Raw genomic sequence first — 57,671 nt, 5'->3', positions numbered from 1 at the left:
CTCCCGCCAGATACAGGAAGCCGGGAGCGAAATAACCGGTAAACGCGGAAATCAACAGGCCGATTCCCGTAACGGCCGCCGTCACGCCTGCGGCCAGCCAGTAGTCCCGGCCATATTTTTCCGTTTCCCGGTGCCAGCTCTTCCACCGGTTCCGGACCGGACCGGGAGCGGCGGGAACTACGTAAATGTCAATCTGGTCGCTCCCCTTTACCAGTTTGTCCACCAGGGACATGGGCCGCACCAGCCCCCACAGGTAAGCCTCCTGCGGCTTGCCCACCACAATCTGGCTGACATTTCTCAAAAAGGCCATGCGGAGCAGCGTCTCCGCCAGGTCGGAACCGGGCATCACGATCACTTCCGCACCCAGCCGCCGCGCCAGCTCCAGGTTGGCGTCCAGCCGCTGCTGCTGTTCGGGGGACAGCGGCACGCCCGTATCCACGGAAAGGGCAATCCACGGAGCGTTCAGGGCGTAAGCCATGCGCCGCGTCCAGCGCACCAGCCGGGCGGAAAACGGGCTGGGCCCCACGGCTACCATCAGCCGTTCCCCGCTGCGCCAGATGGAGCGGTCCCCGGAGATGGTGCGCACCTCCGTCAGCTCATGGTCCACCTTCTCCGCCATGATGCGCAGGGCCAGTTCCCGGAGGGCCGTAAGGTTGGACTCCTTGAAAAAATGGTCCAGCGCGGCGGAAGCCTGGGGAGCGCTGTATACCTTCCCTTCCTGAAGACGCGTCCGCAACTGCTCCGGCGTGATGTCCACCAACTGGATGCAGTCCGCCTCCGCCAGCACGGAATCCGGCACGGTTTCCTGTACGGGAGCGGCGGTAATGTCATGAACGGTATCGGAACGGCTTTCCAGATGCTGCACGTTCAGCGTGGTGTAAACGTCTATCCCTGCGGCCAGCAAATCCTCCACATCCTGGTAGCGCTTCCTGTGACGCATTCCGGGAACGTTCGTATGCGCCAGCTCGTCCACCAGAATGAGCTGGGGCTTCACGCGCAGCGCCTCCTCCAGGTCGAACTCCTCCATCTGCACGCCCCGGTAAGCCATTTTCTTCATGGGAAGGCGCGGCAGCCTGCCGATAAGGCGCATCGTATCCTCCCGGCCATGGGATTCCGCCACGCCGATCATGACCTGCACGCCCTTGCCCGCCGCCTGGATGGCGGCCTCCAGCATGGCGTACGTCTTGCCCACTCCCGGCGCCATGCCGAAGAAGATTTTCAGCAGGCCGCGGCCGGGGCGGGATTCCTCCCTCCGGATGGAGGCCAGAATCCTGTCTGCCCGCTGGCTGTCCGAATGCGTTTCTGAAAACATGAAAAAAGGGAACCGTAATGGTATCCGGCTTGAATGTTAGAATTAACCTAATGGAAGACCGTTCAGGGTGCAAATAAAACAGACCAGAAAAAACGTTAAAATTTTATTAAATTCCACCCCCCTTCCCCATTTTTGTTTCCATTCTTTCTTCTTTTCGTTATCAAGCATTTTTAAATTTCCCCCTTTCCTTTTCACAATGAACGCTTTCCAGACCATTCGCCGCACCGTCTCCTCCTCCGCAGTCCTGTTTCTCCTGCTCCTGGGAACCGCCCTGGCGCGGGGAGCGGAGGAAGCCGCTTCTGAAAACTTCGACTCCTTTCCGACGGGTAGCTTCACCTCCCTGGAAACCGCTCTGGGGACCATGACGGCGGAAAGCGGGCATGCCGCCATCGCCAGCAACCGCTGTTCCTCCCAGCCCAACTGCATGCGGCTCATCGGCCTGGGCGCCGGGACGAAAAGCACGGCCACGCTGATGCTGCCCGCTCCCCTCGCCGTCAAAAAGACGCTTGCCCTGACCGGGGAACGCTGGACGTCCGACAGCCCCTTTTCCTTCACCATCCACGCCGCGGACGGGGAAGGGAATGAAACACTGGTCGCGGACGGCTCCTCCCTGAAAACGGGCAGCAATCCCATGACCCAGCAGGTGAGGGGCGCCATCCCTTCCGGCACCGCGCGCCTCATCTTCCGCTGCGAGGCCCCCGCCAATAAGGGCGTTCTTTTCGACGATCTGGTCTTTTCCGAATTCAACCCCCTCTCCAGCACCGCGGAAGCATGGCCAGCCATGATCCGCATGGAGGCCAACGGCATCCTCCGCTTTTCCCTGACGGAACTCCCCGCTGCGTATGACGGCATAGCCGTCACGGTGGACATGAGCCCGTCCGACGACCTGGGTGACATTGAAAGCGTTTCCCTTTACACCGGTGACGCGGACGGCATCTATTCCGCGCCCGCCTACGGCAGCAGCGGCCACGGCGCCATGAGCACCACGGGCGTCCTTGCCAGCCCGGCCCAGCCGCCGGCTCCCGTCATGACATTCCCCGTCACTCCGGGGGTTCTCACGAACGGACGGCAATACTACTTCTGGGTCAGCGTCAAGCTCAAGAACTCCGCCAGCATGGACCACAAGGTGGGCGCCAGAATCACCTCCGTCACCGTGGACGGGCAAACGACTGATGTTGCCGATGGAGTGACGGCCAGGCAGCGGATAGGCTATGCCGTCGCCAAGGCGAACGATCCGGTTTATGGAGGCCCCTTGGAAGGAAAGGCCTCCAGGAAATTCCGCATTCCGGGCATCGTGCGCGCCAGGAACGGGGATCTGGTCTCCGTTTTCGACATCCGCTACGACGGCCGGAACGACATGCAGGCCAACATCGATACGGGATGCAGCCGTTCCACGGACAACGGACGCACCTGGACGCCCGTCAACGTGGCCGTCAACTTCAACCCCACGGGCGATTCCGCCAACGACTACCATTCCGGCTACGGCGTCAGCGACCCCTGCATCCTTCTGGATGAAGTCAACGGTACCCTGTGGGTGGCAGGCATCGCCAGGCACGGGCTGGCCTCCTCCAAGGCCAACGTGGACGTGGAAAGCCTGGAAACCGCCCAGTATGTGGTAGCGTACAGCACGGACAACGGCCGGACATGGGGTTCCGCGGACCCCGGCACGGGGGAGTTCGTAAAAATGAAACCCCGGAGCATCAACAAGGACATCAAGAACAGGGCCTGGAAATCCTTTTTCCAGGGTCCGGGCCACGGCATTACGATGAAGAAGACGGTCAATGGCGTGCGCCCCATTGTCTTTCCTTCCCAGATATGGACGGGCGCCAGCGGCGCGGGAACTCCCCAGTCCTGCATCATTTATTCTCTGGACCGCGGCCAGACCTGGATCAGCGAGGACATCGGCAAATCCGGCACGCCCGGCATCGGAGCCGGCTCCAGCGAATGCGCAGTCACGGAGCTCAGCGACGGGCGCCTGATGCTCAATGCCCGCAATGAAAGCAGGAGCGGGTACCGTAAGGTCTTCACGACGGACGACATGGGGAAGACGTGGACGGCTCATGCCACCAACCTGAAAGCCCTGCCGGAGCCCGCCGCCTGCCAGGCCAGCCAGCTCGCCGTGGAAAACTCCGCGAACATCAGCAGGGCCCTCCTTTTCTCCAACCCTGATAAAACTTCCGCCCCCCGCGCCCGAATGACCCTCAAAGCCTCCTTTGACGAAGGCGCCACATGGCCCTCCAGCCGCCAGGTTCTTTACGATTCCCGCCCCTGCTGCGGCTATTCCGACATCTGTGAAACGGGAGACGGCCACATCGGCGTGCTGTATGAAGGGCTCAACGGGGACGAAAATATCTTCTTCCTGCGCATTCCGTATGATGAATTCCTTCCTTCCCTGGACGTTCCCGCCGCCGGGGCGCCCGTCCGCGTGGGACCGGAAGGCGTGACGGCAGCCACGTTCACCGTCTCCAGCGACGATTCCTGGACGGCGTCCTCTTCCGCTGGCTGGATCACCGTCTCTCCCTCTTCCGGCTCCGGAAACGGCTCCGTCACCTACAGCGTGGACCGCTGGGAAGGCGCGGGCGAACGCACCGGAACCATCACGGTTGCCGTTCCTGGCGTCCAGCCGGTCTCCGTCACTGTCATCCAGTCCGGCAGGGCCCCTGCGCTGGCGGTTTCCCCCGCTGCGCTGGTGCTTCCCAAAAACGGGGGAACGGCGGTCTTCTCCGTCACCTGCGACGCCGCCTGGAATGTCTCCAAAACGGCGGACTGGATAAACATCACCGGCATGCAGGGAGCGGAAACGGGCAATGGAACCGTATCCATTGCCGCAGAGGCCAATGCCGCGGAAGGCTCCCGTACGGCGCAGCTTTCCTTTTCCTCCTTTGGAACCGTCCGCTCCGCCACCGTGACTCAGCGGGGGCAGAAACGCACGTGGAATGAATGGAAGGAGGATGAAATCACCTCCCGGGACCCGGACACGGACCAGACAGGCCCCAATGATTCCCCGGCCGGGGACGGCATCCCCAACCTGTTGAAATACGCCACAGGATTGGATCCCCTCAAACCCTGCGGTAGCGTCGTGCAGGTCACCGCGGAGGAAGCGGGCGGAGACGCCTGCCTGGTACTGGGCTGGCCCGTCAACCCGGAAGCCACCGGAATCAGGCACGCAGTGGAAGCCTCGGAAGACCTCCAGACCTGGACGGAGACGGCGGAAGTGGAAACGGAAGGCAAAAGCTCCGCCACTTTCCGGGATGCCGTGCCCATGAACGCGGAAAGTCCCCGGCGAAGATTCCTGCGCCTGAAAATTTCCCGTGAAGGGGAAAGCCCGCTTTAAGGGCAAAACAAGCACGCGGCACCGGGAATCTTCCGGCAAGGGAAAAAAAGCCTTTTTCCCTCAGCCCATCCTTTTCCGATATTGGAGAAGGAACCAGATGCCATGCCGCCATTTTTTCCGGATGAACTGCACTCCGCACTAAAAGCGGAAAATGCCGGAAACGCACTTGAACCCGGTAAATTTCACTCTTGCCGTGTCCGCGGCCAACCGCAGGAATCCCCTTGTTTTTCTGCGTTCGCAAAAGACCGTCTAACAAATAAAATTAAAAAATCGGAACGTTTTTTCCTTTCTTAATTGACAAACCATGCCCTTTCCTCTTAATGATTTAATGTTTATGAATCCGGTATATTGTCTGCCAGCGGCCCTCTTCACATGCGTGTTGTTGTCGGCAACAGCCGCCTCCCTGCATGCGGAAACAGCGTACAGCACGCCCTGCGGCTACATCCAGACGGATCTGAATGCCAAAACAACGGGCTATCTGGGCCTGGGAGTGCATCCGGAAGCCCTGATGCAGCATACGCTTGAGGAAAACAACATCACCGTTTCCGGCAGCAAAATCACCATCACGGACCCGGACGTCAATTTTACCGACCTGATGGAGACGGATTCCGCCTATGTTCTGGAACTCATTTTCGGAGACGAGGCGATGGCCCTTCCCCTCAACAGGGACGCGTGGAAAAAGCCCGCCCCTTCCTGGACGGCGAATAAAATAACGGTGGATGACAAAAGCGCAGCGGACCTGATTAAAAACAGCAAGCCGGTTTCCTACGTGCTGCGCAAGGCGCGCACCCTGAACGATGTTCTGGGAGGCGACAATACGTTCAGCCTGAAAAGCGGCACTTCCGGCACTGCGGATGCCGTTTATATCTCCACCTCCCCCTCCATCCAGATTCCGGTTTACCACTCCGCTACGGAAAACAAATGGATGCGCCGCGGTTCCCGGGACGACATGGGCCTTCTCCCCGTCTTCAATCATGAACCCCTTAAAATCGTCCGGAAAGCCGGCAATGGCGTGCAGGCCTTCGTTATCGGGGAAGTGGCGCAGAAGCACCAGAGGCTCCAGCTCTCCCAGGAAAGCACGCTCCTTCATACGGGGCTGCCTGTTCCCCAGACGCTTCTCAGCACCTCCCTCCACACCGCCCTGCCCGATCCTTCCAGTGACGTGGTTTACGTGCCTCTCACACCCGGCGGCCCTCTGGAGCCCTGTTATTATGATTCTTCCTCCGGACAGTGGAAAAACAGGGACACGGGTGAAAACGTATCCTCCACGGCGGTGGAAGGCATCCTGAACATCCTTTCCGGCACCAGGCTTCCCGCTTACACAACTGTCCAGACCAATACATTACCTACTCCTCAATAACAACTTAACAAGTGATACCATGATGAAACATTCCTTCCTGCTGTACGCAGCCGCCGGACTGATGATCGCGGGAGCAGCCTCTGCCACTACGCTCACCGTTTACAATGAAGACGAATATGGGACTGCCCCTATTACGCCCATTCTTGACGCCTCCGGCCATTCCCTGCAAAACGGCTCCGCCATGCTCGGATACCTTCAAGACAGTACCTGGTCTTTCGACCTGGTTGACGGCAAAATTGAATGGTCCAAAAACAGCACGCCCGCAGGCCAGTTGAGCTACAGCCAAATGGCGGAAATCAGGCAAAGCTTCACCACCAGCCTTTCCGCCGTTTCTCCGGAATATCCCGGCGCCACTACCAATGGCGGCCAGTTTTCACTTTCCGGCACGCTGGCCTCCGGTCTGGAAGGAAAGCCCATTGTCCTCCTGATCAACAACGACGATTCTCCCGGCGAATTCTCCATGTTTACGTTCCGGAACGTGGATACGGGCGAACTGGCCAAATACCCGGGAGTGGTGGGGAACGACATGACGTTTTTCTTCGGGTCGCAGGCGGATGCCATTACCGAGGGTTATGAGTGGTATGCCATCCCTCTCTTTAACGACAACTTCAATCTGGTTCCCGAACCCGCCACCGCTACGCTGAGCCTCCTCGGCCTGGCGACGCTGATGATGCGCAGACGGCGCTAAAAGAGCTTTTCCCACTGTTAAAGCCTCCGCACGGGAATGCCTGTGCGGAGGCTTTTTTGCAGGCAGACGGCAGCCGCACTCCAGGCCCTCCTTCATCACATCCCGCCGCCGGAGGAGCGCCGCGAGCCTCTGCGGCAACCGATTCATCATGCGGCTGGCAGCCGCACTGGTTTTCAGAAAATGCGCCCGCTGGCGCCCAGGTTCATCTTTAGTTGGCGCAAGGGCTTGCGGCGCTCCAACCAGGTTCCAAACGGCATTGCGGCAAATAAAACGCCCCGCGCACTCCGAAGAGCGGCGGGGCGTCTGTTCAAGCGGTGGAAACCGCAGGAGTTACTTTTTAACGGGAATGATATCCAGCTCCGCTACGGCGGCGTAATCCCGGCCCTGCGTTTCACTGAGGGCGGAGAAGCGGAAATAGCGCGCCTTGACGGGCGCCTGGAACTTCACTTCCTGAAGATCCGCGCTGTCCGGGAAGGCGCCCTTGGCGGCAGGCTGCCATTTTTCACCGTCCGTGCTCACTTCCACGGAATAATCCTTCACGCGGCCGTTACCGCTTCCGTCCTGGCGGGGCAGGTAGGTAATGCCGGAGAACTCCCGCTCCTTGCCCAGGTCCACGGCCAGCACGTGCGGGTGCTTGGTCACGGTCTTGTTGTACTCGGAGTGCCAGAAGGTGCCGGGGTCCCCGTCAATGGCGAACTCGGCGTCCGCCTCGCCCTGCTCCTGGCTGGTCACGCTCTTGACCGTGTATTTGTCCGTACGGGTCAGCATGGTCATGTCCAGCTGGGCCGCGGGCACGCGGATTTCACCCTTGTAGGACTTGGAGGTGACGGGACGCATGAAGAAGGACAGCGGGTAGGGCTTGTTGGCCTTGATGATGTCCCTGCTCATGGGGCCGGGGCCGCAGGAGGCGCCCCCCAGGCCGCGCGTGGCGGAGGAGAGGACCAGCACGGTTTTGTCCGTCGTCTTGGGCAGCTCCACGGGGTGGTTGGCCAGAATCAGGTCCGTCGTGGTGTAGGGAATGGCTGAGAAGGCAAACGGAGCGCCCACGGAACCGAAGAGCAGGCCCTGCCCCTTGTCATCTGTGACGGCCACCCAGCGGGTGTCTTCATGGTTGCCGCAGTCCTGCGGCCTGCCGTACGGGAAGAAGGAATCCCGGGCCGTCGTCTTGTACACGCCCAGAGGCATGCCGCTCTTGCGGTCCGCATAGTTTTCCTCCGGCCCGCGGCCGTAGTAGGTCACGTTGCCCATGTTCGCCGGCAACTGGAGTTCATACCCCAGGCGCAGCAGCTCCAGGGGATTGCCGCGCGGCAGCAGCACGGACTGGCAGACGACGGTTCCATCCGGGTAGATAGTCCATTCCAGATTGTTGATGAAATGGGTGTTCGTGTCATTCAGGGGCTGCTTTTTGGGCGTGATGGAGGTCTTGGTGTCTCCATAGCCGCTGATGTTTTCAGCCTGCTTGCCGCTTACCTTGACGGACTGCTTGACGGTGACGCTGCTGCCGTTGTCCACGGCTTCATAACTGAGCAGTTCATGCTTCAGCTCACGGAGGCCGTTGGCCATGCTCTTGGCCATGACGCCCGGCTCATTGCTGGAAGCGGCGCGCAGGGCGTTCACCGCCATGGGCGTCTTGAACAGGGGCTTGCCGTTCACGGTGAACTGGGCCAGTTCCCCGGTGGCCGCGTCAAACTGAACGGAGAAATCCTTGCCGGACACGGTGTGCTTGTCCGCGCTGAGGGTTACCTTGCCGGCAGGAGCCTTGAACATGGGCAGGTCTCCCTGCACGGGAAGTTGGAGCTGGTCAAAGGCCAGTTCATAGCCCTTCTTGGCCCAGTCCTTGTCCTTCTTCAGCTTGTAGCCTATGCGCAGGGCGTATTCCGCTCCCGGCTTACGGTTTTTCAGCTGCGGAATGTCCGGTACGGGCACCACGATCTTTTCCCGGGGTCCGGCCGGCGGCGTATCCAGCTTGCCTTCCGCCACCACATTCCCGTTCTCCGTCAGAGTCCAGGTGATGTCGTACGGAGACAGGTCCGTAAAGAAGTTCTTGTTGAAGATGGAAATCCTGCCGTCGTCCGTCAGGGACGTGGAGATATTCTGATAAACGTGCTTCACTTCAAAGTAGCCCGGTTCCGGCGTGCGGTCCGCCAGGATGGTGCCGTTGAATACGAACTGGCCGCTGTTGGGATGGTCGTTGAAGTCGCCGCCGTAGGCGAGCATCCTCTCCCCGTTCGGCAGGGTCTTGTACAGGCCCTGGTCCACCCAGTCCCAGATGGCGCCGCCCATGATGCGGTCGGAAGATTCAATAGCCTCCCAGTAGTCCGCCAGGTTGCCCATGGCGTTCATCATGTTGTGCGCGTACTCTGAAATGTAGTAGGGCTTCGGGAAGTTCTTGTTGGCCGCCATGGAGCGCGTCCAGTCCACGGAGGGGTACTGGTTGGAACCCAGGTCCACGATGTCGTTGTTGCGCTCATAGTGGGTGGGGCGGGACATGTCCCTGGCCTTCACGATCTTTTCCGCGCTGCGGAAATTCTGGCCGGGCCCTGCCTCATTCCCCAGGGACCACATGATCACGCTGGGGTGGTTCTTGTTGCGCTCCACCATCGCCATGATGCGGTCCACGTGGGCCGGCATCCATTCGATGGGGTGGGAAAGGGACTCCTTGCCGTAATAGTAGCCGTGGGACTCGATGTTGGCCTCATCCTGCACGTAAATGCCGTACTTGTCGCAGAGGTAGTAGAAATAGGGGTCCGCGGGATAATGGGAGCAGCGCACATGGTTGATATTGGCGCGTTTCATCATCTGCACTTCCTCCTCCATCTGTTCCGGAGTCACGTAGTGCCCGGTTTCCGGGTGGCTTTCATGGCGGTTCACGCCCTTCACCTTGACCGGCTGGCCGTTCACCAGGAACACGCTGTCCTTAATCACCACGTTGCGGAAGCCCACGCGGGAGGAAACCATCTCCTCCGTCTTGCCGTCACGCTTCAGCGTCAGCACCAGCGTGTACAGGTTGGGGTCCTCCGCGGACCACAGTTTGGGCTTGGCGTAAATGCCCAGCAGGGAAGTTTTGAAATCCTTCATGCCGGTGATGCGCAGGGGCTTTTCCAGCACGCCGTCATACGGGGCGTCCTTGGGCTTGACGGGCTCCACCAGCTTGCCGGAAGCGTCATACAGGGCCATGGATACGGTACACCCTTCCAGCTTCTCGGTCGCCGGGAACAGGTTGCGCACGTCCACGTCCACCTGGAGGCGCCAGTCCCCGTTCATGGTGCCGGGCTTGGCATGATCAATGTTCAGGGCCCAGTCCCGCTGGTCCACCGGGTTGGTCTGCGCGAAAAAGTCGCGGATGTGGACCTTGGGCACCGCAAAAATGGAGACGTTGCGGAAAATGCCGGACAGGCGGAACATGTCCTGGCATTCCAGGTACGCGCCGTCGGAATGGCGGTACACCTCCGCGGCCACCACGTTCTCCCCCTTCTTGAGGTAGGGGCTGATGTCAAAGCGGGCCGGATTGCGGGAATCCTTGGAAAAGCCCACGTACTGCCCGTTGATCCAGAGGTAGAAGAAGGAATCCACGCCGTCAAACTGCATGTACACCTCCCTGCCGTCCCAGTCCGCGGGCACTTCAAACGTGCGGCGGTAGGAGCCTACGGGATTCCGTTCCTTGTAGGACGTGTAATTCTTGTTGGAGGGCTCCTTCATCACATAGGGCCAGGAGCGTTCAAAGGGGTACGGCTGGTTGGAATAAATGGGGGTGCCGTAGCCCTGCGTCTGCCAGGAGGCGGGCACCTTGATTTCCTTCCAGTCCTTCACGTCGTAATCCGGCTTGTAAAAATCGGCCGGGCGGCTCTGGGGATCCTTGGCCCAGTGGAACTTCCACTGGCCGTTCAGGGACTTGCGCCACTTGCTGTTTTCAGGCAGCACTTTCAGGGCGGACTGCAAATCGCTGAAAGACGCAAAAAAGGCCGTGGGGGCCTCCTTGTTCAAATGCAGGTTCTGTTCCTGTTCCCATTCCAGCCCTGTGGGGGCGGGCGCGGGGGAGGAATCGCCCGGGGCTCCCAGGCCGCACATGGCGGAGCCTACCGCCAGCGCGGTACAGGATAAAAGCCAGGATCTGGTCGTTCTCATGAAGTAAGTATGTGTCAACGTTGGTATGCAAAAACGGATTGTCCTGTTACATACGAATCCGCAATTCTAATTCTAACAGCAAACTTCACCTTTGCAAGCTGCCGTTGCGTTTATGAACCGCCTGCGAAGAACGCAGCCGTTAAAAAGTATGCTTTAACTGGAGAACGCCCACGCACTGCATGGATTCCTGCTGCGTGTACTCCTTGGTGATGTAGTGCAGGCCGAACAGCAGTTCCGTGCGCTTGTACCGGAGGCCGAAGCCGTAACCCCATTCCCCCACCACGGGATACTTGTTCACGTACTCCGGAGAAGAGCGGAACACCGTGCCGTCCAGGTACAGGTCATGGGCCACGGCGCGCACGGCGGCGTGAAGATAGCCGTAATACCCCCAGTTGGCGACGTTCGTCCTGTTGTAAACGAAGGGCGGCGCGGCGCTGGTGGCCCCGCGGATGCTGTTTTCCGGAGACGTATTGCCCAGATTGTAGCCGAAGCGGAAGGACATGCCGCCGCCCGCCTGCACCTTCACCGTGCCGGCGTCCGCATGCCAGTAGGCCAGGGCGTCCGTTTCAAAGCCGGAACTGTAGCGCTTTTCCAGTCCGCGCAGGCGGTAGTAACGCTTGAAAAACAGATTGGCCGTCATCTCTCCAGGGAGCTGGTTGGACCAGCCGGGCCATTGTTCCATGCCCCACAGCTTATGAATAAAATGCTGGGAGCCTTTCGCCAGGGAATTCGTGCCCGTGGTGCCCAGCTGCAATTCCAGGGAATTGGCCCTGTCTTCATTCTTCACCAGGGAGGTGAGGCCCAGCGTCAGGTTGCCCACGTAGGGATGCTGGTTATAAATGGGGTAGGTAGCCTTCTGCTCCGGGGTGTACATGAGCTGGGTCAGGTCCAGCCCCCACTGCTGGCGCAGATTGGGGGAACCGTTCATGCCCATGAAACGCCGCCAGGAAGCGGAAGCGTTCGTGTCCCCCAGCACCGTTCCCAGCATGCCGGAAAAGGTGTGGCTCCGGGATGTGGTGCCGGACATCCAGGCAAAGCGGACGCCGTTGGTATAATTATCGTCATCCCCCACGAACATGTCGTTTTCCAGATGGAAACTGATGACAGGGCCCTCCTGCGGCGCTTCTATCTGCTGGGTTCCTGCCTGAAGGGAAGCCACCGACAACAGGCCGGCGCACATGCACAAAGCCGTACAATTCATGCGCGGCAGTTTGTGCGTTTCACTTCCGCGTGGCAAGGAAAAATCAGGCATGCCCTGCGTTTGCGCTTTTCAAAACCGGGAAATATCCACAGACTTCCCCTGCCCTGCCAGGGTTTTTACGCCATGATTATTGACACGCACTGCCATCTGGCTTCCACGCAATTTGACCAGTCCCGCCGGGAAGCCTATGTGGAGCATGCCCTCCGGGAAGGCATCGACCGCATGATTACGCTGGGAGCCCGCCCGGATGACTGGGAGGCGAACACGGCGTGGGCGCGCCAATTCCCGGGCGTGGTCTTTTGCGCGCTGGGCATCCATCCGGACGACGCCCATGAAGCGCCGGAGGGCTGGGCGGACCGCCTTTTCCGGATGGCGCAGGACGTTCCCCTGGCCGCCATCGGGGAAACGGGGCTGGACTACTTCCACGGAGCCCCCCGCGGCTGGGAGCCTGACAGCTTCCGACGCCTTCAGCAGAACCTGCTGGAACAGCACTTTGACCTGGCGGCGCGCCTGAACCTCAACATCGTCCTGCACACGCGGGACCGGAAAGGGTCCGGAAGCTTTGAAGACGCCTTGGCGATTGCCCGGAATCACGCGGGCCGCGTGCGCCCCGTGTTCCACTGCTTCATCGGAGACACGGCCCAGGCCGCTCGAATTTTTGACGAACTGGACGGCATGGTCTCCTTCACCGGGGTGGCCACCTTTAAAAACGCCCCCGTGGTGGCGGAAACCGCGCGCTGGTGCCCGGAAGACCGCATCATGCTGGAAACGGACTCCCCCTACCTCAGCCCGGAACCCCTCCGGGGCCGTATGAACGAACCCGCCCACCTCATCCATACGGCCCGTTTCATCGCCGCTTCCAGAGGCATGGAACTGGATGAGCTGGCCCGCGTAACGACGCAAAATGCGGAAACCTTTTATAATCTGGACAAGGGCTGAAAAAAAATCCCGGCAATCCGCGCTAGCGCCTTGAAACCGAAATCATAAATTAGTATGAACAGGGCACACATGAAAGCGCCATTCATTTTTACCTGCGCCTGCGCTGCCGCGCTGGTGCTCCCCTTCTCTTCCTGCTCCACCCAGAATTCCTCCACGGCCGGCTATGACACTGCGGAACCGGCCAGCGGCGAAATCCCGCCGTGGATTGCGGAAAGCTCTGATCCCGCTTATGAATCCGGCCATTACAGCCCGGTGAAGAGCTCCTCCAGCTCTTCCAGTTACGCTTATAATCCGCCCGCCAAGCCTTCCGTCAGCAAGAAATCCCCCACGCGGAAAACCACGGCCAGCAGCAAATCCTCCCGCAGCACGAGCGCCAGAAAGAGCACCACGCGCAAGCCCGCTCCCAAGGCACGCACCTACACCGTGAAAAAGGGCGATACGCTGGGAGCCATCGCCCGCAGGAACGGCACCTCCGTCAAGGCGCTGAAGAGAGCCAACGGCCTCAAGTCCGACATGATTCACATCAACCAGAAGCTCACGATTCCGCGTTCCAAGTAATCCGGGGGGCCCTTCCCGGTTTCACCGCTTATGAAGCATCTCTTTCTTCTGGCCGTCCTCCCCGTGGTTCTCATGGGGTGGACGTCCTGCACCCACTCCGGCAAGGGCCATACGGCCCTGCCGGATCCGCGCGCTGTGGACAAATCCGTCCCGGAGTATAAAAACCCGTTCCATCCCTCCACGTATGCCCACTTTGTAGCCCGCAAGGACTACCGGAAAACGTATGACGTCTACAAGGATGATACCCTGCTGAACCGCAAGCCGAAGAAATCCCGTAAAATCTTCGTCTGCCTGGACGAGCAGCGGGGCCAGTACCTGGTGGACGGCCTGATCGCCATGGACTTTCCCCTCTCCTCCGGCGTCAAGGCCTACCCGACCAAAACGGGAGACTACACCGTCATCTCCAAAAAGGAGGACCACGCCTCCAACCTTTACGGCAAGATGTATGATGCCGAAGGCAAATGCATCAACTACAATGCGGAAGCCACGGACCCCGTTCCGGAAGGCGGCCGCTTTGACGGTTCCCCCATGCCCTACTGGCAGCGGCTTACCAACGCGGGCCTGGGCCTGCACGTGGGTAAGGTGCGGCGCCACCCCATCTCCCATGGCTGCGTGCGCCTGCCGCGGAACGTTGCGGAAATTCTCTACAAGCAAACCAGCGTAGGAACGCCCGTCACCATCCAGAGAACGCCCCTGCCCGTGCCGGAAGCTCAGAAAGCCCCTGCTGTACAGTAACAAACAGACAGAATCCTGCTACAGCAAAAACGACTTTTACCGGACAGTCTTTTTCAAATATATTTCTAAAAAATTCTCTTCCTTTAGCGGATCCCTGTTAATTCACCTGCCGTCTGCATGATTGTAATAACAGTAGTTGTAATAGACCCAGAGCCAATTTGCCATCGTTCATCTCGCTGGACCATTGCACCGGCTGGACGAGGTTTCCTGTGCTGCCAACTATCCCATAAGGGGAGTAGTCGTAAGTTGCCGCGATCGTTCCCTGCCCATCAAAAACTTCCGTCACATTCTTGTTGAAGTCCGTTCCATAGCAGTAAAGAGAGGCGGCCTGCACCAGGGCCAGGGGACGCGTAGCCACCGGTTCCAGGGGATCCCACAACAGTGTCCGAAGCACGTTCCAGTTGTCCAGCATGTCCAACGCCGCTAGTTGCAGGTAGCCACGGTACAGGTAGAGTTCATGGCTGGCGACCGTCCCGTTGACGGTGACTTTCTTCATGTAGCGGCGTCCCATGGAGTTGTACCCGCATTCCACTACTATGCGTCGTCCTCGCTGGTGAAGCTTACCGCATGGTTGGTTGCGTTGTACATAGCTGTCCACACGCCCGTTGCGGTCTTGATCAATGTTTTTTGGTTGCCTGAAGCGTCATATTGCAGCACAAAGGGCGTTTCCCACTTTCTTCCATGCGGGTGTACTGGTTGAGTTCGTTGACTGCGTAAGTGAGTTCTTCCGCTATCTCCCGCGCCGCCTTGCGATTGCCGATGTTGACGTGACTGTTCCCAAGGCGGCTCTAGTGAGTTCACTTCTGGCATCATAAGTGAAGCTGTCGGCGCGGACGTTTCTGTTCCACGTAGTTAATAACTACATTCCTCGATGGCAGTAGTTTCTTCTTTCGGCTTCTTAATTTAATGGAAAGGATATTCTGTTTATCCACACAACACCCCTTAATTTGGATGGCGAGTGTAATAGAACTATTCCTCTATTTCATCATTATATAATTTAAATAGATAAAATTCAATATATCCTACCATTAATCCAACCGCTCCTGACAATATAAAAAAATAATGATGTTCATCGCATAAGATACGGTCCAGCATAGCGCCCATAATGAGTCCGATAATCAGTCCTAAAAAACAAGCTACCAGTTGATTTATTTCACTAGGGAAAATACGCCAGATTACCCAGCCAATTACAGCCAATATAAATGTTACTGGAAATGAAAATACAATCATTGAAAATCCAGCCATGACGGCATGGTGAAAATTAGATAAACACATGGAATATCCGGCGCCAATAAGCCAAGGAGCAACCCCGCAAATTAATATGATATGAATTATGTTGTATATTAGTTGCATTGAGAATCATTAAGTAACATATTCCAACCAATATCAGAACCTCCTTCCGGAAGTCCCAAAAAAGGAATAAAGCCTCGGCTGGCATAACAAGTCACATGGGCTTTTAGCCTACAGTTGTTTCTTTCTGAACAACACGAGACGTCTTGACACTGCTTTTCAGCATTTCATCCGGCGTAGCTATAAGAAGCACCTTCCAATATTAAATTAGCCATTAAATCTAATTGATAGTTATTTCATATTCTTCCATAAGGAATTAACGGAATATCCATGAAATTATAACTCCACAAATTGGAAATAAATAAAAGATGATGAATAAAATTTTTGATTTTTCATATATGACGAAAATATTAAAGAAAGATATCATCCATATTAGAATCCCGAGTGACACTGTTAGCAACGTATCATAATTACATCCTATTTTTCTCGGAAGAAAATAATACATCACCGAACAATCAATATCATGAAAATAATATAGTTTACAATAGAATTGCCCATTTTTCCTTTCTTATCTTGAGAAAGGATATCAAATGTTACAATTTTTTTTACTGCTTTTTTTGCGTTTCGTTTATGTTCTATTTCTTCCATACCATATAGCTCTAGGAAAATGTTCCGATTCAATTCTCTTCCTGTGTTCTTTGTAATACGCTAGCTTCTTATAAAACAAGTCTGAAAACATTTTTTCATGATTATTTCAATTGGAAGCAGATTTATTTTTGATTTTCTTCAAAACATCTATTATTCTGAAACACTCAATGACTATAATAAGATAAGAAAAAATTAATGCTGTATATGATATTAAAAGTTCATTCGAAAAGTTTTCCCATAATAGATTTATACCATGATACATTGTTGACAAAACTCCACTTATTCCAGAGATCAGAAATAAATAAATTGTAAGTTTGATAATTGAAAAAGGGAAGTTATTAAATGAAAAATTAAGAGTATTTTTTTTGATCCAAACAAGGATTCTTAAAAATAGGATTACAAAAATACATCCACAAACTAATTCGAAATATTCATATCCAGTTAAAGGAGATTCAGGGTAAATCATAATAAAGATGACTAATTATATCGTGTTCATTATTTAGACCATATTTTTTTATTTTCATTAAAAGATTTGTTAGCGATTTCTTCAGTTTGATCTATAACAAATGGAATTTTCAAAGTAGCGGCAATCTTAACATACCCCGTTGCATCTAAAGTTAAAGATATTGGTTTTGCATTCAAAGTTAACCCAGCACTTATCTTAAAATCAATAGAATAAGATGCTTGTATATAAGATGATAATGTAATACCCGCATCAATTCTATGAGACAATCCTAATAATTCTTCCCGATAGGATGTTGAAGTTTTACCATTACAATTGTCAATTTTAAGTATTTTTTCATTACTTAATCCAGCAACCATAGTTCGTAAAGAATATTCAATATCAGGCAGAATAGGCAACCATTTTTGTTTAATTTTAAGTCTTATGCTACACCTATACCAACATCTGTTCGTAATTTTGCTTCAATGCATACACAATTTTTCTTTTTTTCTATTGATATACTTCCCTCAATAATAAGAAGAATGGGTATGTAACCCGCAGGGATAGTCATTGCCGAGATAATCAATAGAGAATACCACTTCATTATCAACAAACCCATACAAATTCCATCCCCCTTCTTCAGCGATAGGATCTCTGTTAATCCACCTGCCGTCTGCAGGATTATAATAACGATAGTTGTAATAGACCAGAGCCAATTTGCCATCGTTCATCTCGCTGGACCATTGGACGGGCTGGGCTAGGTTGCCTGTGCTGCCAACTATCCCATAGGGCGAGTAGTCGTAAGTTGCCGCAACAGCTCCCTCTCTATCAAAAACTTCCGTCACATTCTTGTTGAAGTCCCATCCATAGCAGTAAAGAGAGGCGGCCTCCACCAGGGCCAGGGGACGCGTGGCCACCGGTTCCAGTGGATCCCACAACAGTGTCCGAAGCACGTTCCGGTTGTCCAGCATGTCCAACGCCGCTAGTTGCAGGTAGCCGCGGTACAGGTAGCGTTCATAGCTGACGACCGTTCCGTTCACCGTCACCTTCTTCATGTAGCGGCGTCCCTAGTAGTCGTAGTCGCATTCCACCACCGTACTGCCGTCCCGGCTGGTGAAGCTCATCGACCTATTAATATATTACACATGATCATTGAACTTATACAATTATCCAAGAATTGTAAATAAAATCATACTTTTACTTACTCAAAATAGGCAGATTAATAAATAAAGGAATATGGAGGCATTTTATTTCAATCCATTTATAAGGCGTAATAATTAACTTTAATTGTTCACTTTCTTTTGTAGTAAATACATGATATGAAGATACTTGTGTTCCGCCTAATCCAAAACTTATCAAACGTTCTTGTTTTGATTTGAGTTGCACGCCATCTAATGTTTTAAATTCAAATTTAGAAATTCCGATTAAATCTTTAAAAGAAAAAGAAATTTTATAACCGTCCTTTAACTCTTTTACTGATGTTATTTTTACTAAAGTTTCATCTAAATTAAATTCTTCATTCTTTTTTATTTTTATTATTTTTTCTTTTAATGGAACTGTCTTTTGCGATGTTAATACAGTCAAAGTCCCATTTAATACTTTTTCCAATCCTGTTTTAAAAAATAACTTTACTTGAGCTATACTGCCATCTTCAGAAAATAGAAAAGAAAATGAACCAATAGCATTACATGGAACTGGCTCTTGATGATCATAAAGTATTATTTTTTTTCCAAGACTAAACATTTTCCGATTTTTTTCTGAATCTGTAATATCTATTGTAATTTCTAATGTATCTTGATAAAATTTTAGGCCACTATATTTCACTTGGACTTCAGGAACACTTTTTGTTTCTTGGATATTTCCTAAAGAATAATTTATACATACAACACTAATTAATAAATATAATATATAATTCATGATTTCATCTATTTTATGCTAATTATTTTTCAAAAGAAAATGAATCACGTTTCGGGAACCATGCTTCCCCTTTCATGGTGATAGGATAACCAGAGACAGGAATCTCAGCTTCCTCACATTCACATGCTAATGTCAATTTTATTTTAATTTGTTTCGAAAATATCTCATCTTTAGGTCCAAAAATTCCAAGAGCTGTTACACCTCCACCAATTATATTCAGAGCAATAGTAATTGCTTTTCCCCCTGGTCCCGCAAAGAAACTTGCTACAGTGATAACTACTCCTGCAACCTTGAGAGGAGCATTCAAAATAGACTCTTTTAATCCCACTGCTGTGAGTACTATAATATAATCCACTTTATGATCATTATCATGATATTTTTCTTGGGAATCTAAATAATATTTAGAATGTTTAGAAAAAATCCCCGTGAAACCAATTCTAAAACTTTCTCGATCCATAGTTGGTTTTCCATTATCACTACATTGCGCCTTGTATGATCCCACAAAAGTATCAGCAATGCTTTCTTCAAAAATAATATTACCACCTATATTGAATTCTCCTTTACTTCCAAATATTAAACCCAATGAATCAATATTTTTTTCAGAATTATTCCCAACAAACCCATACAAATTCCATCCTCCTTCTGCAGCGATTGGATCGCGATTGATCCACCTGCCGTCTGCAGGATTGTAATAACGGTAGTTGTAATAGACCAGGGCGAGTTCTTCGTCGTTCATCTCGCTGGACCATTGGACGGGCTGGACGAGACTGCCCGTGCCGGTCACGGTCCCATAGGGCGAGTAGTCGTAAGTTGCCGCGAGCGTTCCCCGTGCGTCGAAGACTTCCGTCACATTCTTGTTAAAGTCAACTCCATAGCAGTAAAGGGCATTTTCCCGCGCCAGGGCCAGGGGACGCGTTGCCACCGGTTCCAGTGGATCCCACAGCAGTGTCTGAAGCACGTTCCGGTTGTCCAGCATGTCCAACGCCGCTAGTTGCAGGTAGCCACGGTACAGGTAGCGTTCATGGCTGGCGACCGTTCCGTTGACGGTGACCTTCTTCATGTAGCGGCGTCCCTGGTAGTCGTAGCCGCATTCCACCACCGTACTGCCGTCCTGGCTGGTGAAGCTCACCGCGCGGTTGGCCGCGTTGTAGACTACTGTCCAAATGCCCGTCGAGGTTTTGATGAGGGTCTGGTTGCCCGAGGCGTCGTATGTCGGCACAAAAGGCGCCTCCGCTTTTTCTTCGATGCTTGTGTACTGGTTAAGCTCGTTGGCCGCGTAGGTGAGTTCCTCGGCCAGTTCCCGCGCCGTCTTGCGGTTGCCGATGTTGTCGTAGCTGTAACCGTAGGGGTCTGTTCCCAGAGTAGCCCCGGTGAGTTCGTTTCTGCCGTTGTAGCTGAAGCTGTCAGTACGAGTTGCTTCGGTTCCCCGCTGCTGGGTGCGGGTGACCGGGCGTCCCAATGCGTCGTAGCTCTGGCTGCGGGTGACCAGCGCGGTTTCCCCCAGACGGCAGCTTATGGCCACTGCCAGGTCGCGGTGTTCTTCATAGGCAAGTTCCCGGACGATGCCGTTGGGCATCGCGAGGCTGGAGGGCAGGCTGCTTCCCGCCAGGTAGCCGTAGGCGAAGGTTTGCTCTTCTCCTCCGTGCACGATTCCGGCGCCGGCAAGCCTCCCGTTGGCTTCATAGCCCTGGCTTGCTTCCTGGAGGACGTCGGTTCCCTGTTTCAGGGTATAGCCGGAGGACCGGCCGTAGGCATCGTAGTTTTCCTGGATCTGGCAGGAGGCGCCTCCTATGGTGATGCTATCGGTGTCCGGTTCGTTGTAGGGGGTGTAAGTGATGGTGCGAGAGCCTGAGGCGTCCGTGACCCGGGTCAGCTGGTTGAGGCAGTTGTAGGCGTACTGGATGCCGGGCGTGGAGTCGCTGTAGGAGACGGAGGTGTTGACCCCTTTCTTCAGATTGTAGCCCCAGGTGGTGACCACCCCCTGCGCGTCCGTGAGCGTGGATCTGAGGTTCAGGGCATTGTAGGCGGTGTCCTCATGCGTTCCGTCCGCGTAGGTTTTGCGGGTGACGAGGCCTGTGGCTTCATCATAGCTCCAGGTGGTGACGTCTCCGTCCGTGCGTCCCGTGGGGTCGGTGGTGATGTCGCCCGCGTCCTCCCGGAAGGTGGTAAGGCTGACCATTCTGTCGGCTTCGTCGTAGCCGAAGAGCAGGGGCTGGATGGCCGTACCCCATTCGGCGGTCTTTCGGCCCCGGAGGTCGTAGCCGTAGCAGGCCGTGTTCCCGAGGGCGTTGGTGACGGCGGAAGGCTGGTCAAACCAGGGATCGTAGGCGGTAGAAGCCGTGTTGCCCGCCGCGTCAGTAACGGAAACAGTGCGCCCGGCGATGTCGGTACGTGTCGTAATGGTGTTGCCCCGTCCGTCCGTGTTAGTGTAGATGATGCCGGTTTCCGCATAGGCGCGGGTCTGCGTGGAAGTAATACCCGCGTAGTCCGTTTGCGTAGTAACGAAGCCGTCGATGACGGTAGCGGTGGCCGTGATGTCGGAGGTTGGTACGGTGCTTTTTTGCGTCCGCAGGGCGCCTGTTCCGTATTCGCTCCATTGCGTGGATATATTTCCTCTGGGATCAATGGAGATCGTTTTGCTTTCCAGCGTGGACGAGAGGGAGGAAACCAGCGTCTTCTGCGTTTCGCCATAGGTAGTCCCCTGGCCGTTGTTCCTGGTCGCCGTGACGACGCGGTAGACGCCGTCCTGCGCCTGTTCCACGCCGTAGCTCCACGTGGTGATGCGCGAGTTGGACACGGTGGCCGGATCGGCAAGCTTCCAGGTTTCCTTGACCTTATTGCCGAAGTCGTCGTATTCCCACAGGGTCGGCGCCATCGTCGTAGCTGCGGTTTCCGCATCTGTCTGTTCCTTGGTCAGCTGTCCCTTGGCGTTATAGGTGTTCCTCGTGTAAATGACTCCCCCGATGGTGTTGGGCCGGCCCGTGCGCAGAATTTCCCCGGCACCGTTGACGACGCTGCGCTGCAGTTCGGTTTCCGTTTCCCCGGAGACGGCTTTCGTGAAGGTCCGAACGCCGTCGGCAACCAAGTCGAGGGAATAGATGATATGCCGCTGTCCCGTGCCGGATTCTTCCAGGACCGTTCCGTCCGGCGCGTTGCGCGTGACGAACGTGGCTCCCGAGGGGATGGTCTGCGTCGTCGTCAAGCCATCCTGGCTGTAGGCGTAGGCGGTGACCCGGCCCAGGACGTCCGTAGAGGAAGTTATCCTCCCCAGCAAGTCGTACTCCGAGCTTTCGCTGGTCATCATGGCCCCCGTATCCCGGCGCGTAGAGAGGATGCGCCCCGCCGCATCCAGGGTGTAGGTGGTGATGGTTTCCGGCGTGATGACCTTCTCTCCGTCCATCACCGCCGAGCGGGTCGTTTCTACCAGTTGGCGCGCCGTGTCGTAGGCATAGTCCATTCTTACACCATTTTCATCAATGTCCCACAACAGGCGCCCGTCGCACATCAGCTCGCGCTCCGTTATTCGGCCATTGCCCGCCGTCCGCTTCACCCACCTGTTCTGCGTGTCAAATTCATAGGAGGCGCTGTCCGTGAGCGTCCATTCCCCGCCGGTGAGCAGGGCGTAGCTTTCTTCCCTGACGCGCTGCCCTTCCGCCGTGATCCAGGTCGTGGTGCGCGTGCTCTGTCCCGGCACGGTTTCCCCGTTGACGCGCGTTTCCACCGTTTCCGTGTAGAGGGCGCCGTGCTCCGTCGTGGCCGCGTAGTCGTGCCAGGTTTGCACGCCGGTGAGGTCCCGGGTCATCCGGGTGCGTCCGCGGGCATAGACGTCGGGCGCGCCGGCCAGCCATTGTTCCGTGGCCGTCAGGCGCGAGCCCGTTACTCCCAGTCCGGTGACCCTCTTTTCCGTCCTTTTGACGTGGTTGGCTGTCGTGTACTTGTAGGCCGTGGTGGTCAGCGTCTTGATGTGCCCTTCCAGCGGAAGCAGGTCTACCGTTTCCGTGGCGGGTTCGTCGTTGAAGTCGGCTTCTCCCGAATGCGCATAGGTGTAGCGCGTGATGCGCCTGCCGCTTTCCGCCCACGGTTCGTCGCGGGAGAGCAGGCGTCCGTAGAGGTCATACGCGTAATGAATTTGGCTGCCGTCCGGGGCCGTTTCCGTCTTGAGCCGTCCGCACTGGTCGTAGGCGTATTGCGTGGTCTGGGCTTCCGGGCTTTGATAGCCTTCCACTTGAGTGAGCAGCAGATCGCCTACGTCCGTCGTTTGATAGATGGAGCAGGTGCGCTCTGCCACGATACCTCCTTTGGAGATTTCCGTCACCAGCTGCCAGACCGAGTCTTCCGGTTCCAGCTCCGTGCGCGTGCGGATGGTCGTGACGGCGTCTTCCCCCGTTCCCCTCCGCATGTTCCACGCCAGGCCGTTTTTCCACCAGGTGACGGTATGGGGCTGCCTGCCCGGCGTCTGCTCCGTGACGGTGAAGTGGCCGTCCGCAGACAGGGAGAGGACAAACGTTTTGAAGGGAGCACCCGTAACGGTATAAAATCCCTGTTCGTCCGTTCCGGTGATTTGGCCGGGGGTATAGAGAGCGATGGTGTAACCCGTGGAGGTGACGTTTTCCACGTTGAGCAGGCCGTCCCACAGGTTCCAGATTTGCCTCAGCGAGCCGTCTTCGGCATGCTTGACGTCCAGGTAGGATGACGCGTTGGAGATGACCTGCTTGTCGGTGGTGGTGTAGGAGAGGAGCATTCCTGTTTCCGCCGAGAAGAGGTATTGGCTGCCGTCTTCCACGATCCAGCGGAGGCAGGATTGTCCTTCCACCGTGTCCAGCGTTGCCCGTCCTCCGCCCGACGTGTCCACGCCAACGGGCAGCACGGACCCGTTCATATAGCAGCGCATGGCAATCACCCGGTCTCCCTGCACCAGATCAAAACGCACTCCGGGTACAATTCCCCCTTCGGGCACGTCCAGGCGGCTGTTCAACGGATGGTTGTAGGCCAGTGAGGAGGGGCTTTCCAGGCCGGAGACACTTTCCTCAGCCCTCAGTTCCACAAGGCCCGCAGGAATCCCTCCTAGTCCCCGGAACATTCCGAAGTTGCAGGACCAGTACATCAGGGTGGCCGTGCTTTCCGCACTCACACTGCACCCTGCGGAGGAGTAGTTTCCCAGCGTGCTATTCCCCACCGCGGAGCCCGACCGGGCCAGCGACGGGGAAGGCGGCGTTCCGCCGCTGTTATCACACGTGTCTCCCTCGCACGGGCACTTCTCGGGCTCCTCCTTGCCTCCCGGCTCCGTCGGCACCACGTCGATGCTGTAGTTGCAGATGGAGACGTTGTCTTTTTCAGGCTTGTAGTCGATGTTGGTCTGGTTGACTTCCCAAATGTAGGAGCCGGAGGGCAGCTGCGCCCCGCCGGTCCCCGTGTGGTATTTATGGCCGCCCTGCTTGCCTGCCGTCTGCGAGTCTTTCTTCAGGTCCACCTGCGCCACCACGCTGCCGCTGGAGTCCTTCACTTCCAGGCTGCCCCAGTCGTCCACCCCCAGGAAGAGCGAACAGGTGCCGTAGAGCTTTTTACCGTCCGCTCCTTCCGGAATGGTAAAGTAACCGTGAGCACTGTGTCCATCCGCCGACGTACTGGGCGGTCCCACGGTAATTTCATCGTGTTCGTGGATTTCCTCGAACGGTAGCGGATCGGGCTCCGGAGAGGCGCGCATGCCACGCGGCATGGGTTTGGCCGTAGAGCCAAAGTACCATTTGCGGTAAGCGGGGATGGAAGAAGGGGTGCCGGCAGAAGAAGTAGTTGGAGTATTCATAAGGCATTAAAGAACTGGGATTGATGATGAAATTAGAGGAGAGCAATCCTCCATGATCATTTTCCCAGTAGCATGATCCAGAGCCAGTGTCAATAAAGTTTATTTGCAAATTTTTGTTTGCCTATGAAACATAACGATTTTTTCCATCAAAAAATAATATAATAATTATTACGCTCAGTACCTTCCTTTTACAGACATCAATATTATCTATTTGTTAGAAAAAATCCACAATAGGATGTCATTCCTGCTTGGCGCCAGTCAAATTCCTGTAAAAAATGTCTCTCTCATGGAGAAAGAATGGTTGATGATTCAGTAGTTTGTCTTTTCGAATTTGCCGCAACTTCTGAAAACCCTTAAACAAAAAATACATCTTTTCCGAAGTTTTTCTATGAAAACGGGAGGAGAAAGATTGCCCTCCATCCGTAGAACCCTTACAATTTTTGCCATGCCTGTATCTCCGGCGCGCATTCTAGAAGATTTGTCCCCCTTCTACCGGCAGGAAGAATTTCCCGTGCTTCTGCACCAGTGTGAAACGTGGGCGGAAAGCCGTCCGTTGGAGGGATGCCGGGTGATTGACGCCTCCCCCGTATTCCGGAATACCTGCGCCAAATACGCCGCCCTGCTGGCGGCGGGAGCGGAGTTGACGGCAGCAGTCTCTCCGGTGATGCCCCACGATCCGGAAACGGTCGCGCTGCTGGGCAGGTATGGAATACCCGTGGTGGAGGCGGAACGGGCGGACGGACCCTATGATGTGGTGATGGACTGCGCCGGGGCGCTCAGCCATGTTCCCAGCCGCTGCGGGTATGTGGAACTGACCCGGTCCGGAGCGCAGCATTATACGCGCTGCACGCAGCCCGTGTGGATGGTGGACGCCGGAAAAATCAAGCAGATAGAAACCTGCCTGGGAACCGGGGAAAGCTTTTTCCGCGCGCTGGAAGCGCTGGGAATTGAGAGTGGCCCGGGACGGACCCTGGTAGTCATCGGGTACGGAAAAGTGGGCCGCGGAATCGTTCTGCACGCGCTCAGGCGGGGCTTGAACGTTATCGTGGCGGATGTGGAGGAAAAACCTCTCCCTCTGTCCTCCGCCTCATTCGTGCGCGCAACGGATGGAGAAGCTCTTACCAATGCAGTCAGTCATGCCTTTTGCGCCGTCACGGCCACAGGGCGGCGGCATGCCCTGTCAGGAGTGATTGACCCCGCTGTGACCCGCTCCTCCGGCGTTCTGCTGGCCAATATGGGCGTGGAGGACGAATGGGGGCCGGAGATCCCGAAGAACCGCCTGCTGAACGGAGGCCGCCCCCTTAATTTCATTCTGCCGGACCCTACGCAAATGTGCTACATAGACCCTCCCCTGGCGCTCCATAACCTGGGCGCCGTGGAGCTTGCCGCAGGCCGCGCCATGCCGGGCATTTTTCCGCCGCCTCCGGAAATGGAGGAAGCTTTCCTTTCCCTGATCCGCTCCCGCGGTTCCCTGCCGCCGGACATGCTGGACTGGATTTCCTGACTTATCATCTTGTCTTTGCAGGAATGAAGGAGTATCGTACAGAGTACGGCTGGGGGCTTCGCGTTCCCTGGCCGGCCTGACGTTTCATTGACTTCGCAATTCATGAACACTTATTATTCCTACCGCAGCTACCGGCTGGGAGGGAGACTCCTCGGCACCCTGGGGTGCGGCCTGGCCTGGGCATTCTTCGGGTCCGGATGGTGGAGCTTTCTCCTCGGCGCTCTTCTCTTGTTCCTGTGGCTTCCCGTCATTCTGGGGAGACCTTATTTTCTCACAATCACTTCCTCCTCCATCTCCTGGGGCAACAGCATTTCACGCAAGGAAATTCCATGGGAACTGATTGAGCGCATAGGATGTACGCCCGATCATGAATCTGAACCCGGACTGATGATTGAACTGAAAGACGGCCGTATTCTGGATGTGGAATCCTCCTGCTTCGGTTCCCTGCCTCCCGTACGGGAAGCCATTCTGCAAGCCTCCGGTTCCTATCCTTTCCATCTTGCTCCGGATTTGTTCGCCGATCCGGGGTTGTTGAGCGAATGACGCGGCGGAGCTTCCTTAGACCCGCTGCGGCACTCCGTGCCTTCCCTTGCGCCTGAACCGCACGTTCCCGGCGCCGGAAGGTGTTTATACGCGTTTTTTCCGGTGCCATGCCGGCACGCCTGTTTTTTATCCCTCCCCCGGAAACCACCGTCCGGTTTATTGACGACGGTGGAAAATGAAAAATGTTCCACGTAGAACATTCATGTGAATAATCCAGTCATCACTTTCATTTTCAATCAATAAAAAACAGGCGCCGTGACAGCACGGCGCCTGTTCTCGTATGAATGATTTTGTACCATCAAAATCAGTTGGGAGATCTCATTGGCATGAGCACGTACAGGAACTCATCACCTATCTTCAATACGCCCGGGCTCATTTCATCAATGAGGTTTAACGTGATGATCGTATCCCCGGCCATCGTCTTCAGGGGAGCCATGAAGAAATCCGGGTTGAAGGAAATGGAAAGCGGCCTTCCGGCATAAGTGATCGTCATGGATTCATGGGCTTCACCCACGCCTTCCGCGCTGGAAGCCACTTCGAGTTCGTTTTCACGGAAGTTCAGCTTGATGTTCGTGCTTTTGTCCACGGAAAGGAGGGACACGCGGCGCACCGTTTCCAGCAGTTCCCCGCAGGGCAGTTCAATGCTTTCCTTGCAGTCCGTCGGGATTACCTGGCGATAGTTCGGGTAATTGCCGTCAATCAGCTTGCTGATCAGCAGCGTGTCATTGATTTCAAAAGCGGCCTGGTTGCGGGTGAACCGTACGGTGACGGTCCCTACTTCATCCAGAAGGCGGCGGAGTTCACCAACGGCCTTGGTGGGCAGAATGGCGTCCAGTTGCTGTTCTTCCGGGAATTCCAGGGCGGTTTCCGCCAGGGCCAGGCGGCGGCCGTCCGTAGCCACCAGAGTCATCTTGCCGTTGCGGAAGGAAAGGGAAATGCCGTTCAGCACGTAGCGGGTCGTATCCGTAGAGATGGCGTATTCCGTGCGGCGGATGCAGTCGCGCAGCAAATTCTGGTCCACCTGGTACACGGTCGCCTGTTCAAAGGACGGCAGTTCAGGGAATTCGTCCGCCGGAAGGCCATTCAGCTTGAACTGGGAGCGGCCGCATTCCACAGTCGCCTGGTTGCGCTGGTTGACGTCCACCTGGACTTCTGCTTCAGGAAGCTCGCTGATGATGCTCACCAGCTTTTTGGCGGGAAGAGTCACGGTGCCCTCGCGCAACACGTTCGCGGGAACTACGCCGGTGATGCATACGTCAAGATCCGTAGCCGTAAAACGTACCTGGCCGTTTTCAGCTTCAATCTTGACGTTGGAAAGAATGGGCAGCGTCGTCTTGGAAGACACCACGCTGGCAACCTGTCTCAGACCGTCGAGAAATACTTGCTTGGAAATGGTAAACTTCATGTGTCTGTGCTTTTATCTGCCTCGCATCCTCTCACAAGTGCCTCCTGTGATTCAAGCCATTTCTCCGTCAAACCCTAATATTTGGCAGTATTTTTTTAAAAGCATACCATATGTAGTAATATGCTATTTCTCCGGGCATATCTTGCATGAAACGGTTTTTCAAATTATTTAAGTATTCTTAAAAGTCCGTTCTCCGGCGAACAATTCCCGGTTGACGCGCACGCGGATTTCGAATCCGGGGTCAAATTATTTTTTTAAGAACAAGCCGGTTAACAAAAAGAAAGATCACGGAAAAATAAAAGCATGAAAGGAAACATAAACAGCGTTTCTTCCGGATCGTGTATATGTTCAATGAATTTGCCGCTTTCCAGAGGAAAAAGAACGGCATCCGGATTCGAAATCCGCTACTTTTCAGCCAAGCTTCGGCGATTTTAAACAACAAAGACTTTCAGAATTTCTGTGAAACGTTCATTCATTATTTTGTCTTTACTGGTTGCGGGAGGCATGGCCCATGCGGCTTCTCCCATTTATTCCTGGGAGTGGACCACTGAAGGAACGCAAATAACTGCTCCCGGCTGGAACGGTTCATTCAATTATACAACCGGCAACGATTATGCCACTTTCGGCAGCGGCTCCGGCGGAGGCACGCCCTACAACTCTGGCATAGCGGGAATTTCAGGCAGTTTCACCGTCAGCTTCGACCTGAAAAACCTGAGTTCCACCAACAACGCCTGGAAAGACGTTTTCAGCCTGTATTCCAATGGAACGGTTTCCGGAGAATCCAACAGCATGGTACTGGAATTCAATGCCTCCGGGGAACTTTATTTTTACAACAAGGGATTTGGAGGCCAATCCGGCGGAAACATCAATACAGGCCTGACCTGGACGGACCTCCAGCAGGACAACTGGAACAATCTGAGCATCGTTTCCGATCTTTCCTCCCAGACTCTCTCCGTGTACGTCAACGGTGCCCTGGCAGGTACGATCACCGGCTGGAATCCGTCCTCCCCTGCCCTGACAGGCTCCCAATTTGGATCTTCCTTTGGAAACACCCGTCCCATGAACGGAACCATAGATGTCAACAACATCAAATTTTACGACGGCGTTGTGCTTCCTGTTCCGGAAGCGGCCACTGCTTCCCTGGGGCTGCTGGGCCTGGCCGCCCTGCTGATGCGCCGCCGCCGGAGCTGCTAAGCATTTGCCGTTATCCAGCAAGAGGCCGCATGCCGGGAAGGGTTCCCCCGCATGCGGCCTTTTCCGTATTCCGGCACTTCCGTCCCGGAATTCATGTTCCCGTGAATGTTTCCCCCGGCATGGTCCAGGCGCCGGGCGGAACCACCCTGCCCGGCAAAACAACGGTATTGGCGCCCAGGCGCACATGATCCCCAATGACGGCTCCCAGCTTGTTCCTTCCGGTAATTTCCAGCCTTCCGGCCGCCATCATCCTGTGCTCCCCGCCGTCATGGCGGAAATTGGAACACACCGTTCCAGCCCCGAAATTGACGTCGCTGCCAATGATGGAATCACCCGCATAGCTCAGATGGGGAATAAACGTCCCGTCTCCGATGATGCAGTTCTTCAGTTCCACCCCCTGCCCCGCTACACAGCCGTTTCCCATGGACACATATCCCCTCAAATGGCAGTTGGGCCCAAGGCGGCAGCCGTCCCCCACCCATGCGGAGCCCTCAACCACCACGCCGGGCATCACCACGGTGCCCTTTCCCACACGGAGACTGCCCAGGACGTAAACGCCCGGCCGCCCGGAAAAATCGTCTCCCTCCATTCCCTCCATCACTCTCTTCTGCCAGTCCAGCAGGTCCCAGGGATAGACGAGGCGCTCCACAGCCGCCTCCCGCCCGGAAAAAACACGTGACAGTCCGTTCCCCGGCCCTTTCCGGGCCAGCAGCCGCCCTTCTTCATTCCGTACTTCCCCTGTCCCGCAGGAAGCAAGCCATGCGGCAGCTTCCGGGGAAAAATCATGCATGGACACCTCTACCACTTCCGCCGCACTTTCCGTAACGGCGGCTTCTGGATTAAAAACCGCCTCAAAGCCCGCTTCCCGGAGCCGGGAGGCACAATAGGCGGCTATGCTCACCCCGGCCACGGAAAAGCTGCGGAAAGGCCTCTCAGGGCTCGTTGCGGGAAAGGTATGGTCCCTTTCCGGAATGTAAATCAATCTGGCAACCCTCATGGAGGAATGGTATGCTTTCTTACGGCGCTTCCGCAAGACGGAACGTGCGGCTCTGTTTCACGGTTCCACCTGCCAATAACCCTGTGAAAGGATAAGTCAATTAACTGTGAGTATGGTGTGAATAAGTTATTCAGATGTTATCCACATTTTTATGAACCGAATTTATTCACACTGGCAGATGGTTTCAATCCATTCATTCCCAGGAGTTAAAAACGTTGTTCACACTGGGCACAGGGTAGAAGAAGAAGGAATTTAATATTGTTAAATCTAATATTCTTCAATCACACAACGTGATTGTCCTTTCTCGCGCATTCGTGCTACAAGGTCGGCATGAACACGGAGGATCAGGATACGCGCTGGATGAACATGGCCGTAAAACTGGCCGAAAAAGGGGTCGGGCTGACAAGTCCTAATCCCTGCGTGGGAGCGGTCATCGTGCATGAAGACCAGGTGATCGGCTCCGGTTTTCATGAAAAAGCCGGCCTGCCCCATGCGGAAAGGAAGGCTATTGCCGATGGAACGGCCAGAGGCAACGCCGCCCTGTTTGCGGATTCCACTCTGTACGTTACTCTGGAGCCGTGCAGCACCACCGGAAAAACGCCACCCTGTACGGAAGCCATTCTGGAACACCATTTCAAACGGGTGGTTTATGGCTCTCAAGACCCCAACCCCAGACACCGCGGCGCCGCGGCTGACATTCTTGGGAGAGCAGGCATCCAGGTCACCCGCGGAATTCTGGAAAAGGAATGCGATCATTTAATCCGGGGATTCAGGCTGAACATGCTGGAGGGGCGCCCATGGGTGATCGCAAAGAGCGCCATGTCCCTGGACGGCCGCATTTCACGCAGTCCGGAACGGTCCCAGTGGCTGACGAATGAAAAATCCAGGTCTTTCGTACATACCCTGCGGGCTGAGTGCGATGCGATTCTTACCGGAGGAAATACCATGCGCCTGGACAATCCGTCCCTGACCATCAGAAAACCGGACCGTCCCGTTTCTTCCCTTAAGGAACAGCCCTGGCGCATTATCCTGACTCACAACGCCGCATCCATTCCTGCGGATTCCGTTTGCCTGACGGATGAATTCCGTGACCGGACCCTGATTATAGAGAACGTTTCAAGTTATTTGGAATTATTAAAAAATCTGTATAATGAAAGAAAAACAGGGACTGTCCTGCTGGAAGCGGGAGGCTGCCTGGTCCGGGAATTCCTGAAAGCCGGCCTGGTGGATGAATGGGTGGGATTTTACGCGCCCATCATAACGGGCGGCGGCGCAGACGGCGTGACGGGCGGTTCATTCCTGGAACGTGAAGCCTTTCTTGAGCAGCCGGTTGTGAGCATCTTTGGAAGCGATGTGTGCATCCGGGGCGACGTAAGCTACCGGTAACGGGCACAGCCAATTATTCATTCGCCTTCCGGATGTTTTTAAACCGGGAAAGCATCTTTAATTACCGATGAGCCTGCCATTCGGCGGTTTTTCTCATCATTGTGCATCCTCTCTGTTCGTGTCCCTTTTTTAAGACAAGCCGGATGGCATGAACCGAGCCGGAAGCGTATCGGTCATACAGGGGAAAATATTCAGGAAAAAGACCTCCCCCTCGTTTATAAACCGGAGCCTGCAGGGAGTGGAAAACGGGTCATAGGGAGAGCATGAGGCTTTTACCGTGCATGCAAGTTTTCAGCATTCAGGAGCCGGGCCGTATTCAAATTTAAAGCCCCGGCATGAAAACGGCGCAGGCTTTCATGCCTGCTGCCTGCCGCGCTTTTGCAAATGAACAAGCAGCAGGGCAATGTCCGCCGGAGTAATGCCCGGAATGCGGGAAGCCTGCCCGATAGTGGCAGGACGTATGCTGCCCAGCTTGATGACCGCTTCTTTTTTCAGGGCGTGAACGCGTTCGTAATCAATGTCGGCAGGAATGATTTTACTTTCCATCCGGGTGATTTTTTCCGCCTGTTTTTTCTGTCTTTCAATGTGGCCTTCGTACTGGATATCCGTGGCAATGGCATCCAAATGTTCCACGTGGAACATTTTTTTCAGTTCTTCAGGCAGCAGGGTCCAGTCATTGCCTGGCCTCTTGAGCCAGGTGGAAAGGGAAACGCCTTCATGTTTAAGCAAAGCTGCTTTTGCTATTCCTTCCTCAATGGCGTTTTGCCTGTCTTCCGTTTTCCTGAACGTTTCGCGGGTGATGAGGCCCGTTTCAAAAGCCAGGGGGGCCAGGCGCAGGTCCGCGTTGTCCTGGCGCAGCAGCAGCCGGAATTCCGCCCGGCTGGTGAACATGCGGTACGGTTCGTCCGTTCCCTTGGTGACAAGGTCGTCTATCATGACGCCGATGTAGGCCTGGTCGCGGCGCAGCACCAGGGAGGGCTTGCCCAGAGTTTTCAGAGCGGCGTTTGTTCCCGCCATCAGACCTTGCGCGGCGGCTTCTTCATAACCGGAGGTGCCGTTGATTTGTCCTGCAAAGTACAGGTTTTCCACCAGCTTGGTTTCCAGAGTAGGGTGCAGCTGCGTGGGAGGGCAGAAATCATATTCCACCGCATATCCCGGACGAATCAGTTGGGCGTTTTCCAGGCCGGGAATGGTGTGGATGAAATCGCATTGCGCGGAGTAGGGCAGGGAGGTGGAAACGCCATTGAGGTAGAATTCCTCCGTACTGCGGCCTTCCGGCTCCAGGAAGACCTGGTGGCTGGTTTTTTCCGCAAAGCGCACGATTTTGTCTTCAATGGAAGGACAGTACCGGGGGCCTATGCCCTCAATGATGCCGCTATAGAGAGGGCTGAATTTTAAATTGTCCCGGATGATGTCGTGGGTGGTCTGATTGGTGTAGGTAATCCAGCACGGCATTTGCTTCATGCGGAAGTCTTCGTCTCCCCATGTGTTCAGGGTGCAGAAAGGTTCGGAAGCGCGTTTCAGTACGTCGCGGGAACGGTAACTGAACAGAGCCTCCGGCGCGTCTCCGGGCTGCATTTCACAAATGGAAAAGTCAATGGATCTTCCATTGACGCGCGGGGAAGTGCCCGTTTTAAGCCGTTCCACTTGAAAGCCAAGCGCGGCGAGGTCGGTGGAAAGGCTGGAAGGAGCGCAGCCCATGCGGCCTCCCGTTATGTGCTGAAGGCCCACGTGCAGCAGCCCCTGCATGAATGTTCCGGAGCAGATGACCACGCTGCGCGCGCAGATGGTGTAGTCCAGGGAAGTGACGGCTCCCGTCACCTGCTGCTCCCCGTTGACGAGCAGTTTGACCACGTCACCCTGGAACAGGCGTATGCCCGGGGCGGTTTCCAGAACCATTTTCATTCGTGCGCGGTAGGCCGTTTTGTCGCATTGGGCGCGGGGTGCGCGCACGCTGGGCCCCTTGGAGGCGTTCAGCATCCGGAACTGGATGGCGGTGGCGTCCGTATTCAGTCCCATGGCCCCTCCCAGGGCGTCTATTTCCCGGACAATGTGGCCTTTGGCAAGCCCCCCGATGGCCGGGTTGCAGGACATTTGCCCGATGGTATCCAGGTTGTGGGTCAGAACGGCGACGGAGCACCCCAGGCGGGAGGCGGCCAACGCCGCTTCAATGCCTGCGTGCCCGGCGCCGACGACGAGGACGTCGAACAGGGGGGAGGCGGGGGAAGGAGAGGAATTCATCAGGATGCGGAGCAAATGGCAAGACGGTGCAGAATCAGCCGCGGATCAAGCGAAGAAGATACCAGGGCCTTGTCCGCCTTCATGCATTCCTTTAAAGTCTGCTTCAACCGTTCCGTCTTGAATTTGGAAGCGTTCTGCGCCGCCAGGAAAAGCGGGTACGCATTGGGAGTGCCGTCTTTTTTCAGGGGAATCAGCGCGGCGGCATAGGAGGGCAGGGAGGAGATGCGGGCCGTAAATTCCTTGAAGTTGGTGGGCTTCAGATTGAACGCGTCACATAAAAGCCTGGCGGCCAGCAGATTTCTCAGCGTGGGGATGAACGCTGCGCGCATGATCGTGACGGCGTTTTCACCGCGTTCCAGTTGAAAGTCAATCAGGGAGATGGCCGCATCGCTCTTCTTGTTTTCCAGAGCACGTGAAATTTCAAAAATAACGCCCGTGCGCGTCAGCGGAACCATGCGCTCCACATCCTCCGGCATCACGGTGCGCCTGTCCGCGCCCAGATAAAGATCCAGTTTTTCAATTTCGGAAATAATCTGGCGGGAGGATTCGCTGACGCGGTGAATGAATAACTCCAGAGCGGCGGAATCGAAGTTCATGCCCCGCGCGCCTGCCTCCTTGTTGATAAGGGGCATCAGGCTGCCTTCCCAGCCGGCCTTGGTGATGTCCGGCTTGTTCAGTTCCTCCGCGGCGGAGGATTGGAGCAGGAATTTGTTAAAGGAACGGCGCTTGTCAAATTCGGTGGCGGAGATGAGCAGCAGGACGTCCGGTCCCAGTCCCCCTTCCAGCAGATGCCTGAGAGAGTCCAGAGCCGCTTCCGTGGTGGAGGAACGCCCCGTGACGGAATCCCCCAGAAAATTGCAGTTCTTCATCCAGACCACCTTGCGGCCCGGAAAAAACGGCAGCGTGCGCAGGGCTTCCATGACCTGGCGCGTCACCTGGTCCGCTTCATCGGAATCGCCGCAGGCCGCTTCCAGGATTTCATGGGAAAATTCATTCGTGCCTTCCGTCAGGGCGGCAAAGATGCCGGAAGCCTTTTCACGCACCATTCCTTCGTCCGTACCGAAAACGAGGTGAATGGCTTGTTGTTGTAAAGTGCTGGTACCCATAAAACCGTACCCATACGGTATCATAAAATATGCCTCGTTAAAAGACGTATTTGTCATTTGAAAGTTTTTTCATTTGAAGAGAATAGGCTTAAATAGTATCAATAGAACCGGAATGTCAAAAAGCGGCTGGAGTCTTCCAGGTCCATTTTTCAGGCATCTCCTCGTGATCAAGCCGCAAACCGTTTGATCGTTACTACGGCAGGGCATTTCCATGAGATCGACTATATGGACACGGGCTTTACTTGTCATCATGATGACGGTTATGATGACCGTCGTCTCCGTTGCCTATTGGAGGTGGAACAGCCGCGTTACGGAGAAGAACGTTTCCTTCCGGTCTGAGGTGTTTACGATGGCGCAGCAGTCCGAACTCAAAGAGGAGGACGTTCCCATCCTGCACCAGCTCAATGAAGAATATTCACGCGTCGCCCGGCTGGTGGAACGGGTGCTGGTCAGCATAGACACCACGGGCGTGACCAGCGTGCCGCAGCCTTCCGAAGACGGCGAATCCATGATTGAAAAAAGGCTGGCGGTCCATGGCCTGGGTTCCGGCGTCATCGTCACGGAAGAGGGGCATATCATTACCGCCTACCATGTCATTCAGAACAAGCATGCGCTGCGCGTCACGCTGAGCAACGGGAAAAGCGTTTCCGTGCGCCTGGTAGGGGTGGATCCGGAGCTGGACATCGCCGTGCTGCAGGTGGAAAACCCGATGGCCTTCACGCCTCTTCCGTTCGGCAACAGTGACGAGATTGCACCCGGCATGATCGTCCTGGCCTGCGGCAACCCCTATGGACTGGGGACGACGGTTTCCCGCGGCATCATCAGCGCCCGTGAACGCAAGCTGGTGGATTCCGGCCTGGACCTGATCCAGACGGATGCCAGCATCTTTCCCGGCAATTCCGGAGGGCCTCTCATCAACATCCGCGGTGAAATCATCGGCATCAACAAATCGGTGCTTCCCAATGTGGAGAAAAACTACGCTGGCATTGGCTTTGCCATTCCCTCCAATCTGGTGGTGCACAGCTTTGAGCAGATTTGCAGGCATGGACGCCCCATGAGAGGATACCTGGGGCTGGACATTGTGCGCAATACTCCCCCGCTCCGCAGTTTCCTGGACTACCATGAAGCAGGCGGCGCAGTAGTCAACATCGTGAAGCCCGGTTCCCCGGCGGAGCAGGCGGGCCTTCAGACGGGAGACGTGATGCTGAGCTTCAATGAAGTTCCCATCCAGACCGACAAGGATGTGAAGGACCACATTGAAAATCTTTCCATCGGCGACAAATTCCGGCTGAAAATCTGGCGCAAGGGACAAAAAATGAACGTCACCCTGAAAGTGGGGGACAGCATTTTAAAGAACGTTCCTTCTCCGTGGGAGGACTTTATGGAAGGAGTGGGCATGCACCTGCGTGAACTCACCGCTGAGGAACAGTCCATCGGCGCGCGGGGATTGCTGGTCATCCAGGTGAATCCGAAGAAATCCGTGGGGCAGATCCTCCAGGCCGGGGACATGGTCTTTGCCGTGAATCATCAGAGCGTCAGCACTATGGATGCACTGGTCAGGGCTTTGAGGGAGGGGCCGGCCCTGCTGACCGTTTCCCGTGACGGGCAGCAGTTCAACGTGAAAGTGGATGCCCGCCCGGTTTCCGAAAAGACGCTGCTGCCCCGCATTCCCACGGCGACGAAGAGCAACGCCATCATGCCGCGGGAGCTTTGAATTCCGCCTGTGCGGCGTCTGCGGAAGACCGCATCCGGAGAAGCGTTTTCCGGCATCCTTATGCCGCGGGCTTGACTGGCAGTCAAAAGCGCCTATAATGCATCACCTTTAAGAAATTAAACTTATGACTCGTCATACTATCTCCGTACTTGTTGAAAACAAATTTGGCGTGCTTGCCCGCATTGCCGGTTTGTTCAGTGGACGGGGCTACAATATTCATTCGTTGAACGTTGCCCCTAGCCAGGACCCGCGCTTTTCACGGATGACCATCGTCGTACGCGAAAAGGAGGATGTTCTGGACCAGATCATCAAGCATCTGGAAAAACTCGTCAACACGGTGGAAGTAGTGGATTTCCGCAACACGGACAACGTGTACCGGGAGACGGTATTGACCCGCATCGGCGTGGATTCCGCTTCGCGGCATGAAGTCATTGAATTCTGCCAGATCCTGGGCGCCAGCATCGTGGACGTCACGCGGGACGCCCTGACCATTGAAGTGACGGGCGGTGAGCACAAGATTGACCGCTTCCTGTCTCTCATTGAGGATTACGACGTGCAGATGCTGACCCGGAGCGGCCGCATCGCCCTTCCCAAACCCCGGCAGTAAAGAAATCCTTTCCGGCTTTTCCATCAACCCTGCAGGACGTTCTTGCAGGGTTTTTTTCTCCCCTCCATCATGAACATCACTTATCCGGACCTCCCCATTTCCCGCCGCCGGGACGACATTCTGGCGGCGATGCGGGAGCATCAGGTCATTGTGGTGGTGGGTGAAACCGGGTCCGGCAAGACCACCCAGCTTCCCAAAATGGCCATGGAGCTTGCCGGGGAGGCGCGGGGCAGGGTGGGGTGCACCCAGCCCAGAAGGCTGGCCGCGGCTTCCGTTTCCCGCCGTGTGGCGGAAGAACTGAATTGCGAACTGGGCGGCCTGGTGGGCTACCAGGTGCGCTTTGAGGAAAAAGCCGGGCCGGATACGCGGTTGAAGTTCATGACGGACGGCATTCTGCTGGCGGAAACGCAGCATGATCCGGACCTGCGCCAGTATCATACCCTGATTCTGGATGAAGCCCATGAACGCAGCCTCAACATCGACTTTCTGCTGGGCTACCTGAAGCTTCTGCTGGACAGGCGGAAGGATCTGCGGCTGGTCATCAGCTCCGCTACGCTGGATGCGGGTGGCTTTTCCGAGTTCTTCGGGGGCGCCCCCATCGTCCAGGTGGAAGGCCGTACCTATCCGGTGGACCTTCATTACCTGCCGCCTCTGCGTGATGATGAAGAGCTCCCCGCCCATGTGGCGCGCGCCGTGGACTGGCTGGACACCCTGGACGACCGCGGGGACGTGCTCGTCTTCCTCCCCGGAGAGCGTGAAATACGTGAAGTGGCGGAAAAGCTGGAAGGCCGGAATTTGAGGAATACGCGCATCCTCCCCCTCTTTGCCAGGCTGGGCCTTGGAGACCAGCAAAGGATTTTTCATCCGGAACGCGGCTGCCGCCGCATCGTGCTGGCGACCAACGTGGCGGAAACATCCCTGACCATTCCCGGCATCATTTACGTCATTGACTCCGGCCTGGCGCGCGTCAGCCGCTACAGTCCGGCGCGGCAGGTGCAGCGGCTTCAGATAGAACCCGTCTCCAAGGCCAGCGCGCGCCAGCGTGCTGGCCGCTGCGGCCGCGTGTGCGAGGGCGTCTGCATCCGCCTGTACAGTGAGGAGGACTGGGAGGACAGGCCGGACTTCACGGACCCGGAAATCAGGCGCAGCGCGCTGGCCGGGGCTCTTCTCCGGATGAAGGACCTGGGTCTTCCGGAAATGCCGGAATTCCCCCTTCCGGACCCTCCTTCCTCCAAGCTGGTCACGGAGGGCTACCGCACCCTGCGGGAAATCGGCGCCCTGGACAAGGCCCGGCAGCTCACGCCCGTGGGCAGGAAGCTGGCGCGGCTGCCCATTGACCCGCGGCTGGGCCGCATGCTGCTGGAAGCGCAGCATGAACAGGCCTTGCCGGAGATGCTGGTGATTGTGGCCGGCCTGGGCATCATGGATCCCCGGGAACGTCCGGCGGATGCCGCGCAGAAGGCGGACCAGGCCCACGCGCAGTGGAAGGATGAAGACAGCGATTTCCTGTCCCTGCTCAAACTGTGGAAGGCTGCGTGGCAGTTCCGGGAAGGCCGGCGCTGGCACAAAAACCAGCTCCGGAAATGGTGCGGGAAAAACTTCCTCAATTTCAACCGCATGATGGAATGGTTCAACCTGTGGGAAGACCTTTCCCGGCTGCTGAAGGAGACCTTGAAATGCAGGATCCCCCCCCTGGAGGCGGAAGTGGAACGGCAGGCTTCCTTCGCCATGATTCACCGGAGCATCCTGGCGGGCGTTCCGCGCCAGTTCGGCCTCTGGGATGCGGACAACCGGGAATACCGCGGCGCCGGGGGACGCTCTTTCGGCATCTTTCCCGGTTCCGGCCTGTTCCGCCGCAAGAAGCGGAGCGAATGGGTGATGGGCGTGGAGCTGGTGGACACCACGCGCCTGTGGATGCGCCGCGCCGCCCGGCTGGAGCCGGAATGGGTGGAACAGGTGGCTCCCCATCTCTGTGAATCCCATTATTCCGGAGCCCGGTGGGACAAAGAGCAGGGCGCGGTTTACGCCGTGGAGCGCGTGGTGTGCGGCGGTCTGCGCATCATTGACAACAGGCGCGTGCACTATGGCCGCATCAATCCCGCCCATGCGCGGGAAATCATGATCCGTGAAGGGCTGCTGGGCGGCGGTTTCCGTACGAAACCCGGATGCATCAGGCATCTGGAAACGCTCCGGGAGGAAGTGCGGCAGATAGAACTGAAGCTGCGCCGCCCGGACCAGGTCTGGTGCGAGGAAGGCGTTTTTGAATTCTTTGACAGGCTCATTCCGCAGGACTGTTGCACGGCCAGGGCCTTTCTGCGCTGGGCCGGAAGCATGGAAAAAGACAACCCGGAAGCCCTGCACGTTCCGCCGCAGGAGGCCATGTATGATTTCTGGGGCAGGGACCTTCTGGACGGCTTTCCGGATGAAATTTCCTGCGGCGGCGCGGAATACGCCGTGTATTACCAGAATGACCCCGGCGCGGAAGATGACGGCGTGACGCTGGGCGTCCATATCGACCAGTTGCCGGACGTGCCGGAATGGCTGCCGGAATGGGGCGTCCCGGGCCATTTGGCCCAGCGGGCGGAATGCCTGCTGCGCACCCTTCCCAAGGACCTGCGCGTCTTTCTCCAGCCCATCAGCCAGAAGGCCGCATACTTCGCAGAGCTGCGGCATGGCCTGGATCCGGACGGGCCGCTGGCGCAGAAGCTGGCGGAATTCGTGGAAGCGGAAACCGGGCGTTTCTGCGCTCCCTCCTTCTTTGACATGAACCGCATTCCGGCGGAGCTGGTCACGAAAATCTGGGTCTGCGACGACGAAGGAGAAGAGCTTGCCATGGGTACGGACGTTGCGGAGCTGAATGCGCGGCTGGGCAAAAAGCTCTCCCGCCGGTTCCGGGAAACAGCGGCGGACATCGTATCCGTAACCGGAATGAAGGAATGGACCTGCGGAGATTTGGAGCGCACGGTGGACGTGGCGGGAAGGCCGGGTTACGTAGCCCTGGTGGATGAAGGCCCGTCTGTAGGCGTCCGCGTTTTTGAGGATGAACTGCGCGCGGAAGAAGCCCACCGGAGAGGCTGCCTGCGCTTCATGCGCCTGCGCCAGACGGACCAGCTCAACCACCTCCGCAAGAAATTCCCGCTGAAACTGGAAGGGAAGCTTTCCCTGCACATGCTGGGCAGGGACCCGTCCACCAATGCGGACGACCTGGTGGACGTCTCCGCGGAGATCGCCATGGGCCGCCCCCTCCCGCGCACGGCGGAACAATTCGCCGCTGCGGAAATGAGCCTGCGCCAGAACCTCTTTGACGCCGCCCACAGCGTGGCGGACGTCTGGGAGTTGATAGCGGCCACGGAGCATGCCGCCAGGGACTTTATGGCCGCGCAGCAGGGCGTGCGCCATACGGAGCGCATCACGGCTGATCTCCGGCGCCAGCTTGACTGGCTGCTCCGCTCCCGCTTCCTGTGGGCGCATGGAGCGGAACGCCTGCCGGACCTGAAACGGTACATGCAGGGCATCGCGGAACGCATCAGGCGCATCGGCCAGCAGCCCCTGGCCAGGGAGCTGGAACGCCTGGACCTCTTTGAACGCGTGTACCTCCCCTGGCATCAGGCCCTGCCGGAACATGACGGCGACCCGCGCTGGACGCAGTACGGCTATCTGCTGGAAGAATACCGCCTGGCCGTCTTCGCCCCCGCTATCTCCGTCAAGGGCCGTATCTCTGAAAAGCGCTTGATGACCGCTTTTGAAGAGCTGTCCTGAAAGCCCGGTTTCCGGAATGGGACTGGTCCGGGTTTACAGGCCCTTGGACAACTGGGCGAATTCAATCAGGTTCGTCTCCTTGCCGAACAGGATCAGGATGTCGTGGTCTTCAAAGACGAGGTCCGGGGAAGGGGTGCCAATGACGGGAATGCGCGGGATGGAAAGAATTTCCCGGCGCCCCTGCGGGGTCTGGGCTTCTCCGCGGCGGATGGTGAGCAGGTTGAGATGGTGCTCCGTGCGCAGGCCCACGTCCCGGAGGCGTTTGCCCACCCAGATGCGCGGCACGGCTATTTCCACGATGCTGTGGTTCTCATCCATGGGGGAGACGCGCAGGAATTCCGGGGATTCCAGCTGGCTGGCGAGTTGCTTGGAGGCCACGCGCGACAGGTTGATGAGCGCGTACACGTTCATTTGGCTTAAAATGTGCTCGTGCACCGGGCTCATCACGCGGGCGTAGATGTAGCGCACGCCCATTTTCTGGAGGTGCGTGACGACGAGGAGGTTTTCTTCAAAGCTGTCCCCGATGGCGACGATGACGGCGGACTGGTCGTCCAGCTCCAGTTCCCGCAGGGCGGCCGGATTGGTATAATCCGTTACCACGGCGTAAGTCACCAGGTCCTTGATCTGCTCCAGTTCTTCATCCGTGGAGGCGACGGCCACTACTTCAATGTTGCGGGCGGAAAGCTCCGTGCAGAGCTCCTGTCCAAACTGGCCCAGGCCGATAACGGTATATCTCATGATGGTATGTTCAGGTTAACGGAATTTTGACGGATGGATAGCGGTAATGCCGCGGGGTAGGGGTGCCGGCCAGCGCGATGAGGAAGGCGAAAAGCCCCACGCGGCCGGCGAGCATGTTGATGATGAGAAGATACTTGGAAGGGTCGCTCAGATTGGGCGTGATTCCCCGCGACACGCCTACCGTAGCAAAAGCGCTGCAGTTTTCAAAGAAGATATCCAGTGAGCTCATGGCGGGCTCCAGGCTGCAAATAAGAATGGTGAAACAGCCGATCCAGGCGCAGGAGACCACCACCGTGATCACGCACCGCGCCACGGTGCGCTGGTCAATGCGGCGGTGGAAGAATTCCACGTGGTCCCGGCCGCGGAGGATGCGCAGGATTTCCGCGCCCGCAATGGCGCAGGTGGTGGTTCTCATGCCGCCCGCCGTGCCGCCGGGGCTGCCGCCCACCACCATCAGGCCGCACATGATGAGGCTGGCCGCGGGCAGGTAGCGGCTGTAGTCGCTGATATTGAATCCCGCCGTGCGGGCCGTGACGCTGTCAAAAAGGCAGCTCCAGAGGTGCTGCCCCAACGGTTCGGAAGTGTGGGGGGCGGAAACGGCGAAAATGGACAGGGCGCCCCCAGCCAGCAGAATGCCCGTGGCGATCATCACCAGTTTGAAATACGGGGTCCACTGCATGCGCAGGCGGCGGTGCTTGGCCAGAAAGCGGTTGACCAGGCGGGAGTTGATTTCCTTGTAAATGCCGAATCCCAGGCCGCCGCATACGATCAGCGCCATGATGACGGCCTGCCCGCTGTAGCACAGGCGGATGCCCGGCTCCATCAGATTCATCGGGAACGTGGAAAAACCCGCGTTGCAGAAGGCGGAAACGGAGTGGAAGAGGGAGTGCCACCACAGGGGTTCCCCCATCAGGTTGATATCCTTTCCTTCCCAGGAAAAGTACAGGAGGACGGCCCCGCACAGTTCAATGAACAGCGTGCTGACTACGATGGTGGTGATGAAGGAGACCACGGACCCCAGGTTCCCTTCGTCCAGCAGGTCCGTCAGCAGCACGCGGTCACGCAGGGAAAAGCCCTGGCCCGCCACCATGGCCACGAAGTAGGCGAACGTCATGATGCCGAACCCGCCGATCTGGATGAGGGCAAGCGTGAACATTTCCCCCAGCGGGGTGAAAGTGCTGGCGAAGTCCACGGCGTTCAGCCCGGTGACGCACACGGCGCTGGTGCTGGTGAACAGGGCGTCCGTAAAGCTCAGCGTGATGCCGGGATACGTGGAATTGGGGAGCAGAAGCAGCCCGGTGCCCGCCAGGATGACCACCCCCAGGGAGGTCACAAACTGCATGGCGGGAGCCATCAGCGGGCGCCCTTTTTTCTGCTTGCCCAGCAGCCATTCAAAAATCCTGGTCAGGGACATCAGCGTGGGGATGGCGATCAGCCCTGCCGTAATCACCAGGCGGGAAAGCTCCGTAAACCTCATGTAACTGTCCTCCTGCTGCTCCCTGGCGATCAGCAGGAAGATCAGCAGGCAGCAGATAATCTGGAAAATCAGCAGCCTCAGGGAAGGGTGGTTGATCTCCTTCCGGAAGAAGGAGCCCAGCACGCCCGTCAAATGGCCCAGCGTGGCGACGGCCGCAATCAGGCGCGACCATTCATGCTCCGCATGCGTCAGGGGCCACCCCAGCTCCCAGATGACGGCCCCCAGAAGGATGGCAATGCAGATAGCTGCAAGTTTGGTAAATCCCGAGCGTGTGGTTGTCATGGGTGGAGATGCCTTGCGCGGAGTCTAGCACCTGGACATGGAAAGAAAAGCTATTAAGCCGTTTGCCCCATTTCGCCCTGTTTACTCCGGTTATTTCCAACGCGCGCAGAGGAAAGGCGGCTGGGGGGAGGAAGGCATAACTTCCAGTTAAATCCCCGGGCTGTTCAGGTCCGGTCACGGAGCGCCGCAAAGGCTGGCGGCGCTCCTGCTGGCTTCGGGAGCAGGGGGAAAAAGTCAGGCCCTGCGGCGCATTGCCAGCAGAGCCGCCATGCCCAGGAGCCCCAGCAGGGCACAGGACGGTTCGGGGACGGAAAGCGTCACGATTCCCGTGGAAGCGTCGTAATCCAGCACATTCCAGCCATGGGCGGCCTCTGCCAGGGAAAAATCTTCCGCAGAGGAAAGCCCTTCCAGGGTACCCCCTGAAATGTCCGTAATTCTGAAGGACATGGTGCCGGCGCGAGCAAGGATGCCGCTGACGTCCAGAGTCAGGCCGTCCAGCAGGTTCAAGGCGCCTCCCGTCATGATGATGGCGGCCAACCCTTCGCCTCCTTCCACCAGATTCGTGGATGAAAGCTCCACGGTAAAATTCCCCGCCGCCAGGCTGTCGGCCGTTCCCAGCGTCATGGAATTGCCGGCCAGGATACGGGAGCCGTCGGACAAGGCGAGCGTTCCCTCCAGGTGCTGGTCCGCCCAGACCACCTGGTGGCCGATTTCTACCCGTGCAACGGTGCCCCAGTTCAGCACCTCCCCTCCGGACAAGCGGATGGTGTTGGAAACGTCATAACGGTTCAAATCCAGCGTTCCTCCCATGTGAACGGCCGCCGTTCCCGTGCCCAGGGCGTTTCTGTCTCCGAGCCGCAAAGTGCCTCCCCGGATTTGGGTGCCTCCCGCATAGGTATTGGCATGGGCCAGAACCAGCGTATTGCCGGTGGTCTTGGACAAGGCCCCATTTCCGGAAATCCCGCCGGACAGGGTCAGGACTTTTCCGGTGGCGTTGGTGGAGCTCCCGAAGGAGGAAACGGTGCCTTCCTCCAGAATGAAACGGTTGCTCCACGTATTGGACGTCACGTGTTCCCAGCCGGCAAGGACGGTTGCCCCCTGGAGCGTGACGGAGCCCGTTCCCCAGCCGGAGCCGGCGGTCTTGGTATCCGTGCCGTTCATTGTTAATTCCACGCCGGGACCGACGGTCCAGTTTCCCGTAAAAGCGGCGGCATCCGTATTGACGTAGGCGCTGACCTCCACTCTGGCGATTCCGGAGGGATCAGCCGCAAGGGTGGAATTGCGGATGGCGACGTCTCCCGTTCCCGTGATGAACGTGAGCTGATGGTTGCCGGAAGAACTGCTCCCCCGGATGGACAGGGTGCTTCCTCCCGCAATGTTCCATTGCTGGTCGCCCTGAAGCTCCAGCACGGAAGCGATGTTCAGGTTTTTTCCGGTTGCGATGTCGATGCCGCCGCTCCCCAGGATCAAATGGCCGTCCTGCATGGAGGGAGCGGAACTGCCGTCAACGGCCACGCCCCGGATGGTGATGGTGTTCAGGTATGTATCTTCAATCCTGATGCCGTAAAGCGCGGCGTTGGTTCCGGCGGCGGAACTCACCATGTTATCCTTGGCGGAGGAGGCTGCGTCCCAGACGGCCGTGCTGTCCACGGGAAGCTTGCCGTTCATCCAGGCTTCCGTGGAAGAGAGAGCGGCGTCGTAATTTCCGCTGCGGACCGTACCCGTATCATACCCGGCCAGCCTGGCCGCCTCATAGGCATACCGCGCTCCGATGGTGATCTGGGACTTTCCGTCGTAATGGACGCCCATGCTGTCGCCGGAGGTGATTTTGGCGAGGTCCCGTGTCGGAACCCAGCCCATGTTGTCGTTTGCCCGGGCCAGGGCTTCCTGCTGGTCGCGGGTTGTTCCGGAAGAACCTTCATTGCCGTTGAATCCTCCTGTGACGTCCCCCGTTTCAGCATTTGTGACGTTGGTTGTGCCCCACTTGGCCTGTTCTCCCAGAATGGCCTGATGTGCCGCCAGAGGGCCGGTGTCCACTCCATCCCGGGCAAGGTCCCCCTGCAAGTTGTCCAGAAACGTTAAAAATGAATTGGCGGCATTACTGCTGTCAGTGACTGTATTGGACTCTCCCTGAAGGTACATTACGCCCATGATCTCCACCTTGTCGTAACCGTTGGCCAGGGCGTTTTCACAGGCCTTCCTGACGGTCTCCACTATGGCATTATAGGCGTTCGTGCCTTTGTTCCAATAGGAATTGCCTCCTCCGTCCAGAGCGGCCTTGACGATTCCCATGTCCGCATGTCCGGAGCCAGGGCCGCCCAGGGACCATCCCTTGCGCTCCATCATGGCGGCAAAGCCGTACTCCGGCCCCATGCAGTTGTAATTGCTTGACTCCGTTCCGCACACCTGGGGTACGACAGAACCCCAGGAAGAGGAAGCTGGCGGATTGCAGTCTACGGAACTGCCGGTGATCTTGTTGAAATTATTGTGCCAGAATTTGGTGCTTCCATCGGACCTGTACTGTTCCAGCAGCTCCGCGGACGCCGGAGACCCCTTGACGGCTCCCAGGGAATTGGATTGTCCTGTCAGGATGTATAATTGAAGCGTCTTGGCTTCTGCCGCGCCGATGAAAGCCGCCGTTATGGGGATGAACAGCAGACTGCGGTAAAGTGATGAAAATTTCATGGCAGTTGGATTCAAAGGGATAAAAAACAAAAGCCGCTGGCTGCATGAAACCGCCAGCGGCCCGACAAGAGGAAATTTTACTTTCTCCGGCGGCGCAGGAGCAATGCGCCCAGCCCCAGAAGGCTCAGGGAGGCAGTGGCCGGTTCCGGAACGTTGATGATGGCTGCCAGGTCATCCTGCGTTGCCGCGCCTTCCCAGAAGCTGAGGCCGGATACCGTTGGGGAACTCTGGTTCCCGTTCAAGGTTGCCCAGCAGCCGATATAGAGCTGGTCCAGATTTCCGGCTTGGGCCATGTTGGGCCAGGACACGGTCTGAGTGGTGCCATTCTGCGTAATGAACACGCTGTAGGCTCCCCCTGCCTGAACGGAGAGAGTCAGTGAAAACGGGCTGTTGAAGTCAATGGCGGTGCTGCTTAAGCCGCTTGCGGGACGTCCCGAGCTGCTGCCATTGTTGGCGATGCCTATCTTGCCGCTTTCATAGCGTCCTACAATGGAATTAAGACCGGTTCCGCCAATGGAAGCGCAGAAGAGGGAATCCGTGTTGTCCAGGCTGGCGGCGCTGGAGAAGTTAATGTTCACCGTATAGCCGGCAGCTCCGGAAAGCTGAAGGGAGGAAACGTCAAGCCCGTTTTTCTTTGAATTGGTCGCATTGGACGTCCATGTTCCGTCGTTATTCCAGAGAGCGTCGTTAAGCGTCCAGCTGAGGGACTTCGTTCCCAGGTCGGAAACAGCGGTGCCGCTGTCCGGTGAAGTCTGGTCAAACCGGGAAAATCCGGAAACCAGGGTGACGGCGGCCTGGCCGCCGGAAATGCCGAGAAGCGTGACGGCCAGAAGAGAAAGTGTTTTCTTCATTTTATTAAACTTTTGAGTAAAAAATACTGGAAGGAAGTATTTCTACCCGTTTACCGGATTAAGAATCCGGTTTTTTTATGTGAAATACAAATTTTGTATAACTTGCGGAGCAAGTATGGAAAGGATGAATTCAAAAAAGACCAGGAATACTATAATGATAGTATTTTCAATGCATTAAAATGTACAGTAAATTAATTGTTAATATTTTTTATTGTTTGCGGATTCTTAATCCGCAGACATTTATTGAACAGGAGGAGGAAAGCGTGTGTAAAATGCTTTCTATACATTTATCCATTTATTGAAATTCAAGGAATTGTCTTCAAATTTGATGGAGGTGACAAAGAAAGCCTGCAACGGGATATTTGTAGGAAAGAGACGTTTTTTCCCATCATAGGCATCCTGCGGCAAGCCGTATTTTAGGCTTCCCCTTTGCTGGCGGTGATGGCTTGATAAGGCCGTGCTGGCAAAAAGAATCATTCCATGTCTGGACGTAACGGACGGCAGAGTCGTCAAGGGGACCAATTTCGTCAACCTGAGGGATGCCGGTGACCCGGTGGAATGCGCCAGGGCATATGATGCCCAGCAGGCGGACGAGCTTGTTTTTCTGGACATCACCGCTTCTTCCGACGGCCGCGCCACCATGGTGGACGTGGTGCGCCGCACGGCGGCCTGCTGCTTCATGCCGCTGACCGTGGGAGGAGGCATCCGTTCCGTAATGGACATGCGTGAAATGCTTCTGGCGGGCGCGGACAAGGTGTCCCTGAATACGGCGGCCATCAACCGTCCGGAACTGATCAATGAAGGCGCGGCGGCCTTCGGCAGCCAGTGCATCGTCGTAGCCATTGACGCCAAGAGGCAGGCGCCCGGCAAATGGGGCGTTTCCACTCATGGCGGCCGTAAATTCGTGGGGCTGGATGCCGTGGAATGGGCCGTGGAGGCGGAACGCCGCGGTGCCGGGGAAATCCTGCTGACCAGCATGGATGCGGACGGGGCCAAAACCGGGTACGATATTGAACTGACCCGCGCCGTCAGCGAGGCGGTGCGCATTCCCGTGATCGCCAGCGGAGGAGCGGGCAGCCTGGACCACATGGTGGACGTGCTGGTGGAGGGCAAGGCGGACGCCGTGCTGGCGGCTTCCATCTTCCACTTCGGCGAATACACGGTGCCGGAAGCCAAAACCTACTTTGCCTCCAGGGGTATTCCGGTGCGTCCGTTGGCGGAATAGCGGAAACGCTCTTTTTTCTTGAGAGAAAATGGAATTCCGGTACGTAATGTACGCATGCGCCGTTTTCTTTTTCCTCTGTGTTCCGTTATTGCCTTAACGTCTTTTGTTCAGGCCCAGTCGCCGGACAGGCACCCTCTGTACGAACCCGCCCTGGTTTCCGCTGGAGCGCCGGGTGATGCGGGCAATCTGTTTGCCGGGGCCAAAGTCACCGCTTCCGGGCATTACGGCAACGACCGTCCGGAACTGGCCGTGGACGGCCAGGCGAGCAACGCCGGCAAATACTGGGGCTGTGAGGGCATTCCCGTCTGGCTTCAAATAGACATGGGGAAGCCCCGCGCGCTTTCCGCCCTGCATGTCTGGCCGTATTGGGAGGGGGGACGTATTTACAAATATAAAATAGAAGGCTCTGAAGACGGCAAAAATTGGAAAATGCTGGCGGACCAGTCTTCCAACAGCATTGCGGCCACCTCGGAAGGCGTCCCCTTCAAATTCAATCCCCAGACGGTCCGGTACGTCAAAATCACCTTCCTGGGCAACAACGCCGGCAATGACAAGGGAGGGCACCTGGTGGAAATCAAGGGCTACGGCCCTGATGCCGCCCTGAACCTGCAAGCCGCGGCGGTGAAGGATTATGACCGCATCCCTTACAGCGGCGCTCCCAGGCAGGAAATGCTTCAGGATTCCGTGCGCCTGTCCGGCTGGAGGGGCGAACGCGCCGCCGGACAGATTGCCGTCTGGTCTTCCCAGGCGCAGCCCCAGTTATCCGCTACCTGCGCCGGGGTAAAAAATGCTGCCGGACAGGTCATTCCCGTCCGGACCTCCATGATACGCTACACCAAGGGAGGCAACAGGCTCATTTCAGATATCATCGGCAGTGAAAACAGCTGTGACCTGCAGGCCGGGGGCGTGCGTCCCGTCTGGGTGGAAGTTAACATTCCCCCGTCCGCCAAACCCGGCGTGTACAAGGGAAAAATAGTGGTTTCCGCGGAAAGCGGCTCTCCCGTGAGCGTTCCCGTAGTTCTGGAAGTGGCTCCGGAATCTCTGCCTGCGCCCGCCAATTGGCAGGTTCACCTGGACCTTTGGCAGCATCCGCAGGCCGTGGCGCGCTGGCATGATGTGGAACCGTGGTCCCCGGAACATTTCGCGCTGATGAAGCCGGTGATGAAAAGGCTGGCGGATGCCGGGCAGAAGGCCATTACCTGCTCCCTGATTGATGAAGCCTGGAACGCCCAGACCTACGATTGGTTCCCCCCCATGATCGAATGGATCAAGGGCAAGAACGGAACCATGCGCTGGAACTACGCCAACTTTGACAAATGGGTTTCCTTCATGATCAACGAGGTGGGCGTCAAGGGCCAGATATCCTGCTACACCATGATTCCGTGGAACATGAAAGTCCGTTATCTGGATGAAGCTACCGGAAAATACAAGTTCCTGGACCTCAAGCCGAACGACCCTTCCTACGAAGCCATCTGGGGGCCTTTCCTGACGGATTTCCGCAAGCACGTCAAGAGCAAGGGATGGCTGGACAAGACCTGCATCGGGCTGGATGAACGGCCGGACTCCATGGTAAAGGCGGCCAAGAACGTGCTGGACAAGTATGCTCCGGAATTCAAGATCGTCTCCGCCGTCAACCGGCCTACCGCCATGACCCGGGACGTGTATGATGTCTCTCCCGTGCTCGACCATGCGGACACGGTCACGGGCGATCTCCTGGCGCAGCGCAAGAAAGAGGGGAAGAAGACGACGTTCTATGTTTGCGTCCATCCCAAAAAGCCCAACACCTTCACCATCTCCCCGCTGGCGGAGGCGGAATGGCTGCCCCTCTTTGCCGCCGCCAACCATCTGGACGGCTTTTTGAGGTGGGCCTACAACTCCTGGAACCGCAATCCGTTTGAAAAGACGGACTTCGGCAACTGGCCCGCGGGAGACTGCTACCTGGTTTATCCCGGCAACCTCAGTTCCCTGCGGTTTGAAAAACTCCGAGACGGGCTGGAAGAATTTGAAAAGGTCAATATCCTGCGCGCCCGCGCCGCGAAGAACCCGAAGGCGAAAGCCGCCGTGGCCCGCATGGATGAGGAGCTTTCCAAGCTCTTCACCGTGGAAAGAAGCCGCGGCGATTCCCATGAGGACGACGTGCGCAAGGCCCGTGAAATCATCCGTAAAACGACGGAAGCCGCTAGATGATTTTATAGCTTCCGCGTTTTCGATTCTTTATTTTTATAAAAAGCTTGTCCTTGTCTTTCAGGTTGCTGGGGGACAACGGGCAAGCTTTATTTATTGTTCTTCCGCCTCTGGGAGCGAGCAGTTTGGGCAGTCCTCTGGACTTTCCACCCGTAGTGGCAGCATTTATGGAATTTGCTTATTTTCAACAGGAGGGAGTAGAGGCACGTATCATCCGTGTTTAATTCGTCAAGTAATGGTTGAATCCCAAAAAACCGATATTTACGATGACATTCCATAAAAATACTAAATGCAATGAATAACGCAATTTCAGTAAATAACGGTAATTCCCGGCATGAAATAAAGATTGAAAACGGGAAGATGGGCTCAACGGGAGCATTAAATCAGAAACACGATCAGGGATATGCGGAAGGCGTCGAATTTAAATATGGATTCATTTCTTCCACGGAAGGAACTTCCGACCGTGCTTCCAGAATCCGGAAATGGTATGCCCTCCGCGGAACAAAAATAGAATACTGGTCCGTAGAAAGTGATCATGTTACATGTGCAGAACTGGATTCTGACAAAACTTCCGGAGGCATCAAACAAAGGATCATGTTCTTTGAAGACAGGGACTCGTTTGACACTCCGGATTATGCCGCGGGATTTTATGTAATTTCGTGGAAGGACCGGGGCAGGCGCGGTGATGATGGCAACAAGGTTAACAATAGTTACCATGTTAAAGTCACGCTGGGAGACCCGTCGCAAAATACCGGAGAAGTAATCGCCTCGTTGAATGTCAAGGAGGGTGAAATTATCCCGGGGGAATGGAGAGACAGATGCTTGCTGATGCGCCTCAAGCGTTCCCAGGAATTCAATACGGGAAGGGAGGACATATGGCTCTCCATGGAATGTGAGGAAGGCGGAACTTTTGGAACTTTGATTACGGAAGTGGATATTCATCCCGTCACCTTGAAAGCTTTTCCGGCTCCGCTGTTTGGAGTATTGGAGAGATTGGTCGTACCACAGGAAGATGATCATTCCGATACGCTGGGATATGTGGACGGCAGGAATACTGACACGATTGCATGGATTGATTATGCAGAGACAGGTTCCGGCCAGGAAAGCAGCCCTAGAATGCCCTGTTTGCATTTTGAAATAAAAGGGTTGGATGCCGGGCGTTTTTCCTGGAAAACCAGGCTGACGGTAAGCTACAGCCGCCCGGCGATCCAATATGCAGATGCCCCTGCCGGAACCCGGGATCGCAACCGGGCCGTTTTGGCTAAAGATACAGTACATATCCCTTCCATTCCGGAAAATTGGAAAGAACAGCCAGTGTCCTTATGGAATATTGCGGAGGATACGGATTGGCTTGAAGAGGTGAATGAAGGCTTTTTTGGAGGAAATGCCAGTCTGGAATTTGAAATTAAATCCAAAAACGGCCACTCCTCCTATACAGGAGCGGATATCTATCGTTTCCGCATCGGAGGGCAGAATCCGGACGATCAAATGTGCACCCGGTATATTCAGTCCTACGTGCTGCAAATGTATCCGGATACTTTGGCCTCCATGGAATGGTGTCTTCCCGCCGTAGGCAAAAGCGAATCATTTGGATATGGCGGCGAGGCGGTTTATTACCCCTTCTCCTGGAGTAATGCCCCGTCATCCTTGTACAATCAATTTTTGGCCGGAGGCGGCAAGTACCGGAGGGAGCCCGGGGCGGAAGGAATTCCGCTTCATAGCCAGGATACCGCCGGCGCCGGCGGTTACGGCATTTTTCAAGTGACGGGAACGGCAGGGGGAGACGGCATATATACCGCCATCCCAAGGGAGCAAATATGGAACTGGCAGAAAAACATCCAGGCAGCCCTTCAAATCATCCTTGTCAAATACAATGAGGCGCACAGGTGGATGCTCCGTCAACTCCAGCAGCAGCAGGCGGAAGCGCCTGAAAGTGCTCTCCCGGTTTATCGTGCGGCCGATACCAATCCAGGCCAGGGGGTTCCGTATGATTATTCATTTGCGGAAGGAACGGCCTGTACCATCGCCCAGCTTTGCACGCTTAAGGCATATAACGGAGCTTCCAAATGTTCCCGGCAGATTAACGAACCCGGCACCAAGGTACGCTCCCCCGGTTTTCTTTATGATCCCGGAAAAAGCGGCCACTACTGCGCCTGGATGAATACTTCTAGACAATGGTGCATTTCCAGATATAATAGCAATAATTTTGATTATGTGGACAGGGTTCTGTCCAGGGTAAATCAAATTTAGAATGAATGCTTTAATCACAGGATTATGCTTTTTATGCTGCTCTGCCGCCTTGTTAAAGGCGGCAGAGCAGCCGCCTGTTTTTTCCCTTCATTTTTCCCAGCTTCCTTCTTTTCTCCAGTGGAATATTCGCAAACAGGTTTCCGGACAGGGCGATCTTATTGAATCATGGACGGGCTGGAATCCTGCATTAAAGAATTCAGACGGCCCCAACGGCGGCCTTGTTTTTATGCAGGAAATTGATCTTGTGGGAGACCATGGAAAAGAAAGAATTTTCCTGTACCGGAACCCTGAAATAGCTGGAACTCCTCCCCCGCAGGATGAACATGTAAGGTTTATCTGCAATGCGGATAACTCTTATCTTTATACGGTTCCTTCCTTTTGCCTGCACGGGAAGAAAATCGGCAGTGTTTTTCGTGGTGAAGAAGCTTATTATTTTTGTCCTGACAGGTATGTTAACAGGTATCGCTTTACCTATGGATGGAAGCAATGGGAACTGACGGGACAGTATGGCAGGGTATTGGAATGGAGCGGCTGTGAAGAGACCAATCCCAAAGATGGAACCCGCTGGAAAAGCGGCATGGAGCAGACGGAAAGCGTTTATGTAAATACGGGCGTCATTAAGAAAACATGCTCCCTTTCCCCAGGCAGCCGCCGGGTGCCTCTTTCCCAGGAAACCGAGGGTGAAGATCCGTTTGAAACAATAGTAAAAGAAAAGACAAAATCGCCTGCATCACCTGAACAGGAAAAATTGGCAGAGGACATGCCCTCTGAAACGGTTTGGGTTGTGTCCCTCTTTGAACTTCTTACACAGGATGCTCCCCAGTGGAAATGTTTTAAGGCGGTTTCTTTAAAAGAGGCGGAAAAAGAATGGAGGAAAATTTCCGGTCCTGCCCTTGAGCAATCCCGGAAATGGAATCAGAAAGAAGCCGTGCAGGCTATGGATGCGTTTCTTAACGTGAAGAATCCCCAAGGGGTAAAAAATTGTCCCTTATTCCAATCTCCGGCTGAAACCGCATTGAAAGATGATAAAACGCCGCCGGGCAGTCCCATGGGCGGGGAAGAACCGTAAAACAGAAATGTCCTTGATCTGCGGGCTTGGCGTGTTCATTTGCTGATAGGCTTTCCCCAGCGGGGACATGGGGCCAGAATGGGTACATTCCGCGCACAGAGTTAAGAGGTACTTCCGCATGCACTTTCCACGTAAGCAGGCCATTTTCTTCCATGAAGCGCAAATGCGCGCCCGGGTTCGTGGCAGTGCAACCGGTGCAGTTTGCCTGCGGCCACCGTTATCATGAAGTAAGTGAAGAAGTATTTTACATCATCAGGGACCATGCCGCCGTGCGTACTCCGGAGGGTGAAAAGAATCTGAAGAAGGGGATGCGCTCTCTCCGGATGTCGGTACCCGCTTCATGCCCGATGTGGTGCACTTCCCGGATACGGCTTCCGGAATGGTATGTTCTTCCTCCGGCATGCACCATTTCCAGGAGTCCTGAGCAGTATTCCTGCTCCGGGAGCGTTCTTCCGGTTTTTCCCCAGGCGCGGTCTGCCTTCACGCGGGCCGCGCCTGGGGAAGGAGATGCCTGGGACCGTTTTTCTTCCCGGCGGATAGCATGCCGGGATTGGTTTATTTCTTGCGGGGAGGAAAGGCTGCACCTATGCTTGATGCATTCAGACAAGTCCCATGTACGGAAATATTGTTTTGCTTGCGTTGTTTCTGCTGTCATCCATCGTTCCAGGGGTGGAGCCGGACGCTGCTCATTGCTTTTCCGCGAAGGGGTATTTGATCATGGATTCCCTGCTGTTTGCGGGGTGCTTCTGTTTCCAGCTGGTGATGATTTTCATCCAGTGCGGGAATCCGTGGAAAGGCCGCAGATGTGAAAGACCTTCCCTGAAAAGGTTTCTGCTGTTCCGTGGCGCATGGAGCTGCGGCTACTTTCTGGCGTGGTTTCTCGCGGCTGTCACCGCGGGGCAGGCGGTGCACCTGCTGCTGTTCCGGGACTGGAAGAACGGGTGGCTGTGGACGGACGCGCTCGGATGCCTGGCGGCCTGCGCGGGTCTTGTGGCCGGACATGCCGTGGGACTGAAGCTGTGGAAGAAAAGGGTTCTGTGAACCTGCGCGGAAGGCGCCCGTATCCGGCGCGCAGAAAAGAGCTCTCTCCTGTTGAATGAATAAAAACGCCCCTGCCGGACGAACCGTGCAGGGGCGTTGAAATTCAGCGGCTGTACGCTTTATTCCGCGGACTTGTCGGCGCCCATGTTGGCAATGCTCTGGTACAGGTTCCAGCGGTGCCAGACGTCCTTCTGGGCTTCTTCAAGGAGTTTTTCAAATCCTTCCTTGTTGGTCTTCGCCAGAAGCTTGAAGCGGTTTTCGCTGAGAAGCACGTCGCGAAGGTCGCCCTTCGGTCCCTTGCCTTCCACGATCAGCGGATTCTTGCCCTGGAGGGCCAGGTCCGGATTGTAGCGGTAGAGCAGGATGCGGCCGGAATCCACCCATGCCTTCTGCTGCTGCAGGCCCTTGGCCATGTTGATGCCGTGAGAGATGCAGTGGGAGTAGGCGATGATGATGGCGGGGCCGTCATAGGCTTCCGCTTCCACAAAGGCTTTCAGCGTATGTTCGTCCTTCGCGCCGAGGGCGACGGAAGCCACGTACACGTTCCCGTAGGTCATGGCCATGAGGCCCAGGTCCTTTTTCACGCCGGGCTTGCCGGTCGTGGCGAACTTGGCCACGGCAGCGCGCGGGGTGGACTTGGAGCACTGGCCGCCGGTGTTGGAGTACACTTCCGTATCCATGACCAGCACCTTCACGTTCCTGCCGCTGGCCAGGATGTGGTCCAGGCCGCCGTAGCCGATGTCGTAGGCCCAGCCGTCGCCGCCGAGGATCCAGACGCTCTTGCGGACGAGTTTGTCCGCCATGGTCAGGAGGCGTGCGCATTCCGGCTTGCCGGTGATTCTCTTCTTGAGTTCGGCGACGTTTTCACGCTGCTGCGCGATGTCCGCCTCATCCTTCTGCGGGTTGGTCAGGATCTGGTCCACCAGTTCCTGGCCCACGATGCCGGCGGCTTCATGGAGGAGCTCAATGGCGTGTTCCATCTGCTTGTCCAGGGAGACGCGGAAGCCAAGGCCGAATTCGGCGTTGTCTTCAAACAGGGAGTTGGACCAGGCCGGTCCGCGCCCTTCGGAGTCATGGGACCACGGGGTGGTGGGCAGGTTGCCGCCGTAGATGGAGGAGCAGCCCGTAGCGTTGGCGACCACTAGGCGGTTGCCGAAGAGCTGGGAGAGCATTTTCACGTACGGGGTTTCACCGCAGCCGGCGCAGGCGCCGGAGAATTCAAACAGCGGGCGCAGCACCTGCATGGAGCGGATGTTGTCCGTCCTTACCTTGGTGCGGTCCACGTCCGGAAGGCTCATGAAGAAGTCCCAGTTGGCTTCCTCCTTGTCGTGAATCTTCAGGGTGGGCACCATGGTCAGGGCCTTGTGGGTGGGGTCCGTCTTGCTCTTGGCCGGGCAGACGTCGGAGCAGAGCGTGCAGCCCGTGCAGTCGTTCGGGGAGACCTGGATGACGAATTTTTCACCCTTCCAGTCCGGATGCTTGGCATCCAGGCATTCAAAGCCTTCCGGCGCGCCGGAGAGGGCGTCCGGAGAGAAGAACTTGCTGCGGATGGCGGCGTGCGGGCAAACGGCCGTGCACTTGCCGCACTGGATGCAGAGGGCGGGATCCCATTCCGGGAGGTCCAGGGCCAGGTTGCGCTTTTCGTACTGGGAAGTGCCGTTCGGGAACGTGCCGTCCACGGGCATCTGGCTGACGGGGATGCTGTCCCCTTCGCCGCACATCATCTTGCCGAGGACGTTCTGGACGTAGTCCGGAGCGTCAGCGGACATGACGGGCGGAATGGCATGGCCGGTGATGGTCTTGCCGGTGGTGTCCACCTGGTGGAGGTTTTCCAGCGTGGCGTCCACGGCGGCGATGTTCTTGTCCACCACTTCCTGGCCCTTCTTGGCGTAGGTCTTGGCGATGGCTTTCTTGATGTAGCCGATGGCTTCATCAGCGGGAATCACGCCGGCCAGCTTGAAGAAGCAGGTCTGCATGATCATGTTGATGCGGCCGCCCATGCCCGTTTTCCGGGCCACGGAGAAGGCGTCAATCGTGTAAAGCTTGAGGTTCTTGTCCAGAATCTGCTGCTGCATGCGGGCGGGCAGCGTGTCCCACAGCTTGTCCGCGGGGTGCGGGCTGTTCATCAGGAAGGTGGCGCCGTTGGCGGCGTTCTTCAGGAAGTCAAACAGGTTCAGCAGCGTGGGCTGGTGCAGCGCCAGGAAGTTCGCCTTGGTGATCAGGTACGTGGACTTGATCGGGCGCGGGCCGAAGCGCAGGTGGGAGATGGTGGAGGAACCGGCCTTCTTGGAGTCGTACACGAAGTAGCCCTGAACGTACAGGTCCGTGTGCTGGCCGATGATCTTGATGGCGTCCTTGTTGGCGCCCACGGTGCCGTCGGAACCGAGGCCGAAGAACATGGCGCGCGTCACGTCGTCCGCTTCCGTGGAGTAATCTTCATCATACGGAAGGCTGGTGCCCAGCACGTCGTCGTTGATGCCGATGGTGAAGTGGTTCTTGGGAGCGTCCTGTTCCAGGCTGTCATAGACGCCCTTGACCATGGCGGGAGTGAATTCCTTGGAGGAGAGGCCGTAGCGGCCGCCTACCACCTTGGGCATGCCGTTGGTGAAGGGGAGCGTGCCGGAGCCTTGGGCGTCAAAGAGGGCCTGGATGACGTCCTGGTGGAGCGGTTCGCCCTGGGAGCCGGGTTCCTTGGTGCGGTCCAGCACGGCGATCTTCCTGACCGTGGCGGGGAGCGCCTTGATCAGTTCCGCGGCGGGGAAGGGGCGGAACAGGCGCACCTTGAGCACGCCCACCTTGGCGTTTTCACGGGCGATCATGGCTTCCACCGTTTCTTCCACAGCTTCCGCGCCGGAACCCATCAGGATGATCACGCGTTCAGCGTCCGGGGCGCCGGAGTAGTCCACCAGATGGTAGGAACGGCCCGTGAGGTCCGCAAACCTGTCCATGGCCTTCTGCACGATGGCGGGGGTGGCTTCATAGAACTGGTTGACCGTTTCACGGCCCTGGAAGTAAACGTCCGGGTTCTGGGCGGTGCCGCGCAGCACGGGAGCGTCAGGCG

The 57,671-nt window shown here is 56.4% G+C and carries 37 protein-coding genes and 1 pseudogene (2 of these 38 only partly in view); 18 read left to right on the top strand and 20 right to left on the bottom strand.

Annotation, left to right across the window (positions count from 1 at the left end; all coding sequences use genetic code 11):
• Window positions 1-1,312, bottom strand: the beginning of a protein-coding gene (locus J5W70_RS04790) for a sensor histidine kinase (RefSeq protein ID WP_022397917.1). Its footprint begins 1,367 nt before the window's first position; 1,312 of the gene's 2,679 nt are visible here — the first part of the coding sequence; its start codon is at window positions 1,310-1,312; the stop codon falls past the left edge of the window.
• 196 nt (window positions 1,313-1,508) lie between these two features.
• On the opposite strand from J5W70_RS04790, the gene J5W70_RS04785 reads away from it, so the two are divergent.
• The 3 genes from J5W70_RS04785 to J5W70_RS04775 all read left to right on the top strand — a co-directional run bounded on the left by J5W70_RS04785 (window position 1,509) and on the right by J5W70_RS04775 (window position 6,694).
• Window positions 1,509-4,646: an exo-alpha-sialidase gene (locus J5W70_RS04785; RefSeq protein WP_022397918.1), complete on the top strand. Its 3,138-nt coding sequence runs from the start codon at window positions 1,509-1,511 to the stop codon at window positions 4,644-4,646.
• 376 nt (window positions 4,647-5,022) lie between these two features.
• A complete protein-coding gene (locus J5W70_RS04780; protein ID WP_146021350.1) occupies window positions 5,023-6,006 on the top strand; it encodes a hypothetical protein in 984 nt (327 codons plus the stop codon).
• A gap of 19 nt (window positions 6,007-6,025) precedes the next feature.
• A complete protein-coding gene (locus tag J5W70_RS04775) occupies window positions 6,026-6,694 on the top strand; it encodes a PEP-CTERM sorting domain-containing protein (protein WP_022397920.1) in 669 nt (222 codons plus the stop codon).
• A gap of 366 nt (window positions 6,695-7,060) precedes the next feature.
• Here the strand turns inward: J5W70_RS04775 and J5W70_RS04770 are convergent.
• Window positions 7,061-10,762 (bottom strand): annotated as a pseudogene (locus J5W70_RS04770) (glycoside hydrolase family 2 TIM barrel-domain containing protein); the annotation flags it as partial.
• A gap of 196 nt (window positions 10,763-10,958) precedes the next feature.
• Window positions 10,959-12,020 (bottom strand): lipid A deacylase LpxR family protein, encoded by a 1,062-nt coding sequence (locus J5W70_RS04765; protein ID WP_180973629.1) that lies wholly within the window; start codon window positions 12,018-12,020, stop codon window positions 10,959-10,961.
• Window positions 12,021-12,143: 123 nt separating this feature from the next.
• Here J5W70_RS04765 and J5W70_RS04760 point away from each other — a divergent pair, with 123 nt between their 5' ends.
• The 3 genes from J5W70_RS04760 to J5W70_RS04750 all read left to right on the top strand — a co-directional run bounded on the left by J5W70_RS04760 (window position 12,144) and on the right by J5W70_RS04750 (window position 14,252).
• On the top strand, window positions 12,144-12,959 hold the full coding sequence (locus J5W70_RS04760) for a TatD family hydrolase (protein WP_022397926.1): 816 nt from the start codon (window positions 12,144-12,146) through the stop codon (window positions 12,957-12,959).
• Window positions 12,960-13,028: 69 nt separating this feature from the next.
• Window positions 13,029-13,517, top strand: coding sequence for a LysM peptidoglycan-binding domain-containing protein (locus tag J5W70_RS04755; protein ID WP_022397927.1), 489 nt, complete (start codon window positions 13,029-13,031; stop codon window positions 13,515-13,517).
• Window positions 13,518-13,547: 30 nt separating this feature from the next.
• Entirely contained in the window at window positions 13,548-14,252 is a 705-nt protein-coding gene (locus tag J5W70_RS04750; RefSeq protein WP_022397928.1) for a L,D-transpeptidase family protein, read from the top strand.
• A 97-nt stretch (window positions 14,253-14,349) separates the two neighbouring features.
• On the opposite strand, the gene J5W70_RS12765 is transcribed toward J5W70_RS04750, so the two are convergent.
• The 6 genes from J5W70_RS12765 to J5W70_RS04720 form a co-directional block, all read right to left on the bottom strand.
• Window positions 14,350-14,763, bottom strand: coding sequence for a hypothetical protein (locus J5W70_RS12765; RefSeq protein WP_257228332.1), 414 nt, complete (start codon window positions 14,761-14,763; stop codon window positions 14,350-14,352).
• Window positions 14,764-15,221: 458 nt separating this feature from the next.
• Window positions 15,222-15,497 (bottom strand): hypothetical protein, encoded by a 276-nt coding sequence (locus J5W70_RS04740; protein WP_102742180.1) that lies wholly within the window; start codon window positions 15,495-15,497, stop codon window positions 15,222-15,224.
• Between the two features lie 1,188 nt (window positions 15,498-16,685).
• A complete protein-coding gene (locus J5W70_RS04735; RefSeq protein ID WP_146021349.1) occupies window positions 16,686-17,012 on the bottom strand; it encodes a hypothetical protein in 327 nt (108 codons plus the stop codon).
• 147 nt (window positions 17,013-17,159) lie between these two features.
• Window positions 17,160-17,687 (bottom strand): RHS repeat-associated core domain-containing protein, encoded by a 528-nt coding sequence (locus J5W70_RS04730; protein WP_257228331.1) that lies wholly within the window; start codon window positions 17,685-17,687, stop codon window positions 17,160-17,162.
• A 142-nt stretch (window positions 17,688-17,829) separates the two neighbouring features.
• Entirely contained in the window at window positions 17,830-18,549 is a 720-nt protein-coding gene (locus J5W70_RS04725; RefSeq protein ID WP_022397855.1) for a hypothetical protein, read from the bottom strand.
• A 22-nt stretch (window positions 18,550-18,571) separates the two neighbouring features.
• Window positions 18,572-24,352, bottom strand: coding sequence for an RHS repeat domain-containing protein (locus J5W70_RS04720; protein WP_257228330.1), 5,781 nt, complete (start codon window positions 24,350-24,352; stop codon window positions 18,572-18,574).
• Window positions 24,353-24,797: 445 nt separating this feature from the next.
• On the opposite strand from J5W70_RS04720, the gene J5W70_RS04715 reads away from it, so the two are divergent.
• Together J5W70_RS04715 and J5W70_RS04710 are read left to right on the top strand one after the other, a co-directional pair.
• On the top strand, window positions 24,798-25,856 hold the full coding sequence (locus J5W70_RS04715; RefSeq protein ID WP_146019380.1) for a Rossmann-fold NAD(P)-binding domain-containing protein: 1,059 nt from the start codon (window positions 24,798-24,800) through the stop codon (window positions 25,854-25,856).
• Window positions 25,857-25,958: 102 nt separating this feature from the next.
• The gene (locus J5W70_RS04710; RefSeq protein ID WP_022396128.1) at window positions 25,959-26,399 is read left to right on the top strand and encodes a hypothetical protein; all 441 of its coding nucleotides are present in this window, start codon (window positions 25,959-25,961) and stop codon (window positions 26,397-26,399) included.
• Window positions 26,400-26,703: 304 nt separating this feature from the next.
• Here J5W70_RS04710 and dnaN read toward each other — a convergent pair whose 3' ends face one another.
• Window positions 26,704-27,804 (bottom strand): DNA polymerase III subunit beta, encoded by a 1,101-nt coding sequence (dnaN, locus tag J5W70_RS04705; RefSeq protein ID WP_022396127.1) that lies wholly within the window; start codon window positions 27,802-27,804, stop codon window positions 26,704-26,706.
• Window positions 27,805-28,284: 480 nt separating this feature from the next.
• Here dnaN and J5W70_RS04700 point away from each other — a divergent pair, with 480 nt between their 5' ends.
• Complete coding sequence (locus J5W70_RS04700; protein WP_146017817.1) at window positions 28,285-28,998, top strand: LamG domain-containing protein; 714 nt, start codon at window positions 28,285-28,287, stop codon at window positions 28,996-28,998.
• Window positions 28,999-29,089: 91 nt separating this feature from the next.
• Here J5W70_RS04700 and J5W70_RS04695 read toward each other — a convergent pair whose 3' ends face one another.
• Entirely contained in the window at window positions 29,090-29,995 is a 906-nt protein-coding gene (locus J5W70_RS04695) for a transferase hexapeptide repeat containing protein (RefSeq protein WP_022396125.1), read from the bottom strand.
• 330 nt (window positions 29,996-30,325) lie between these two features.
• On the opposite strand from J5W70_RS04695, the gene ribD reads away from it, so the two are divergent.
• Window positions 30,326-31,381 (top strand): bifunctional diaminohydroxyphosphoribosylaminopyrimidine deaminase/5-amino-6-(5-phosphoribosylamino)uracil reductase RibD, encoded by a 1,056-nt coding sequence (gene ribD / locus J5W70_RS04690; protein ID WP_022396124.1) that lies wholly within the window; start codon window positions 30,326-30,328, stop codon window positions 31,379-31,381.
• 354 nt (window positions 31,382-31,735) lie between these two features.
• Here the strand turns inward: ribD and mnmG are convergent, their stop codons facing one another.
• Both mnmG and holA read right to left on the bottom strand, forming a co-directional pair.
• Window positions 31,736-33,622 carry a tRNA uridine-5-carboxymethylaminomethyl(34) synthesis enzyme MnmG gene (mnmG, locus tag J5W70_RS04685; RefSeq protein WP_022396123.1) on the bottom strand — a complete coding sequence of 629 codons (1,887 nt, stop codon included), beginning with the start codon at window positions 33,620-33,622 and terminating at the stop codon, window positions 31,736-31,738.
• Window positions 33,622-34,728, bottom strand: coding sequence for a DNA polymerase III subunit delta (holA, locus tag J5W70_RS04680; RefSeq protein WP_180971558.1), 1,107 nt, complete (start codon window positions 34,726-34,728; stop codon window positions 33,622-33,624). The genes mnmG and holA overlap by 1 nt, the downstream gene beginning before the upstream one ends.
• A gap of 250 nt (window positions 34,729-34,978) precedes the next feature.
• On the opposite strand from holA, the gene J5W70_RS04675 reads away from it, so the two are divergent.
• The 3 genes from J5W70_RS04675 (at window position 34,979) to hrpA (ending at window position 40,808) form a co-directional block, all read left to right on the top strand.
• Window positions 34,979-36,442 (top strand): trypsin-like peptidase domain-containing protein, encoded by a 1,464-nt coding sequence (locus J5W70_RS04675; protein ID WP_022396121.1) that lies wholly within the window; start codon window positions 34,979-34,981, stop codon window positions 36,440-36,442.
• 124 nt (window positions 36,443-36,566) lie between these two features.
• Window positions 36,567-37,049, top strand: coding sequence for an acetolactate synthase small subunit (ilvN, locus tag J5W70_RS04670; RefSeq protein ID WP_022396120.1), 483 nt, complete (start codon window positions 36,567-36,569; stop codon window positions 37,047-37,049).
• Between the two features lie 69 nt (window positions 37,050-37,118).
• Complete coding sequence (gene hrpA / locus J5W70_RS04665) at window positions 37,119-40,808, top strand: ATP-dependent RNA helicase HrpA (protein ID WP_022396119.1); 3,690 nt, start codon at window positions 37,119-37,121, stop codon at window positions 40,806-40,808.
• Between the two features lie 33 nt (window positions 40,809-40,841).
• Here the strand turns inward: hrpA and J5W70_RS04660 are convergent, their stop codons facing one another.
• The 4 genes from J5W70_RS04660 to J5W70_RS04645 form a co-directional block, all read right to left on the bottom strand.
• Window positions 40,842-41,546 (bottom strand): potassium channel family protein, encoded by a 705-nt coding sequence (locus J5W70_RS04660; protein ID WP_022396118.1) that lies wholly within the window; start codon window positions 41,544-41,546, stop codon window positions 40,842-40,844.
• A 10-nt stretch (window positions 41,547-41,556) separates the two neighbouring features.
• Window positions 41,557-43,305 (bottom strand): TrkH family potassium uptake protein, encoded by a 1,749-nt coding sequence (locus tag J5W70_RS04655; RefSeq protein WP_022396117.1) that lies wholly within the window; start codon window positions 43,303-43,305, stop codon window positions 41,557-41,559.
• 234 nt (window positions 43,306-43,539) lie between these two features.
• Window positions 43,540-45,990 carry a sialate O-acetylesterase gene (locus J5W70_RS04650; RefSeq protein ID WP_022396116.1) on the bottom strand — a complete coding sequence of 817 codons (2,451 nt, stop codon included), beginning with the start codon at window positions 45,988-45,990 and terminating at the stop codon, window positions 43,540-43,542.
• Between the two features lie 77 nt (window positions 45,991-46,067).
• Window positions 46,068-46,841 carry a PEP-CTERM sorting domain-containing protein gene (locus J5W70_RS04645; protein ID WP_102727245.1) on the bottom strand — a complete coding sequence of 258 codons (774 nt, stop codon included), beginning with the start codon at window positions 46,839-46,841 and terminating at the stop codon, window positions 46,068-46,070.
• Window positions 46,842-47,298: 457 nt separating this feature from the next.
• Here J5W70_RS04645 and hisF point away from each other — a divergent pair, with 457 nt between their 5' ends.
• Both hisF and J5W70_RS04635 read left to right on the top strand, forming a co-directional pair.
• Window positions 47,299-48,066: an imidazole glycerol phosphate synthase subunit HisF gene (hisF, locus tag J5W70_RS04640; protein WP_022396114.1), complete on the top strand. Its 768-nt coding sequence runs from the start codon at window positions 47,299-47,301 to the stop codon at window positions 48,064-48,066.
• A 54-nt stretch (window positions 48,067-48,120) separates the two neighbouring features.
• A complete protein-coding gene (locus J5W70_RS04635; protein ID WP_022396113.1) occupies window positions 48,121-50,253 on the top strand; it encodes a glycoside hydrolase domain-containing protein in 2,133 nt (710 codons plus the stop codon).
• Between the two features lie 375 nt (window positions 50,254-50,628).
• On the opposite strand, the gene J5W70_RS04630 is transcribed toward J5W70_RS04635, so the two are convergent.
• Window positions 50,629-51,528 carry a hypothetical protein gene (locus tag J5W70_RS04630; protein ID WP_215832955.1) on the bottom strand — a complete coding sequence of 300 codons (900 nt, stop codon included), beginning with the start codon at window positions 51,526-51,528 and terminating at the stop codon, window positions 50,629-50,631.
• Window positions 51,529-51,564: 36 nt separating this feature from the next.
• Here J5W70_RS04630 and J5W70_RS04625 point away from each other — a divergent pair, with 36 nt between their 5' ends.
• A complete protein-coding gene (locus J5W70_RS04625; RefSeq protein WP_215832954.1) occupies window positions 51,565-52,500 on the top strand; it encodes a hypothetical protein in 936 nt (311 codons plus the stop codon).
• A 1-nt stretch (window position 52,501) separates the two neighbouring features.
• Window positions 52,502-53,569: a hypothetical protein gene (locus tag J5W70_RS04620; RefSeq protein ID WP_022396111.1), complete on the top strand. Its 1,068-nt coding sequence runs from the start codon at window positions 52,502-52,504 to the stop codon at window positions 53,567-53,569.
• A gap of 244 nt (window positions 53,570-53,813) precedes the next feature.
• On the opposite strand, the gene J5W70_RS04615 is transcribed toward J5W70_RS04620, so the two are convergent.
• A complete protein-coding gene (locus tag J5W70_RS04615) occupies window positions 53,814-54,053 on the bottom strand; it encodes a hypothetical protein (RefSeq protein WP_146021347.1) in 240 nt (79 codons plus the stop codon).
• Window positions 54,054-54,286: 233 nt separating this feature from the next.
• Here J5W70_RS04615 and J5W70_RS04610 point away from each other — a divergent pair, with 233 nt between their 5' ends.
• Entirely contained in the window at window positions 54,287-54,610 is a 324-nt protein-coding gene (locus J5W70_RS04610; protein ID WP_146021346.1) for a hypothetical protein, read from the top strand.
• Window positions 54,611-54,729: 119 nt separating this feature from the next.
• Here the strand turns inward: J5W70_RS04610 and nifJ are convergent, their stop codons facing one another.
• Window positions 54,730-57,671 carry the 3' portion of a pyruvate:ferredoxin (flavodoxin) oxidoreductase gene (gene nifJ, locus J5W70_RS04605; protein ID WP_022396109.1) on the bottom strand. The gene runs 637 nt beyond the window's last position, so the window shows 2,942 of its 3,579 coding nt (coding positions 638-3,579); its start codon lies off the right edge, out of view; the stop codon is at window positions 54,730-54,732.

This window comes from Akkermansia massiliensis (genome assembly GCF_018847375.1).
In the GTDB taxonomy this organism is placed as follows: domain Bacteria; phylum Verrucomicrobiota; class Verrucomicrobiia; order Verrucomicrobiales; family Akkermansiaceae; genus Akkermansia; species Akkermansia massiliensis.
This window is presented reverse-complemented; position numbering and strand designations above follow the sequence as displayed.

Coding starts and splice junctions, on each gene's coding strand:
- J5W70_RS04785 (WP_022397918.1), top strand. CDS start 1,509: ATGAACGCTTTCCAGACCATTCGCCGCACCGTCTCCTCCTCCGCAGTC.
- J5W70_RS04775 (WP_022397920.1), top strand. CDS start 6,026: ATGATGAAACATTCCTTCCTGCTGTACGCAGCCGCCGGACTGATGATC.
- J5W70_RS04765 (WP_180973629.1), bottom strand. CDS start 12,020: ATGAATTGTACGGCTTTGTGCATGTGCGCCGGCCTGTTGTCGGTGGCT.
- J5W70_RS04760 (WP_022397926.1), top strand. CDS start 12,144: ATGATTATTGACACGCACTGCCATCTGGCTTCCACGCAATTTGACCAG.
- J5W70_RS04755 (WP_022397927.1), top strand. CDS start 13,029: ATGAAAGCGCCATTCATTTTTACCTGCGCCTGCGCTGCCGCGCTGGTG.
- J5W70_RS04750 (WP_022397928.1), top strand. CDS start 13,548: ATGAAGCATCTCTTTCTTCTGGCCGTCCTCCCCGTGGTTCTCATGGGG.
- J5W70_RS12765 (WP_257228332.1), bottom strand. CDS start 14,763: ATGGGACGCCGCTACATGAAGAAAGTCACCGTCAACGGGACGGTCGCC.
- J5W70_RS04740 (WP_102742180.1), bottom strand. CDS start 15,497: ATGGCTGGATTTTCAATGATTGTATTTTCATTTCCAGTAACATTTATA.
- J5W70_RS04735 (WP_146021349.1), bottom strand. CDS start 17,012: ATGGTTGCTGGATTAAGTAATGAAAAAATACTTAAAATTGACAATTGT.
- J5W70_RS04730 (WP_257228331.1), bottom strand. CDS start 17,687: ATGAAGAAGGTGACGGTGAACGGAACGGTCGTCAGCTATGAACGCTAC.
- J5W70_RS04725 (WP_022397855.1), bottom strand. CDS start 18,549: ATGAATTATATATTATATTTATTAATTAGTGTTGTATGTATAAATTAT.
- J5W70_RS04720 (WP_257228330.1), bottom strand. CDS start 24,352: ATGAATACTCCAACTACTTCTTCTGCCGGCACCCCTTCTTCCATCCCC.
- J5W70_RS04715 (WP_146019380.1), top strand. CDS start 24,798: ATGCCTGTATCTCCGGCGCGCATTCTAGAAGATTTGTCCCCCTTCTAC.
- J5W70_RS04710 (WP_022396128.1), top strand. CDS start 25,959: ATGAACACTTATTATTCCTACCGCAGCTACCGGCTGGGAGGGAGACTC.
- dnaN (WP_022396127.1), bottom strand. CDS start 27,804: ATGAAGTTTACCATTTCCAAGCAAGTATTTCTCGACGGTCTGAGACAG.
- J5W70_RS04695 (WP_022396125.1), bottom strand. CDS start 29,995: ATGAGGGTTGCCAGATTGATTTACATTCCGGAAAGGGACCATACCTTT.
- ribD (WP_022396124.1), top strand. CDS start 30,326: ATGAACACGGAGGATCAGGATACGCGCTGGATGAACATGGCCGTAAAA.
- mnmG (WP_022396123.1), bottom strand. CDS start 33,622: ATGAATTCCTCTCCTTCCCCCGCCTCCCCCCTGTTCGACGTCCTCGTC.
- holA (WP_180971558.1), bottom strand. CDS start 34,728: ATGGGTACCAGCACTTTACAACAACAAGCCATTCACCTCGTTTTCGGT.
- J5W70_RS04675 (WP_022396121.1), top strand. CDS start 34,979: ATGATGACGGTTATGATGACCGTCGTCTCCGTTGCCTATTGGAGGTGG.
- ilvN (WP_022396120.1), top strand. CDS start 36,567: ATGACTCGTCATACTATCTCCGTACTTGTTGAAAACAAATTTGGCGTG.
- hrpA (WP_022396119.1), top strand. CDS start 37,119: ATGAACATCACTTATCCGGACCTCCCCATTTCCCGCCGCCGGGACGAC.
- J5W70_RS04660 (WP_022396118.1), bottom strand. CDS start 41,546: ATGAGATATACCGTTATCGGCCTGGGCCAGTTTGGACAGGAGCTCTGC.
- J5W70_RS04655 (WP_022396117.1), bottom strand. CDS start 43,305: ATGACAACCACACGCTCGGGATTTACCAAACTTGCAGCTATCTGCATT.
- J5W70_RS04650 (WP_022396116.1), bottom strand. CDS start 45,990: ATGAAATTTTCATCACTTTACCGCAGTCTGCTGTTCATCCCCATAACG.
- J5W70_RS04645 (WP_102727245.1), bottom strand. CDS start 46,841: ATGAAGAAAACACTTTCTCTTCTGGCCGTCACGCTTCTCGGCATTTCC.
- J5W70_RS04635 (WP_022396113.1), top strand. CDS start 48,121: ATGCGCCGTTTTCTTTTTCCTCTGTGTTCCGTTATTGCCTTAACGTCT.
- J5W70_RS04630 (WP_215832955.1), bottom strand. CDS start 51,528: ATGTACTGTATCTTTAGCCAAAACGGCCCGGTTGCGATCCCGGGTTCC.
- J5W70_RS04620 (WP_022396111.1), top strand. CDS start 52,502: ATGAATGCTTTAATCACAGGATTATGCTTTTTATGCTGCTCTGCCGCC.
- J5W70_RS04610 (WP_146021346.1), top strand. CDS start 54,287: ATGGATTCCCTGCTGTTTGCGGGGTGCTTCTGTTTCCAGCTGGTGATG.